53 protein-coding genes and 7 pseudogenes (1 of these 60 running past the window's edge) are annotated in these 56192 nt (G+C 69.1%); 34 read left to right on the top strand and 26 right to left on the bottom strand.

Annotation, left to right across the window (positions count from 1 at the left end):
- The 3 genes and pseudogenes from ABT084_RS11360 to ABT084_RS11350 form a co-directional block, all read left to right on the top strand.
- Nucleotides 1-455, top strand: a pseudogene (locus ABT084_RS11360) (ISL3 family transposase) (its annotated part extends 282 nt beyond the left edge of the window); the annotation flags it as partial.
- A gap of 580 nt (nt 456-1035) precedes the next feature.
- The gene (ltrA, locus tag ABT084_RS11355; RefSeq protein ID WP_351041019.1) at nt 1036-2478 is read left to right on the top strand and encodes a group II intron reverse transcriptase/maturase; all 1443 of its coding nucleotides are present in this window, start codon (nt 1036-1038) and stop codon (nt 2476-2478) included.
- A 317-nt stretch (nt 2479-2795) separates the two neighbouring features.
- The gene (locus ABT084_RS11350) at nt 2796-3377 is read left to right on the top strand and encodes a hypothetical protein (RefSeq protein ID WP_351041017.1); all 582 of its coding nucleotides are present in this window, start codon (nt 2796-2798) and stop codon (nt 3375-3377) included.
- A 126-nt stretch (nt 3378-3503) separates the two neighbouring features.
- Here the strand turns inward: ABT084_RS11350 and ABT084_RS11345 are convergent, their stop codons facing one another.
- The 5 genes from ABT084_RS11345 to ABT084_RS11325 form a co-directional block, all read right to left on the bottom strand.
- Nucleotides 3504-4046 carry a DUF6368 family protein gene (locus tag ABT084_RS11345; protein WP_351041014.1) on the bottom strand — a complete coding sequence of 181 codons (543 nt, stop codon included), beginning with the start codon at nt 4044-4046 and terminating at the stop codon, nt 3504-3506.
- A gap of 427 nt (nt 4047-4473) precedes the next feature.
- Nucleotides 4474-4848, bottom strand: a complete 375-nt coding sequence (locus tag ABT084_RS11340) for a hypothetical protein (RefSeq protein ID WP_351041011.1) — start codon at nt 4846-4848, stop codon at nt 4474-4476.
- 148 nt (nt 4849-4996) lie between these two features.
- Entirely contained in the window at nt 4997-5350 is a 354-nt protein-coding gene (locus ABT084_RS11335) for a helix-turn-helix domain-containing protein (RefSeq protein ID WP_351041010.1), read from the bottom strand.
- 433 nt (nt 5351-5783) lie between these two features.
- Nucleotides 5784-6239: a hypothetical protein gene (locus tag ABT084_RS11330; RefSeq protein ID WP_351041007.1), complete on the bottom strand. Its 456-nt coding sequence runs from the start codon at nt 6237-6239 to the stop codon at nt 5784-5786.
- A 368-nt stretch (nt 6240-6607) separates the two neighbouring features.
- Entirely contained in the window at nt 6608-6892 is a 285-nt protein-coding gene (locus ABT084_RS11325; RefSeq protein WP_351041004.1) for a hypothetical protein, read from the bottom strand.
- A 327-nt stretch (nt 6893-7219) separates the two neighbouring features.
- On the opposite strand from ABT084_RS11325, the gene ABT084_RS11320 reads away from it, so the two are divergent.
- From ABT084_RS11320 to ABT084_RS11305, 4 genes are all read left to right on the top strand, one after another.
- A complete protein-coding gene (locus ABT084_RS11320; RefSeq protein WP_351041002.1) occupies nt 7220-7873 on the top strand; it encodes a hypothetical protein in 654 nt (217 codons plus the stop codon).
- Nucleotides 7874-7987: 114 nt separating this feature from the next.
- Nucleotides 7988-8287 carry a hypothetical protein gene (locus tag ABT084_RS11315; RefSeq protein WP_351040999.1) on the top strand — a complete coding sequence of 100 codons (300 nt, stop codon included), beginning with the start codon at nt 7988-7990 and terminating at the stop codon, nt 8285-8287.
- On the top strand, nt 8284-8553 hold the full coding sequence (locus ABT084_RS11310) for a hypothetical protein (RefSeq protein WP_351040997.1): 270 nt from the start codon (nt 8284-8286) through the stop codon (nt 8551-8553). The genes ABT084_RS11315 and ABT084_RS11310 overlap by 4 nt, the downstream gene beginning before the upstream one ends.
- A 287-nt stretch (nt 8554-8840) precedes the next feature.
- Entirely contained in the window at nt 8841-9233 is a 393-nt protein-coding gene (locus tag ABT084_RS11305; protein ID WP_351040994.1) for a hypothetical protein, read from the top strand.
- Here the strand turns inward: ABT084_RS11305 and ABT084_RS11300 are convergent.
- Nucleotides 9214-9390: a hypothetical protein gene (locus tag ABT084_RS11300; protein ID WP_351040992.1), complete on the bottom strand. Its 177-nt coding sequence runs from the start codon at nt 9388-9390 to the stop codon at nt 9214-9216. The two genes, ABT084_RS11305 and ABT084_RS11300, sit on opposite strands and share 20 nt — an antisense overlap.
- A gap of 51 nt (nt 9391-9441) precedes the next feature.
- On the opposite strand from ABT084_RS11300, the gene ABT084_RS11295 reads away from it, so the two are divergent.
- Complete coding sequence (locus tag ABT084_RS11295; RefSeq protein ID WP_351040989.1) at nt 9442-9726, top strand: hypothetical protein; 285 nt, start codon at nt 9442-9444, stop codon at nt 9724-9726.
- A 415-nt stretch (nt 9727-10141) separates the two neighbouring features.
- On the opposite strand, the gene ABT084_RS11290 is transcribed toward ABT084_RS11295, so the two are convergent.
- From ABT084_RS11290 to ABT084_RS11280, 3 genes are all read right to left on the bottom strand, one after another.
- Entirely contained in the window at nt 10142-10390 is a 249-nt protein-coding gene (locus tag ABT084_RS11290; protein WP_351041250.1) for a 2OG-Fe(II) oxygenase, read from the bottom strand.
- Entirely contained in the window at nt 10387-10854 is a 468-nt protein-coding gene (locus tag ABT084_RS11285) for a hypothetical protein (protein WP_351041278.1), read from the bottom strand. The genes ABT084_RS11290 and ABT084_RS11285 overlap by 4 nt, the downstream gene beginning before the upstream one ends.
- Nucleotides 10855-11073: 219 nt before the next feature.
- Nucleotides 11074-11235 (bottom strand): hypothetical protein, encoded by a 162-nt coding sequence (locus ABT084_RS11280; protein WP_351040987.1) that lies wholly within the window; start codon nt 11233-11235, stop codon nt 11074-11076.
- On the opposite strand from ABT084_RS11280, the gene ABT084_RS11275 reads away from it, so the two are divergent.
- Nucleotides 11234-12028 carry a hypothetical protein gene (locus ABT084_RS11275; protein WP_351040985.1) on the top strand — a complete coding sequence of 265 codons (795 nt, stop codon included), beginning with the start codon at nt 11234-11236 and terminating at the stop codon, nt 12026-12028. The genes ABT084_RS11280 and ABT084_RS11275 overlap by 2 nt on opposite strands.
- A gap of 53 nt (nt 12029-12081) precedes the next feature.
- Here the strand turns inward: ABT084_RS11275 and ABT084_RS11270 are convergent, their stop codons facing one another.
- The 4 genes from ABT084_RS11270 to ABT084_RS11255 form a co-directional block, all read right to left on the bottom strand.
- A complete protein-coding gene (locus ABT084_RS11270) occupies nt 12082-12297 on the bottom strand; it encodes a hypothetical protein (protein WP_351040983.1) in 216 nt (71 codons plus the stop codon).
- A 23-nt stretch (nt 12298-12320) separates the two neighbouring features.
- Nucleotides 12321-12485 (bottom strand): DUF6233 domain-containing protein, encoded by a 165-nt coding sequence (locus ABT084_RS11265; RefSeq protein ID WP_351041248.1) that lies wholly within the window; start codon nt 12483-12485, stop codon nt 12321-12323.
- A 459-nt stretch (nt 12486-12944) separates the two neighbouring features.
- Nucleotides 12945-13436, bottom strand: coding sequence for a hypothetical protein (locus ABT084_RS11260; protein ID WP_351040982.1), 492 nt, complete (start codon nt 13434-13436; stop codon nt 12945-12947).
- A 939-nt stretch (nt 13437-14375) separates the two neighbouring features.
- Nucleotides 14376-15596: an MFS transporter gene (locus ABT084_RS11255; protein ID WP_351040979.1), complete on the bottom strand. Its 1221-nt coding sequence runs from the start codon at nt 15594-15596 to the stop codon at nt 14376-14378.
- 167 nt (nt 15597-15763) lie between these two features.
- On the opposite strand from ABT084_RS11255, the gene ABT084_RS11250 reads away from it, so the two are divergent.
- Nucleotides 15764-16666: a LysR family transcriptional regulator gene (locus ABT084_RS11250; RefSeq protein ID WP_351040976.1), complete on the top strand. Its 903-nt coding sequence runs from the start codon at nt 15764-15766 to the stop codon at nt 16664-16666.
- 314 nt (nt 16667-16980) lie between these two features.
- Nucleotides 16981-17613, top strand: coding sequence for a TetR/AcrR family transcriptional regulator (locus tag ABT084_RS11245; RefSeq protein WP_073775346.1), 633 nt, complete (start codon nt 16981-16983; stop codon nt 17611-17613).
- A gap of 155 nt (nt 17614-17768) precedes the next feature.
- On the opposite strand, the gene ABT084_RS11240 is transcribed toward ABT084_RS11245, so the two are convergent.
- Both ABT084_RS11240 and ABT084_RS11235 read right to left on the bottom strand, forming a co-directional pair.
- The gene (locus ABT084_RS11240) at nt 17769-19268 is read right to left on the bottom strand and encodes an FAD-dependent monooxygenase (protein WP_351040973.1); all 1500 of its coding nucleotides are present in this window, start codon (nt 19266-19268) and stop codon (nt 17769-17771) included.
- 371 nt (nt 19269-19639) lie between these two features.
- Nucleotides 19640-19792: a hypothetical protein gene (locus tag ABT084_RS11235; RefSeq protein ID WP_351040971.1), complete on the bottom strand. Its 153-nt coding sequence runs from the start codon at nt 19790-19792 to the stop codon at nt 19640-19642.
- On the opposite strand from ABT084_RS11235, the gene ABT084_RS11230 reads away from it, so the two are divergent.
- Nucleotides 19787-19954: a hypothetical protein gene (locus tag ABT084_RS11230; protein ID WP_351040968.1), complete on the top strand. Its 168-nt coding sequence runs from the start codon at nt 19787-19789 to the stop codon at nt 19952-19954. The genes ABT084_RS11235 and ABT084_RS11230 overlap by 6 nt on opposite strands.
- A gap of 49 nt (nt 19955-20003) precedes the next feature.
- On the opposite strand, the gene ABT084_RS38005 is transcribed toward ABT084_RS11230, so the two are convergent.
- A complete protein-coding gene (locus ABT084_RS38005; RefSeq protein ID WP_502968897.1) occupies nt 20004-20336 on the bottom strand; it encodes a LexA family protein in 333 nt (110 codons plus the stop codon).
- Nucleotides 20337-20510: 174 nt separating this feature from the next.
- A complete protein-coding gene (locus tag ABT084_RS11220; RefSeq protein ID WP_351040965.1) occupies nt 20511-21527 on the bottom strand; it encodes an alpha/beta hydrolase in 1017 nt (338 codons plus the stop codon).
- Between the two features lie 285 nt (nt 21528-21812).
- On the opposite strand from ABT084_RS11220, the gene ABT084_RS11215 reads away from it, so the two are divergent.
- The 8 genes and pseudogenes from ABT084_RS11215 to istB all read left to right on the top strand — a co-directional run bounded on the left by ABT084_RS11215 (nt 21813) and on the right by istB (nt 31900).
- Complete coding sequence (locus ABT084_RS11215; RefSeq protein WP_351040963.1) at nt 21813-22646, top strand: alpha/beta fold hydrolase; 834 nt, start codon at nt 21813-21815, stop codon at nt 22644-22646.
- 19 nt (nt 22647-22665) lie between these two features.
- The gene (locus ABT084_RS11210; protein ID WP_351040960.1) at nt 22666-23571 is read left to right on the top strand and encodes an alpha/beta fold hydrolase; all 906 of its coding nucleotides are present in this window, start codon (nt 22666-22668) and stop codon (nt 23569-23571) included.
- The gene (locus tag ABT084_RS11205; protein WP_351040957.1) at nt 23568-25169 is read left to right on the top strand and encodes an FAD-dependent oxidoreductase; all 1602 of its coding nucleotides are present in this window, start codon (nt 23568-23570) and stop codon (nt 25167-25169) included. Before ABT084_RS11210 ends, ABT084_RS11205 begins: the two co-directional genes overlap by 4 nt.
- Before the next feature lie 462 nt (nt 25170-25631).
- The gene (locus ABT084_RS11200) at nt 25632-25976 is read left to right on the top strand and encodes a DoxX family protein (protein WP_351040954.1); all 345 of its coding nucleotides are present in this window, start codon (nt 25632-25634) and stop codon (nt 25974-25976) included.
- A gap of 204 nt (nt 25977-26180) precedes the next feature.
- On the top strand, nt 26181-27530 hold the full coding sequence (locus tag ABT084_RS11195) for a ferredoxin reductase family protein (protein WP_351040951.1): 1350 nt from the start codon (nt 26181-26183) through the stop codon (nt 27528-27530).
- Nucleotides 27531-27955: 425 nt separating this feature from the next.
- Nucleotides 27956-28514 (top strand): annotated as a pseudogene (gene tpg / locus ABT084_RS11190) (telomere-protecting terminal protein Tpg).
- A 1016-nt stretch (nt 28515-29530) separates the two neighbouring features.
- Complete coding sequence (istA, locus tag ABT084_RS11185) at nt 29531-31126, top strand: IS21 family transposase (RefSeq protein ID WP_351041245.1); 1596 nt, start codon at nt 29531-29533, stop codon at nt 31124-31126.
- A pseudogene (gene istB, locus ABT084_RS38000) lies at nt 31126-31900 on the top strand (IS21-like element helper ATPase IstB). Before istA ends, istB begins: the two are co-directional and overlap by 1 nt.
- On the opposite strand, the gene ABT084_RS11170 reads toward istB, so the two are convergent.
- Complete coding sequence (locus ABT084_RS11170; protein WP_351040945.1) at nt 31897-32421, bottom strand: hypothetical protein; 525 nt, start codon at nt 32419-32421, stop codon at nt 31897-31899. The pseudogene istB and the gene ABT084_RS11170 sit on opposite strands and share 4 nt — an antisense overlap.
- A 46-nt stretch (nt 32422-32467) precedes the next feature.
- Between ABT084_RS11170 and ABT084_RS11165 the strand changes: the two genes are divergently transcribed.
- Nucleotides 32468-34162, top strand: a complete 1695-nt coding sequence (locus ABT084_RS11165; RefSeq protein ID WP_351040942.1) for a hypothetical protein — start codon at nt 32468-32470, stop codon at nt 34160-34162.
- Nucleotides 34162-34368 carry a hypothetical protein gene (locus tag ABT084_RS11160; protein ID WP_351040939.1) on the top strand — a complete coding sequence of 69 codons (207 nt, stop codon included), beginning with the start codon at nt 34162-34164 and terminating at the stop codon, nt 34366-34368. The genes ABT084_RS11165 and ABT084_RS11160 overlap by 1 nt, the downstream gene beginning before the upstream one ends.
- Before the next feature lie 218 nt (nt 34369-34586).
- Here the strand turns inward: ABT084_RS11160 and ABT084_RS11155 are convergent, their stop codons facing one another.
- Nucleotides 34587-34949, bottom strand: coding sequence for a hypothetical protein (locus tag ABT084_RS11155; RefSeq protein ID WP_351040936.1), 363 nt, complete (start codon nt 34947-34949; stop codon nt 34587-34589).
- 508 nt (nt 34950-35457) lie between these two features.
- Between ABT084_RS11155 and ABT084_RS11150 the strand changes: the two genes are divergently transcribed.
- The 4 genes and pseudogenes from ABT084_RS11150 to ABT084_RS11140 all read left to right on the top strand — a co-directional run bounded on the left by ABT084_RS11150 (nt 35458) and on the right by ABT084_RS11140 (nt 37496).
- Entirely contained in the window at nt 35458-36051 is a 594-nt protein-coding gene (locus ABT084_RS11150; RefSeq protein WP_351040933.1) for a lytic polysaccharide monooxygenase, read from the top strand.
- A 56-nt stretch (nt 36052-36107) separates the two neighbouring features.
- A pseudogene (locus ABT084_RS11145) lies at nt 36108-36800 on the top strand (IS5 family transposase); the annotation flags it as partial.
- Nucleotides 36787-36942: pseudogene (locus ABT084_RS37995) on the top strand (ATP-binding protein); the annotation flags it as partial. The pseudogenes ABT084_RS11145 and ABT084_RS37995, both read left to right, overlap by 14 nt.
- An 80-nt stretch (nt 36943-37022) precedes the next feature.
- Nucleotides 37023-37496 (top strand): hypothetical protein, encoded by a 474-nt coding sequence (locus tag ABT084_RS11140; protein ID WP_351041275.1) that lies wholly within the window; start codon nt 37023-37025, stop codon nt 37494-37496.
- Nucleotides 37497-37841: 345 nt separating this feature from the next.
- On the opposite strand, the gene ABT084_RS11135 is transcribed toward ABT084_RS11140, so the two are convergent.
- A complete protein-coding gene (locus ABT084_RS11135; RefSeq protein ID WP_351040930.1) occupies nt 37842-38291 on the bottom strand; it encodes a YidB family protein in 450 nt (149 codons plus the stop codon).
- 148 nt (nt 38292-38439) lie between these two features.
- Here ABT084_RS11135 and ABT084_RS11130 point away from each other — a divergent pair, with 148 nt between their 5' ends.
- The gene (locus ABT084_RS11130; RefSeq protein ID WP_351040927.1) at nt 38440-39123 is read left to right on the top strand and encodes a hypothetical protein; all 684 of its coding nucleotides are present in this window, start codon (nt 38440-38442) and stop codon (nt 39121-39123) included.
- Nucleotides 39124-39201: 78 nt separating this feature from the next.
- Here ABT084_RS11130 and ABT084_RS11125 read toward each other — a convergent pair whose 3' ends face one another.
- Entirely contained in the window at nt 39202-40245 is a 1044-nt protein-coding gene (locus tag ABT084_RS11125) for a terpene synthase family protein (protein WP_351040924.1), read from the bottom strand.
- A gap of 643 nt (nt 40246-40888) precedes the next feature.
- Between ABT084_RS11125 and ABT084_RS11120 the strand changes: the two genes are divergently transcribed.
- On the top strand, nt 40889-41590 hold the full coding sequence (locus ABT084_RS11120) for a hypothetical protein (RefSeq protein WP_351040922.1): 702 nt from the start codon (nt 40889-40891) through the stop codon (nt 41588-41590).
- A gap of 76 nt (nt 41591-41666) precedes the next feature.
- Here ABT084_RS11120 and ABT084_RS11115 read toward each other — a convergent pair whose 3' ends face one another.
- Nucleotides 41667-42722: a terpene synthase family protein gene (locus tag ABT084_RS11115; RefSeq protein WP_351040920.1), complete on the bottom strand. Its 1056-nt coding sequence runs from the start codon at nt 42720-42722 to the stop codon at nt 41667-41669.
- A gap of 95 nt (nt 42723-42817) precedes the next feature.
- Nucleotides 42818-44194 (bottom strand): cytochrome P450, encoded by a 1377-nt coding sequence (locus ABT084_RS11110; RefSeq protein WP_351040918.1) that lies wholly within the window; start codon nt 44192-44194, stop codon nt 42818-42820.
- A 413-nt stretch (nt 44195-44607) separates the two neighbouring features.
- On the opposite strand from ABT084_RS11110, the gene ABT084_RS11105 reads away from it, so the two are divergent.
- On the top strand, nt 44608-45525 hold the full coding sequence (locus tag ABT084_RS11105; RefSeq protein WP_351041242.1) for an SDR family oxidoreductase: 918 nt from the start codon (nt 44608-44610) through the stop codon (nt 45523-45525).
- Nucleotides 45522-46514 carry a 3-oxoacyl-ACP synthase III family protein gene (locus ABT084_RS11100; protein WP_351040916.1) on the top strand — a complete coding sequence of 331 codons (993 nt, stop codon included), beginning with the start codon at nt 45522-45524 and terminating at the stop codon, nt 46512-46514. The genes ABT084_RS11105 and ABT084_RS11100 overlap by 4 nt, the downstream gene beginning before the upstream one ends.
- A 799-nt stretch (nt 46515-47313) precedes the next feature.
- Here the strand turns inward: ABT084_RS11100 and ABT084_RS11095 are convergent.
- Nucleotides 47314-49569, bottom strand: coding sequence for a helicase associated domain-containing protein (locus tag ABT084_RS11095; protein ID WP_351040915.1), 2256 nt, complete (start codon nt 49567-49569; stop codon nt 47314-47316).
- Here ABT084_RS11095 and ABT084_RS11090 point away from each other — a divergent pair.
- From ABT084_RS11090 to ABT084_RS11080, 3 genes are read left to right on the top strand one after another with little or no spacing between them, the layout of a single operon-like run.
- On the top strand, nt 49552-50694 hold the full coding sequence (locus ABT084_RS11090; protein WP_351041239.1) for a tyrosine-type recombinase/integrase: 1143 nt from the start codon (nt 49552-49554) through the stop codon (nt 50692-50694). The two genes, ABT084_RS11095 and ABT084_RS11090, sit on opposite strands and share 18 nt — an antisense overlap.
- Complete coding sequence (locus tag ABT084_RS11085; RefSeq protein WP_351040913.1) at nt 50691-53285, top strand: tyrosine-type recombinase/integrase; 2595 nt, start codon at nt 50691-50693, stop codon at nt 53283-53285. Before ABT084_RS11090 ends, ABT084_RS11085 begins: the two co-directional genes overlap by 4 nt.
- Entirely contained in the window at nt 53282-53857 is a 576-nt protein-coding gene (locus tag ABT084_RS11080) for a DUF6262 family protein (protein WP_351040910.1), read from the top strand. The genes ABT084_RS11085 and ABT084_RS11080 overlap by 4 nt, the downstream gene beginning before the upstream one ends.
- A 39-nt stretch (nt 53858-53896) precedes the next feature.
- Here ABT084_RS11080 and ABT084_RS11075 read toward each other — a convergent pair.
- Together ABT084_RS11075 and ABT084_RS11070 are read right to left on the bottom strand one after the other, a co-directional pair.
- A pseudogene (locus tag ABT084_RS11075) lies at nt 53897-54697 on the bottom strand (helicase associated domain-containing protein); the annotation flags it as partial.
- Between the two features lie 22 nt (nt 54698-54719).
- The gene (locus tag ABT084_RS11070; RefSeq protein WP_351040908.1) at nt 54720-55541 is read right to left on the bottom strand and encodes a hypothetical protein; all 822 of its coding nucleotides are present in this window, start codon (nt 55539-55541) and stop codon (nt 54720-54722) included.
- Between the two features lie 270 nt (nt 55542-55811).
- Here ABT084_RS11070 and ABT084_RS11065 point away from each other — a divergent pair.
- A pseudogene (locus ABT084_RS11065) lies at nt 55812-56192 on the top strand (ATP-binding protein); the annotation flags it as partial.

Below are 56192 nucleotides of genomic sequence, written 5' to 3'. Positions count from 1 at the left end.
AGCAAATAGCCGGCCTGACCCGAAGACACGGTCAGCGGACCGAGCGGCTCCGCTCGACCCTGGCCGCGATCGGCCTCGCCCCCGCGGGCCGGGCCGGCGCCCGCCTGGCCCACGTCGTCGGCGTGCCGATCAGCCGCAGCACGGTCCTGCGGCTGATCGACGCACTTCCCGAGTCGGAGGTGCCCGCCCCGCGAGTGGTCGGCGTCGACGAGTACGCCACCCGCAAAGGCCGGAACTACGGCACCGTCCTCGTGGACATCGAGACCCGCCGGCCGGTCGACCTGCTGCCCGACCGGGAGTCATCGAGCCTGGCCGCGTGGCTGGCCGAACGGCCCGGAATCGAGGTCGTATGCCGGGACCGCGCCCCGTTCTTCGCCGAGGGCGCCACCGTCGGCGCACCGCAGGCTGTGCAGGTCGCGGACCGGTGGCATCTCTGGCACGTGCGCCGTGAGGCGCCGATTGATCGAGTGGAGGTGGGAGACCTTCGCCGCTGTCCTGTCGCAGCAGGGCGGTGAAGCTGGGGGCAGCCTGAGCCGGGAGATGCCGGGGAGGGTGGCAAGCGGCCCCTACAAAGCCGGGACGTATCAGCACTGCCAGATGGTGCGGGTCCGGCAAGCGAGACGGAGAGGTATACGCGAGGAACCGGTGTGTGAAGCCTCCTAAGGTGCCACCAGCTCGAACCTGGCGGATCTGGGCTGGTAGCGGCGCGCACCCGCACCGTTGTTGGCGGTGCCGGGGAACTTTCGGGTGGTTTGTGCTAGACGACTCGGGAGGCCACAGCGAAGTGCTGCGAGTTAGCTGTGGCGATGCCGCGGGGGTATAGCCGGGTGCCTCCTCCGTCGAGCGATCGATCGGTGAACACGGGAACCTTCCCGGTCTCGCCCCTCGTCCGCGCTGCCAGCGCGGCCGGGACGGGCTGGGCACATCGTCTGCCGAGCAGACTGGGCAAGGGGCGGAGCCGCCGTAGTAGTCCGAGGCCGGGAGAGCCGGCCACATGGCGAAGGGCGGCAGCGAGATTGCAAGGGAGGTACTGCAATGTCCGAAGACACCGGGGTGGATGCCCCGGTCACGTGGCCGGTGGCTGAGTACGCCGAGCTACGGGTACGGAAGATGCAGATCAAGCTGCACCGTTGGGCGGTAGCCGATCACGGCTTCCGGTTCGACGATGTGTTCAACTTCGTCTGTGACCCGGCCACCTTGGTGGTGGCGTTCGAGCGGGTCGCAGGCAACACCGGAGCCCGAACTGCGGGCGTGGACGGCCTTCGTGCCGATCACGTGCAGGCATTCGGGGCGGAAGCATACTTGGAGCAGATCCGTTCGCAGTTGAGGGCAGGGGTCTTTCGGCCAATGCCGGTGCGCGAGCGGATGATCCCCAAGGCGGGCGGGAAACTGCGTCGTCTGGGGATCCCGACCATCGCTGATCGGGTGGTTCAGGCAGCGCTGAAGCTGGTTATGGAGCCCATCTTTGAGGCGGACTTTCGTCCGTGCTCGTACGGATTCCGGCCCAACCGGCGTGCGCACGACGCTATCGCCGAGATCCATCTGTTCGGCACTCAGGGTTACCGATGGGTGCTGGACGCTGACATCGAGGCGTGCTTCGACCGGATCGACCACGCGGCCCTGCTGGGCCGGGTGCGGATGCGGCTGAAGGACAAGCGGGTGCTTGCGCTGGTGAAGGCGTTCCTCAAGGCCGGGATTATGACCGAGCTCGGTGAACGGAACGAAACCACCTCCGGGACGCCCCAGGGAGGGATCCTCTCACCCCTGCTGGCCAACATCGCGCTGTCCGTGCTCGACGACTTTGCCGCCGAGCAGTGGACGAACACGATGGCGACCCGGCGGGATCGCGAGCGTCGACGGAAACATGGCCTGGGCACCTGGCGACTCGTCCGCTACGCGGACGACTTCGTCGTCATGGTTCACGGGACCAGAGAACACGTCGAGGAGCTTCGCGGGCAGGTGAGTGAGGTCTTGGCGACGATGGGGTTGGTCCTGTCGCCGCCGAAGACCCGGATCGTCCACCTGGCCGATGGGTTCGACTTCCTCGGGTTCCACATCGTGTGGAACCGCAAGCGGGGAACGGACAAGTGGCACGTCTACACGTTCATCGCCGACAAGCCGGTCGAGACGCTGAAACGGAAGATCAAGTCACTGACCCTCAGGTTGTCGCATCTCGATTACAGGGTCGCGCTGATCAGGATCAGCCAGATCCAGCGCGGTTGGGCCAACTACTTCAAGCACGCGGTTGCCAAGCACACTCTGTCGCGCCTTGCCACCTTCGTTTGGTGGAGAGTCGTGCACTGGGTGATGCACCGCAACCGCATGACGTGGAAGGCCATCCGGCGATGGCTCCACACTCCGCAAGGATGGGGAGCGATCCGCATGGAAGGGATCGAACTGTTCAACCTCGCCACGGTGCCGGTCACCCGCTACCGCTACCGAGGCAACAGTATTCCGACGCCCTGGCCGGAGCTCTGACCGAGCCGATCCCAACGGCATGATCTCGCGGAGAGCCCGGTGCGGTGAAAGTCGCACGCCGGGTTCGGCGGGCGGGTCCGGGAAACGGTCCTGGAGCAATCCAGGAACCGCGCCCGGACCCGACCCGACAACCTCAGCGAGGCCGCTGAGCGGAGCATCGCCCAGACCGCCAGTGCCTGCGCGTCCTGGTCCCTGAGGCGCCTAAAACGACCGAGGAGGAGCCCGACCCTGCTGAGGAGTCGTCCAATTCGCCATGGCCGACCGGGCACCGGTTCCTTGACCGGACCCGAACCGTTCACGCCACCGTCCATGCCCTGGTGGAGGCAGGACACAGCCGTCGCGCGATCCAGCGGCAACTCGGCATGACGAGCCGAACCGTCAAGCGGTACGCGGACGCCGCCAAGCCGGAAGACCTCTTCACCGGTCAGTGGCAGGCCCGGACCTCCGTCCTCGACGACTACAAGGCCTACCTCGACGACCGGTGGAACGAGGGCTGCACCAACGCCTGGAAACTGTGGGAAGAGATCGTCCCGCTCGGCTACCAGGGCAGCTACCAGCGCGTTCGCGCCTACCTCCGCCAGAAGCGCACCTCGCCACGGCCTGTGACAGCCGGGCCGCCCTCACCCCGGGCAGTCGCCGGGTGGGTTCTGCGCCGCCCGGAAAACCTGTCCGATGCCGAGCAACTCCACCTGAAGAACGTCCGGGCCAACTGCCCCGAGATCGACGCCCTCACCAGGCACGTCCGGTCCTTCGCGACCATGCTCACCGAGCGCCAGGGCGAGCGACTACCGGACTGGCTCGACGCCGTGAAACAGGACGATCTCCCGAGCCTCCACACGCTTGCGGCTGGCATCGACCGCGACCGCGCTGCAGTGATCGCTGGCCTCACCCTGACCTGAAACTCCGGAGTCGTCGAAGGCCATGTCAACCGGATCAAGATGCTCAAGCGTCAGATGTTCGGCCGCGCCGGCTTCACCCTGTTACGCAAACGTGTGCTTCTGGCCTAAAAACTAGTTGGTCTGCGACTACTTCAGGAGCCGGAAGCCGGGCTGCCGAGCCCACGCTCTGAGGAATTCCGCTGAACCGTAGGCGGCAGGCCACGGATCCGTCATCGTCGCGATGATGCCTGGAAGGTCGGTCACGATCGGGACTTGATCCTCACGAAGTTCGGCGTTGGCGACGCCGCCGATCACGTCCATGACAGCAGCGGTCAGCAGGGCCGTGACGATGTGGTCGACCGGCCTGTTGCAGAACGCTATGACGTCGACGGCGTGGGTCGGGGTGAAGCCGATGAGGGGTTTCTGGTCGACTTCGTCGGCGTGCTCGGCCTCGAAGATGTTCTCGTCGCCGATGCCGGGTCCCATGAGAGAGACCATGACGGGCCGGCGTCCGTCCATGCCCCCGGTTTCGGCGATGCCGAGGCTCTCCGCGTGAATGTTCAGGTCGTACTCGCCGACCCGCTTCTCCGCAAAGTGAGATGAGGAACGGACAAGGAGTTCCCGGAGCCGCTGGATGGATACGGGTGGTACGGGCTCCGCCAACTCAATCACCAACACCGGACCGCTCATGACGAGAGCCTAGCCAGCCTGGGCTCCCATCCCCAACCGGTTACTCAGCGTGCCCTCACCACACAAGCTGAGCCAGAACCCGCTCTGGTGCTGCTCTACCAGCTCGGAGAGTTCCACCGGCTCGACCAGCGCATTCCCGGCTGCCAGTGGCACCTCCTCGCCACCGACGGGCTGATGCCGCCACCCGTCCGCGAGCAGCTCCAGGACCTCATCAGCGGGGACGCGCCCCTTGCCGGGTCGGGGGCGATGTCAGACCGGCCTCGTAGCGTCGAAGACGAGGCCCCGGACCGGACGGGGCCCCGGAGGACCGAAGGAGCGGGCCACGGGCGAGATCAGCATCAAGCGACAGCACCTTGACCACCTGCTGGCCGACACCGCGAGCACGTACGGAGCCCCCTACCAACGGGCCTTCGCCCAGCTCGCCGAACTACGCCGCGGCCGGCCCGTCGCCGAGATCCTCCCGCTGCTGCGCCGGGCCGCCGACGAGGCGCTGCTCGGCTTCACGGACGCGGACCTCCGGGAATAGGCGCAGGCGATCAGTACGGGCGAGCCGTACGTCCTGCGCGTCACGGTGGCCTGACCACGACCGTGCCCGTCGGACTTCCCGCCACGCGTACCGCTTGTAGAACAGGCCCTGGTACTCGACCTTGAGGTCGGCGACGTACTTGGCGGGCAAGTACGGGTTGTCGTCGAGGCTGAACGAGAACCTGTGCAGGTCGATTGCGTCGTCAGCCTGCGACTCGGTGATCGTGCCGTCGCGGCGCAGGTGGAAGCGGGCCCGGTTCGGGAACTTCTTCTTCAACCAGTGGTTGGGCCCTTCGGGGTTGGTCGTTCCGATTGGACGACCGGACCGCGCCCTCCCACAGGTTCCCGCGCGGGGTCGCGAGCTGAGTGCTGCGGAGCTGCTTTCCCACGAGGGCCTTGTACATCGCGGGCCCCCTCCCCGTCGGCTACTCCGGGGCGGGGGTGCCGCCCGTCATCCCCCTCAGCCACTGGTCGACGGCGGCCATGCCCTGGGTCTCGGTCTCCGGCGGCACCATGCGCAGCGACTGCGCGGCCGTGGCCATCGCGGCGGTCATCAGCGCGCGCTTGTCGGCCGGCGGCGGCTCTGCGACCTGCTTCTCCTCGTAGACGTGGTCCTTGCCACCGAAGTTGTAGACGACCGTCGGCTCCCACATCTGCGAAGACAGGCGGAGCGCGTCGTCGATGAAGGCGTCGGCGAGGATGGACCGCTTCTCGGCGAGGTCGGCGACCCGGGCGGCGGTCGCGGCTTCGGTGGCGGTGCGATCGAAGGCGAGGCCCATCCAGGCGCAGTTGACCGAGACGGCTCGGGTGCCGCGGCCGATCCGGCGCGGGATCTCGTTCCGGCCGAGGCCCTAAGTACGCGGCGGAGTAGGCGCGGACGGCGGCGTCGAGGTTGGCCCGCTCGGGGTCGACCTTCGGGGAGGGCGCGGCGGTCGGCGTCGACTCTCCGCCGTCGGTGCCCTTGTGCGCTGGGTCGGCGCTGCTGGAGCAGCCGGTCAGAGCGTGGCGGCGCTGGCGAGGGTGATGGCGTGATGTGTGCGCATCGGGTCATCGTGGCCGGGGTGGGTGGTGCTGTGTGGTGCCTGTGACCGGTCTGTGACGCACGAGAGCCCCGCGCGGGGCGGGGCTTCGGCAGGTTCTGTGTCCGGGCACGCCGGATCAGCGGTCCAGGATGACGCACGGGCGCGGTTTTGCAACTAGGTGCAAAAAGGTTCAGCAGCCGTCGTACTTCCAGGCCCCGCCTTCGCGCGCCCACGCCTGGCTGCTCTGGCTGAGCTTCGGCACGGCGTAGGTGTACGAGACGTGGGCCACGTTGCCAGCGATGTCGTCGATCGTGAGCGAGGTGATGCCCTGCTTGCCGTAGGTCTTGGCGGCTGCTTCGACGACGCCGTTGAAGGGCTCGGGGTCGCCGATCTTCGCGGCGCAGCGCTGTGAGAGGGCGGCGTAGGCGGCGGTGCCGTCCGGCTTGAAGTACGCGGCGGAGTAAGCCCGGACGGCCTTCTCCAGTTCGGCGCGGGCCGGGTCCGCCTTCGGTGCGGGGGAGGATGCGGGTGCTGGCCCGTTGGCGGGAGGCTGCTCGGCAGTGGGCTTGGGGTCGCTGGAGCACCCGGTGAGGGCGAGGAGCCCGGCGGCCGCGGCGAGGGCGAGGGCTGTGCGGGATGCGTGCATCGCGCCATGCTGACGAAACCCACGTGGCCCTCGGCTGGACGCGCGGGCCCGTGATTGGACCGTGACGCACGATCCCCCGCACGGTGGCAGGGCTCGATGTTCTGGCGCCCCGGACGTGAGGACAGAATGGGTCGCAGGCGCCGGGGGTGCGGCTGGGTGCAGGGGGCCCCGCCGCGCGGGGGCGCATCGGGGGGGCTCTCGGGGCGCCCGCTACTTGGGAGAGGCGGCGCCGGATGGTGGGGCCATCGGGGCTCACGCTACGCCCGGGGTGGCTGGTATGGCACCCCTCGTGCGTGGCTGAATTTCAGTGCCCGCAGTGGGGCTTGGCCCACCATCCGCACTGGGCGCAGTAGTCCATGACGCGGCGGTCAGGCCTTGCGCCGGTCGCGGCCGGTGTGGGCGAGGGCGTCGGCGCGCTGGTCGTGGTTCATGGACGAGCGGCCCGGGATGCCGGCCGCGGCCGCCTTCTCGTACAGCTCGGCCTTCGTCAGCGCCGCCGGCTCCCGGCCCTTGGCTGCCGGCCCGGAGCGCGCCCGCTTCTTCGCGGCCGGCGCCTTCTTGCCGCCGACCGCCCGGGCGCCGGGGGAGGAGGCCTTCTCGCCGGTGTCCTTCGGACTCCGGGCCCGCTCGACACTGGCGCGCAGGGCTTCCATGAGGTCGACGGCACCGGTCGGCTCCCCGCGCCGGTTCCGCCTCGATGACCCACATCTGGCACTGGCCGAGGACGCAGCCGGGGAGGACGCGTTGTCCGGCTGGGCCGCCGACGCGCTCGCCGCCCTGGCGGCCGGGGAGTTTGGGCGCGTGCCTGCACCGACCTCGCCTCCATGGCTGTCCATGGGGCCACCGCCCGTGGGAGTGGGGCCTGGCAGCCACTCACGAAGTAGCCGGGCGCCGTTGAGTCGGCCGTGTCGCCGATGAAGTGAGTATGCGAAGTGCGAAGCCGACGGTTCCGTCACAGAAGGGAGTGGTGGTGGGCCGACATGGCTGACATTCCGGATCCGGCTGCCCTGGCCGAGGCGGTCGTCGCGGCGCTCGCGGCTGACGACCGGGTGCTCTCCGGCGCCGAACGCCAGCTGCTGCGGGCGATCGCGGCCCAGGCCGTCGAGCGGCACGGTCCCGCTGCGGGAGAGTCCGTGATGGACGCCGCCGCGCAGCTGATCGGTCAGCGGCTGATGGGCCAGCTCGGACGTGCCGTGGCAGAGCGGGCACTCGACCGGCGGCCCGAACCCGAACAGACGTACGCAAAGGCCGATGTGCATATGTTCAAGCCGCCCGAGCCGCCGATCTTCGAGCCGTCGCCTCCGCCGTTCTTCCCGCCAGCCTCACCGCCGTTCGTCCCCCCGCCACCGCCGTTCGTCCCCTCGCCACCGTTCTTCCCGCCGTTTTCTTCGCTCGGGCCACCGCCGTCGGAGTCCGAGCCCGAACCGGGGCCGCCGCCGGACGAGGAGCCGCCGCCCCTGTTCGATCCGCTCGAGGTGCTCACGGCCGAGTCCGCGGTGCTGGACGAGCTGTTCACGGAGGCGGAACTCGCTGAGCTCAGGGAGTGGGCCCTGGCACGCAAGCGGTCCTTCGCCAACGAGACGGTGGTCTCGCCGGCGCCCGACGCTCCGGGCATGGTCGAGCGAAGCTTTTAGGTTCTGCAGGACGAGCTCGGGGATGTCGGTGAGCGGGTGGCCGAACGGGTACGCCGGCGTGTGCTGGAGGCGCTGCCGCAGTCGCGGCTGGGGAACGAGCATGAGCTTCGGCTGGTGGCTCTGGGGCCTGGGCAGGCCTTCGAGCTCCGTCCGCCGCCGTTCGGCCGCGGGGTCGGGGTGGTCCTGTTCCTGCCGTCCGCGGCCGAGCCGCCCGAGCTGCGGATCCACCACGGGCGTCGTACCGGAACCTCGGTCGTGCCGACCGAGCGCTTCGAGTCGGTGCTGCCGTCCGGGAATCAGGCCGTGGTGTTCCCCGCGTACCTGACGGTGGCCAGCACGCCCGTGGAGGGCCGCAGCCGGTCGTTCCAGCAGCGGCAGTTGGCGGTCATCGGCCACCTGGGGGACGCTCCGTGAGCGGTCACCACTGGTACGCGGACGGCTCGGACCAGGCGGCGCGGAGCGTGTTCGGCTGCGTGCTCGACGAACAGCCCGGCTACACCTGTCCGGAGCGGGTCCGGGCGCTGCTTCCCACCGAGGCGGAGGCAGAGGTCCCGGCCGCCGGGCTGGTCGTGTCGAGTGCGCGGGAGCTGGGACTGGGCGCCGAGTTCCGGTCGGGACCGGTGGTCGTCGCCCCCGGGACGCCGTTCCTCCCGTTGCCGTTCTGGCTCGGCCCCGAGTGACTGGCGTCCGTGGAGGCCGCCCAGCAGCCGGACCGGCTCCCGGCGCTCACACCCCGCTGGCGGGGACTGCTGGCGGCCGCGGGCGTCGCCGTTCTGCGGGAGCCGACCTCGACGGTGCCGGGCGCACTCCTGTCCAGTGCCACCGGCGACGTCCTCAGGAAGAACGGATGCACGCCGCTCGGCCAGGTGCTGCACCCCTTCCACCTCGGCAGCCTCCGGCTGCACACCCGACGGCTCGTCAGAACAGGCGCCACGCAGGACGGGACCGGCAGAGCGAGCGCCGGTGGGTGCAGCACAACGAACCCGTCGCCTCGCTAACCCATCACCGGCTCGCCCCGCTCGTCTCGGACCTGGTGGGGGAGAACGTCGTTCCGTCGTACGTGTTCACCGCGGTCTACCATGACGGAGCGGAGCTACCGGTGCACACCGATCGCGAGCAGTGCGCCTACACCGTCTCGCTGTACGTGGACTGTCTGCCGGAGCCTCCGGGGGAGGTACCGTGGCCGCTGGTGCTCGACGTGCCCGAGGGCCGGATCATCGCCTACCGGTCCCTCGGCGAGGGGCTTCTCTACCCGGGCTGCCGGATCCCGCACCGGCGTCCGCCGATGCCGCCCCGCCTGACGGTCACCGCGATGTTCTTCCATTTCGTCAGCACCGGTTTCAGCGGCCCGCTCGACTGAGCTCCGGCCGGATCCGAACCGGTGCGACGATCACGCTCGGCTCCGGCGCCGGCGGGAGGACCGCGCGCCGCGCCGTCCGCACCGCGAGCGCGGACAGCTCCTCTGCGGGGAGCGCGGGGCTGGCGTGCCGCAGCAGCCGCTCGGTCAGGACGTCCACCCCGGCTACCGTGCCGGCCGGGGTGACGGCCAGCCGAAGGCAGAGGAGACCATGGTGCCCAGGCAGCGCGGCGGCCAACCGGTCGGCCAGCCGACCGAGCTCGGCGTGGACGGCCTGGCTCTCGCCCGCGAGGCCGCCGCTGGCCCACGGCTCGCCCTCGCGCAGGTGGCCGTGGACACCAACCGGCAGTCCAGCGGGGCCATCCCGCCCTCGACGGGTTCGACGCCGTGGACCAGCCGGTCGTCGAACACCACCAGCCGGTTGAACTCCGGCGCGACCAGATCGTACAAGCCCTCGCCGGCGACGGGCCGTTCGGTGGCCGCCGTCCCCCAGTAGGGCTCGGGCCGGAACAGGACGATCCCCCGATGAACGGCCGGCTCGGGTCGGTCAGCGACCACACGTACGCGCACCGGCCGTTGGCCGCGTCGTTGTGCAGGTCCTGTCGGCACCCGTTCACGTGGAGGCTCGGACACGGCGGGCTCACCTCTGAACAGCCCAGGGTGTACAGGCTCCAATGCCGGAGTTCGGCCAGGAAGCGGTCGACCAGCCGGGCGTCGAGCAGGCGGCGGGGCTCAGCACACAGATAGGTGTAGAGACCGGGTACGTGCCAGTAGTTCCAGACGCCGTGGGAAACCGGCGACTGGCGGTCAGGTTCGGCGAAGTGCTCGACGAGACGCCGCCGGGGCAGGTGCCGCGAGCGGGGAGAAGCAGTCGACGACGTGGAAATGCGGCGGCGACGTCCGGTCCGCGGTCATGCGCTTCGGAACCAGCCGTTGACGGTGAACCGGCTGTCGGTGAAGCGACGGGACGGACAGGAGACCGTCTCGACCTCGTGGTAATGGAAGCTGGGGAAGAACACCACGCTGTTCTGCCGGGGCTCGATCTCGGCGACCGCCGGGCCGGGGATGGGTTGGCCATCGACCAGCCGGGTCTCCAGGAAGCGCAGCCGACCACCAGTGAACGGCACCGGCTCCCGGTGGAAGAAGTAGACGTAGGTCAGCTCCCGGCAGGTGAGCAGCCGGTGTGTGTGTTGTCGGTGTGCGGCTGGAAGTACTCCCCGTCGTTGCTCGCCGTGATCTGCATCTCGATCTGGCGCACCGGAAAGTCGGCCATGCCGAGCCGCTCGCGGACATGCCCGAGCGCGGACATCAGCCGCTCCTCGGACAGGGCCTTGAACGGACCGTGCGCGGAGAGGACCTTGGAGCGGCGGTGACCTGTGTCCAGGCGTCCGGTGCCCGACGGAGTGATCACCCCGCTGACGGCGAAACTCGCCTCGTGGCCCACCACCCATTCGACCAGATTGTCCAGCTCGGGCCGGGCCAGGAACTCGTCCAGGACGACGACCGGGACGGGCGAGGCCGCCAGTGGGTCGGCGGATTCCTCGCGCACACTGCCCGGCGCTCCCCGGAGGGCCGCGGCGACGGCGTCCAGGAGCGGTACGGTCCGCTGCCTCGATCTAGTCATCTGCCGATCCCCTCCCGAACTATCCTCCGCATACCGAGCAGCCTAGCCATCCAAGGGGACGATCCCGGGGATTGGCCCGGGCCGGGTCGCCGCGCCATAGCCTGGCGACCTCTTCACCGGCGCCTGCCAGGTCAATGACGGGGCTCTGCTCCGCAGTCGGCAGCGGCTCTCCAGCTGCTGGTCGGCGTCGGCGTCCAGCAGCCAGCGACCGCTGCCGCGTCACTCGATGAGCAGCGCGGCGTCCAGGCGGACGTCGTCAGGGTCCAGGCCGGCCCGGCGCAGGAATTCGAGGACATCCCGCAGTGACGTGGTGCGTCCCGCTCGTCCGGACTCCCCTTTGCCACTGCCGCAGGCCTGACCGGGCCGCGACGATGAAGGCATGAAGCGCCAGGCCGAGGGCCGGGACGAGAACGCCGACGGGGAACTGGCACCGCTGGACGTGACGGCGGCCCGGACGATGACGGCCGGGATCCGCGAGGCCCTGGGCGACGTCCACCTCTCAGTCGCGGTCCTGGCCCAGCGGGTGCGCACCGCTCACGAAGCACGGGTCTGGACGGTCCTGGGGCACGCCTCGTGGGCGGCGTACGCGGAGGCGGAATTCGGTGTCAGCCGCGCACAGGCGTACCGGCTGATCGAGGTCTCCCGGGCGGCCGAGGCGATCGCGGCCGCGCTCGAAGCCGTCGGCGGGGTGTCCCACGCGCGAGACACCCCTACGGCGCGGGACGCGCTCGATTTCGGGCTCTCCCAGCGAGCGCTGCCGGCCGTCGCGGGCCGCGAGGACGAGGTAGTCGCCCTGAACACCCGCCGCCTTGCCGTCCTCACCGGGCACGGCGCCCCACCGGACGAGAACGCGCTCGGCGCGGTAGTACACCAGGCCGTCCGCGACGTCCGCGACGTCCGCAGCGCACCGGCCCCAGCACCGGCCGCTCCCGTGGGCGGGGCGGATCCGGCGGTCGCCGTGCTGCGCCTGGTTGCCGACGATCTCGCCGCGACCGCGATGGAGTTGGGAGAGCTGATACTGGAGATCGCCCCGGCCTACCTCTCCGACGCCCGGGCCGCGGAGCGCCTCGCCCCGCTGTGCGAGCAGATCGGGGAGGACCTGGAGAACGGTCTCGCGGCCCGCCGCCACGCCATCACCGGCGACCGCCGAACCCTGTGCGGCACCCTCCTCTGAGCACAGGACTCCCATTCCACAATTCTGGAATGGCGGCCTCGGACTCGCCCGTCCTACGGCTGGCTCCAGTCGGGGCCGCCGCCGTTCCACGTGAAGAGGGTGTCGTCGTGGGGGTCGATGTCGTCGGGGTCGAGGCCGGCCCGGCGCAGGAACTCCAAGATGTCCCGCAGATCGCGGGCGCGCCCGAGGTCCGCCCCGTCGACGCGGACGCGTCGCTGGCCCTGGTCCTCGGGCGGGTTGATGACGACCTGCGGCGTGTCAGCGTTCATGCGCCCGCCCTGCGTGCACGCGCTCACTCCAGCACGCCGAGGGCGGTGTCCGGACGGCAGCGGATGCAGGCGGGCACACCGCGGGTGAGGAGTTCGCGCAGCTGCTCTGCGGAGGCGGGCACGCAGCGTTTTCCGGTGGCCCAGCAGTCCCCGGCGTGGACCGGAGTGGGAGGTCGCCCGACGCCTATCCCGTGCTAGACCAGCCACGCGGGCGGCTCCGGCGGCGTCCTGCGCTGGGCCGCGGCTTCCTGCTGCTCGGCGCTCAGCAGGGCCCGTTCCGCGCGGGTCAGCTCGGCGCGGAGCTAGATGACGACCGTGCGGAGCCGGGCCTCGTCCGGCGGCAGCTCGGCCATCACCGACCCTGTACAGCGAGCTCGTGCTGTTCCAGCAGTCCGACAACCGACGGCATCTGCAACCTCTCCGGGAGCGACGAGACGTCACGCCCACCGAGTCGCCGGCCCTGCGCCTGACCAGTGAAGACGCCGCCCACAGATTCTGAGCGACAGGCTAGAGAGGTCGGCAACAGCCGCCAGCCTAGGGCTCCTGACGTCTGCAGGAGTCCTAGGCTGCTTGGGAGATCAGAACAGGTAATTATCAGCTGACGAATGCGCCATGATATGCGCGATGTCGGCGGTTCGATAATCCCTCTACCCCTGTGCTGTCATCGTGGCTGACAGCTTCACGCTGACTCGCTGACCACTCTCTTCGAACACTCCCAGGTCTACAAGTCCAGTGCTGATGGAATTGAACGGGATTCTGAGGTCTACGCTGCCAAGGTGATCGTCAGGGCCGAAGGTGTCCTGTTCCGACAGGTGGCCGGCAATCTGCAGGAATTCGCCATTGAAAATGTCGAATTCTGCAGAGGTGTCCACAATCAAGGCAGTTCCCTCTTCAATGTCCCGGGCGTGGTCGCTTGACCTGTCGAACAGATTGGACGAAACCAGGGGGATGACTTCACCGATGTCGGGGTTAAAAGCGAGACGCGCGGCATCAAAACGACCAAAGATCTCCAGCTCGCTTCCCGGATCGTCCCCGGTGCTTTCGTTGAAGATGTGATGCAGCTTCACGACAACTTTCTTAAACGCCATTTTTTTCACCTTATCTCGATCGGAGTCAGCGATTTGCTTGACTATCCGCAAGGGTGCATGGGAGGCCGTAGGCGCCTATAGCACCCTCGGCAGTAGGACCCATGTCCCGTGAAGCGCGCCACCCTGCTTTCTGGATGGTGCGGGCGGGCCACTTTGTGTCTGGGTGAACCCGTGCTTCAAGTAGGCCTTAGGCGAGCGGCTCCGTCATGTCGCTGAATCTCGGGACTTGACAGGCCGCCTATATCGGGACGCGCGCGGTGACAGCGGCGGCTCACTCACGGAGGTGGACGCCGTGCTCGCGCCGGAGCTGGAAGCTGGGCTGGATCCTGCGGCTTCGCACCGCTGGCTCACCGGCCCCAGCAGAGCCCACACGGTCGGACAACCTGCGGCAAGGCCGCAAGAGGCTTTGTCTCCTGAGGATGGCTGAGGGCGCCGTCGGCGCCCGCAGTACGTCCGAGAGCGGCCGATGCTTCCACTGCTGGCACCGAGCGCGCTCACCCCCTTGTAGGGGCCGACTGCAAGCCTGAGCGCCTTGGGCACGGCCTCCGCGAGGGTGGCTTGCCCGAGACCTGTGGTTACGGGCCGTCGTGTCCTGGGCGCAGGAGGTCGGCGTAGATCCGGGCCCGGACGCCGGGCTCGCCGGGATGCAGGCGGCGCATTCCGTGGTCTCTTTGACGCAGACCGAGCAGTACCAGTCCTGGCCCTGCCGCTGGAGGCTTCGCAGACCCTTGCCGCAGTCGGCGCAGACCGGCGGAGAGATAGCCAAGGCGCCTACCTTGCGGAGCTCGATGAGGAGATCTCCGACGGCCCGTGGTGCCGGGGACCGGCCGTCGGTCAGGACGGCGGGCCGCGTGGCCAGGACCTGCAACTGCCCGAACTGGTCAAGGCCCTGTTCCCGACGCTCGCGGCGCTGCGCGAGTGGGGGGGCAATACCTCCCTGCCGACGGCCCCGTGGTCGCCGGTACGGAGCTCGCGTAGGCACATCCGCCCTCAGCGGCGTCCTGGACTACGCGCCGCCGCTCCCGGCCTGAGCGAGCCGGTCGCGAGGTGGATGATCATCCGCCGCGAACTCGTCAGGGCGGCCGCGGCGACCAGGATCACGAAGACCAGCATCACCGACCGCGGCGATGCGTACCGGGTGGCGAGCCCCAGGCCGATGACCGGTACGGACAGTCCCACGTAGGTGCCCAGGAAGAAGCCGGCGAGGACCTCGGCGCGCGAGTGGGGCGGCGCGCTCTCACCGGCCGCGATCAAGGCGCCCCTGAAGGAGAGCCCGACGCCCGCGCCGGCGAGCACGCTGCCGGTGATGAACACGGCAAGGTCCGGGATCCACATGCCTGCCGTGAGTGCGGCAAGCCCCGGCAGGAGCAGCAGCCGCCCCAGCCGGATGATCTGCCGCAGGCCTGCGCGGCTTGCGGCGATCTGGGCGAGGGCCCCCGAGGCGAACGCGGTGAAGGCCACCGCGCCGGCCAGGGCGTGGGAATGGGCGTGGAGCGCGCCGGCGAGGAATGACGGGACCAGGGAGTTGAGGACTCCGAAGACGGAGAAGGTGGCGAATCCCGTGGCGGTTGCGGCGAGGAACAGGCTGCGTGCCTGCGGGGGCACGGCGATGCGCTGGGGCCGGTAGCGCGGCCGGGAGGCTGAGGCGTCCACGGTTTCAGGCGCGAGGAGGACCAGGAAGGCCAGGAGCAGCAGGGCGGCGTCGAAGACGAGGTAGGGAAGCCAAAGCGGCCGGGGAGCGTACTGGGCGAGCAGCCCGGCGACGAGAGGGCCGGTGCCTATGCCTCCCAGGTTCGCTCCGGCCGCCACGATCTGCGGGCGCCCGGGGGAACCTTCTGTACCGCGTGCTCCGCGGTACAGCTCGGCCAGGTAGGCCGTGGCCGTCGCGGTGGTGAGCCCGATGGAGACACCGCACACGATCCGCGCCAGAAGAAGGCCGAGCACACCGGGCTCGGTCAGGAACAGCAGCCCGCTGGCCGCGTCGACGAGGAGAGCGGTCACGAGGACTTTCCGGCGTCCGAACCAGTCGGAGAGGTGGCCGGCGAGGAACAGTGCGCCGATGACGCCTACGGCGTAGGCGGCGTAGACGACCGTGATCATGATGGTGGAGAAATGATCACGCTCCTGGTAAAGCACGTACAGCGGGGTGGGAGCCGCGGAGAACCCCATGTTCACCAGGAACGCGAGCGCCACCACCGTGAACCCGAACATGTGGCGCCGCTGGCTCCACGTGCGCGCTGAACGTGGGCCGCTGGACGAACCCAGGCACTTTGAGCGCCCTTGAGAATGCACCGTAGACATGGCCCCCAGGGTGCTCTGGCTGGCATTATGCAGTCCAGCGAAGAAAATCGATCGACATCATTGATGGAGTAAATGACGTGGAGTTGCGGCACCTGCAGCACTTCATCGCCGTCGCCGAGGAGAGCAGTTTCACCCGGGCCGCGGCGCGCGTGCACCTGACGCAGTCGACGCTGTCGGTATCCGTGCGCGGCCTGGAGCGCGAGCTGGGTGGCCCTCTCTTCGAGCGCACCACCCAGCGGGTGGAGCTCACCGACGCCGGGCGCGCGCTGCTACCCGAAGCCCGGGCCGTGCTGGCAGCGGTGGAATCGGCCCGGGACGCGGTCACGGCCACGCACGGCGGCCTGCGGGGCACCGTGCGCCTGGGCATTCTGCAGACCCCCATGCTCATCGACCTGGCGGCCGTCATGGCCCGCTTCCATCACGATCGGCCTCAAGTCCAGATCGTCCCGCGCACCGTTGCCGGCGGTTCGGCCGAGCTGGCGGCCTGCGTCGAGGACGGCAGCCTCGACCTTGCGTTCGCGGCGCTGCCCGGTGACTACCCTCCCGGGGTGGTCGCGCACGCTCTGGCCTCGGAGCCCCTCGTGCTCGCCTGCCCGCCCGGCCACAAACTGGCCCGGTCCCAGTCCGTGACCTTGGCGGAACTGGACGGCGAGCGGTTCGTCGACTTCCCGGCCGGCTGGGGCACCCGGGTCTGCGTGGACAGACTGTTCCTCCACAGTGGGATCCGCCGGGAGATCGCTGTTGAGGTCACGGACATCCCCGCGGCCGTGGACCTGGTCCGGGCCGGCTTCGGGTGCGCGTTCATGAACGCCTCCCTGGTGTCGGGGCCGCATGCGGCGAGCCTGGCCCTGATCGCGGTGGATCCCTCCCCGCGCTTCGAGATCTCGCTCGTCCTTCCGGGAAGGCGCCAGCTCTCGGCGGTGGCCCAGGCTTTCGCGGACCTCGTACGCGCCCAGCCCCCTGTCGGAGTACCGAGCTGAGCGCACCCGCACATCCCGGAGCGGCTTCACCGCGCTCCACCGCACGCGGGGAAGGCTGGGTCATAGCCGCGAGCCGCCACGGTCAGGGGGGCACCCGAGATAAAGGCCGGCGGCTCCAGGCGGGCGAGGAGCTCACAGCCCCGACATTAACGGCTACGATAAAACCATTAATCCTGTTCGCGGTGACTGGTCCCGGCGAACCCTGTGCGAGAGGACAACCCGTCATGGCCAAGGAGGTTGCGCACACGCCGGGAAGCCCCGCATGGTGGGCGAACCGAGCGCCAGCCCCGGTGTACCGGCGAGGCCGTCCCCCGATGGACGCCGGGCGAATCGTCGACACGGCACTGCGCCTTATCGACGAGGTCGGTATCCAGGCGCTGACCCTGCGCATGCTCGCCGAGTCGCTGAACTCGGGAACGGCAACGCTCTACCGGCACTTCGACGGCAAGGACGAACTCCTCGCGCTCGTCGCCGACCGGATCCTCGGCGAGATCCGCGTACCCGCGGAGAACCTCGCAGACCTGCCCTGGCGCAAGGCGGTGACAGCGGCCGCGGAGGCGTTCTACGGCACGCTCCGCGAGCACCCCAACGTCCTGCCTCTTCTGGCGGCACAGGTCCCCGTGGGCCCCAATGGTCTTCGCGCCCGGGAGCGCCTGATCGCCTTGTTCCTGGGCCACGGTTTTCCTCTCGCCCTGGCCGCGCGCGCGTTCACCGCGATCGGTCACTACGTGATCGGCTTCGCGCTCCAGCAGCACGGCCCCGGAACGCCGCGCCCCGAGGACCAGGACCAGCTGCGCGACTACTACAACTCCCTCGACCCCAGCGCCTTCCCGGTCATCATCGCCGCAGCCGAGGAGCTTACGTCGGTGCCGCTGCAGGAGGAGTTCCACTTCGGCCTGGAGCTCCTCCTGAACGGCCTGGAGCAGGCCAAGAACAGCGGCCTCTGAAGCCAGACGCCGACGGGCCGCGCCTGCCGCCCTGGCTCATGCTCGGCCGGCTGGAGCGCGCCGGGCATGAGCTGCGTGCCACATGACAGCGGCGGGGGCAGGCCTGAAGCCTGCCCCCGCCGTTGTATGGCCCACCGCTTCGAGGGCCGGCAATCTCACCTGGGGGTGAACACCTCGGCCACCGCGTTGAACTCGGTCACGAAGTCCCTGGTGACGATGGCGCCGATGTATCCATCGGGACGGATGAGGATCAAGGCGTCGCCCTCGACGCCGTAGATCGCGGCCAGGCGTTCCGTGGTGTCCGCGAGGTGCCCCTGGGCCGACGACCGCTCCGAGCGGACCTCGTAGCGGCGCAGCTCGGCTCCGCTCACCGGCCATGCCAGGTCGGGCAGCACGCGGGCGGCGGACCCGAAGGCCAGCACGGTGAAGTGCGGTCCACTGAAGGCTTCGAACAGCCTGCGCACTCCGGAGCCGGCACACGGGGCGTCGGGCGCCCTGTCTCCCACATGCAGGGTCTTGGTCTGCGCGCACTCGACAGGAGCGAGCGGGCCGCCGCGATAGGTGAGGGCGAGCTGGCGCTCCTCGTCTCCTCGCTTCAGGCCCGAGACCCGGTGCTTGCTGAGGTTGGCGTAGAGCTCGCTGGACTTGCCCAGGACGCCGGCGGCGATCGGGAGGCGTTCCTCCTCGTAGCTGTCCAGGAGCCTGTCCGGGGCGCCGGCTATCACCTGGCCGAGCTTCCAGCCCAGGTTGTAGGCGTCCTGGACGCCGGTGTTGAGGCCCTGCGCACCGGCCGGGGTGTGTACGTGGGCGGCGTCGCCCGCCAGGAGGACGCGACCGACGCGGTAGTGCTCGACGAGCCGGACATTGGGCCGGAATGCCGAGGTCCAGGTGATGTCGCGGAGCTTGTGCCCGGTGAGCTGGTGGAACTGGTCGGCCAGGGCCGTGTGGTCGAGGTTGGGCGTGTCGCCCGGCTTCAGGCGGATCATCACCTGAAACTGGTCGGAGTGCGGGAGCGGGCAGGCGCCTGCGGAGGCCCGGGGCCATATATGCCAGCGGTCGCGGGAGAGCCCGTCGATCGTGCAGTCGATGATCAGGGTATTGTCGGAGTCGTCCGTCGTTCCCGCGAACCCGAGCCCGGTGGTCTCGCGGACGGCACTGGCCCCACCGTCGGCTCCCACCAGGTACTTGCTGCGGACCCGTTCCCCGGTGGATAGCGTCGTGGTCACGCCCTCACTGTCCTGCTCGAAGGTCTCCAGCGCCACGCCGTACTCGATGCTCAGCCCCAGGCGCGTAAGCAGGCGGTGGAGGATGGCGTCGGTCCGGTGCTGCGGCAGCAGCAGGATGTTCGGGTAAGGGACGTCAGCGGTCACCTTGCTGCGCTGCTGCATCTTCCACGGCGCCGTGACCGGTCCCAGGTGGATGCCGGCCAGCGGATACGGACCGCCCTGCTCGTGGGCTTCCTCCAGTACGCCGAGGTCTTCGAGGACTTCCTGGGTACGGGGCTGGACCCCTTTGGCCCGGGAGCCCTCGAAGGCATGGGGTGCCTTGTTGACGACGCGAACGCTCAGGCCGCGCCTGAGCAGATCGGCCGCCAGAGTTGAGCCGGTGGGGCCGGCTCCTGCGACGAGGACATCGATGTCGTGGGCTTGTGTCATGGTGATCGACCTCAACTGAGTCTCTTGATGCAGGCCGCGTAGCGGGCGCGAGGCGCTGCAGGCCGTTCCGGTCCGCCCAAGGCCGCGACAGCCGGGCGGACAAGCAACCGAAGGATGCGAGTGCCCCCTCCGCCAGCACCGCGGCCGGTGGGGTAGCAGCACGCTGATCCACTGTTTCGGATACATTGTAGCCATTAAAGAAGTGGCGGGCAATCCAGCCCCCAGGCCGGCCGGCTCTGGCGTCATGGAGAGACACAGGGGGCCGCAGTCGGCAACGGAGCAGTCAGGTGCGCCGAGGCTCCGCGGGCCCTGACGGCCGGGGCCTCGGAGTGGCGCGCGGCGGGTAGACGGGCTTCACCGGCGACAGCCGCTCACCCTTCGACCAGGACGGGGCGCGGTCCCGGCTGCGGCGCCGCCCAGGCTTCGGAGACCTCGGACAGCGGGTAGGCGCGAGCATCGACGTACACGTTCCCGTCGGCGGTGAGCCGGACGTAGGTCGGTACCTCGGTGATGTACCGGTGCATGTCGAAGGATCCGATGCCGCTTCCGCGCTCCGTACGTGGCTGCGCGGCAGCGCCGCCCTCCTGCGTCCCGACCGCGTCGTGCTGGCCGGCCGCGCCGCCCACGACAGCAACGACCTCACGGCCTCGGCCAGATCCTGGGCCCCGTTCCTGACCCTTCCGTAGAGCCGGGCAGCGTGCAGCGCGGGACCAATCACGCCCTGCCACGGCTCCCTCAGTCCCGTGACCAAGCCGATGCTGCCCGCACAAAAGATGCAGATGCTGGAGCAGCTAGGGGCGCGGCACCAATGCCTTCGCTCCAGGAAACTGGGGCCCCGCCCCACACAATCTGCGATGGGCGTAGGAACTCCAGATGTCCCAGTTCCAGGAACTCGCACGCTTCGACACGCAGGTCCGGGGACCGCTCAACCGGACGCCATTCGCCGTGGTCGGCGCTGTCCTGGCGCCGGACGGTGACGATGTCGCCGTCGCAGATGGCGGCCTCGATCATGCTGTCGCCGACGACCGGAATCCAGCGGGTTCCGGGATTCTCGTAGGAGATGTACACGGAACCCGCGGGAATGTGGATGGGCAAAGGGCCAGAGGCCAACAGGTTGGCACCCGGGACGGCAGTGATCGCTGGCGGGCACGCGCCCTGTCCGGGTCGGCGGAGGCCGGCTCGGTGACGGATTTTCGGCCGCCCCCGGGTGGTAGCCCGGACAGGACGGCGCCGTCCGGGCGGTCAGGGCTTTGCCAGGGCAGTTCGCAGAGCGTCGAGGGCGGCAGTGCGGAAAGCGGTCATTGAAGGTGCTTTGCCGTCGAGCAAGGCATCAGCGCCGTGGTACATGCCTGATTCGAGCCGCAGCTCGCAGGCGACGCCGGCCTCGCTCAGGCGTCGGGCGTAGTCAACATCTTCGTCGTGGAACAGGTCGATGTCGCCCACACCGATCCACGAGGGCGGCAGCCCGGCGAGGTTCCTACGCCTTGCCGCCGCAATATAGGGGCGATCGTCGCGGTCCTGTGGCGGGCGGCCGAGGTAGGAGGTCCATGCGAAGCGGTTGGAGTCCGGGGTCCACGTATAGATGGCGCTGTTGGGAGGGGCGGCGCGTAGAGCCGTGCGGTCGTCGAGCATGGGGTAGAGGAGCAGTTGGAACCGGACCGGCACTCCTGCATCGTGGGCGCGCTGGACCACGGCGGCGGCGAGTCCGCCTCCGGCGCTTTCGCCGCCGACGGCGATGCGGGCGGGATCGACGCCGAGGTCGGCGGCGCTGGCGTGAAGCCAGCGGAGCGCACTGAAGCAGTCGTCCAGAGCTGCGGGGTACGGATTTTCGGGTGCGAGGCGGTAGTCGACGCTGACGACCAGAACGCCGAGTTCGTCGGCAACGCGGCTGCACCAGGTGTTCTCCTGCCGAGCGGCACCCATGACGATTCCTCCGCCGTGGATCCAGAGCAGCGCTGCGCGCGGCGCTCTGCCTGATGCCTGGTAGGTGAGCACCTCGACGGGGCGCTCGTCGGCTGTGGCCGGCAGCGTGCGCCGCTCGACGCGGACGCCGGGCCTCATGGCGGCTCCCGCCAAGGGCACGAGGCGGCGGGCGATGGCCAGAGTGACCGGGTTGCCGAAGTTCAGCGGAAGGAAGAGCACGGGGTGCCGCAGCTCGCGGGGGACTGCCGCCAGAGCGCGGCGACGTGCGCTGATCGCCGCGGCAGCGCCGAGGGTCGCCGCGGCGCCCAGGCCGCTGAGGACGTGTCGGAGTGTCATGTGCTGCGCACCTTTCGTTCGGTGGTCGCGCTTCTCGGCTTCAAGGGGTGGTGCCTTGCCGGTCGGCCGCACCTTCCAGGTCGGGGCAGTGGCTGCCGGCAGATCTCGTGGGCCTCGTCGCCGGGAGGCCGAACATCCGCAGCAGTTCCTCGGTGCCCTGGTCGGTCGCTTCTGCATGGTCGTGTTCGGGGGTTGTCGTGCAGGGGTCGTCTGAGGCGGATTGCCGCGCCCGCAACGAGGGCTTCCGCTTGACAGGACCACCTTATCGGTAACAGTGTATCCATTATGAGTATCTGGTCTGAGCCCCAGCCCGACTCCCGGTTCGTCGAGGTGGACGGCCTGCGGATCCACTACAAGCGCGCCGGGCACGGCCCGGCTCTCGTGCTGCTGCACGGCAGTGCCTCGTCCCTGCAGCACTTCGACCGCGCGGCGGATCTGCTGTCGGATTCGTTCGACGTCATCCGTCCCGACCTGCCGGGGTTCGGGCTGACGGGCCCGCGCAAGGACCGCGACTACCGGCTTCCGCCGTACGCCGCGGCGGTGGCGGGCTTCGTGGAGGCGCTGGGCGTGCCGCGCTACGTGGTGGCCGGCAATTCCCTGGGCGGCAACATCGCCTGGAACGTCGCGCTGGATCATCCGGAGCGGCTGACCGGCCTGGTGCTGGTCAATGCCACCGGCTACCCGGAGAAGACGGTGCCCGCGGGGATGCGCCTGATCCGCAATCCGCTGGTGCGGCCGCTGCTGAGGCGGGTGATGCCGCGCGGGGCCATCGAGCGCAACCTGCGCGGGGCGGTCGGGCCGCGTTCGCAGATCGTGGACGACGCCATGGTGGACCGCGCCTACCAGCTCATGAGCCGCCCCGGTAACCGCTCGGCCTTCGTCGACTTCTGCAACACCGACCAGCCGGACCGAAGCGCGCAGATCCCCCGCATCACGGTGCCGACGCTGGTGCTGCGCAGCGCGAGCATCGACGGCCAGCACTTCGCCCGCGACATCCCCGGCGCCCGGGAGCTGGTCCACCCCCACGGCGGACATCTGCTGCCGGAGGAGGAACCGCAGTGGGTCGCGGACGCGATCGCGATGTTCCTCGGCTCCCGCGCCGACACCCCCGCGAACTGAGGGCAAGGAGACCCGTGCCATGAAGTACTTCGTCGCCCCTGGCGAGAACCTCAAGCTCACCGCCGCCTCGCGCAAGGCGCTGCGCGGCAGTTTCATCGAGCTGTCCGACGGCGTCACCCACTACGAGCTGACGGGGCCCGAGGACGGGGACGTGGTCCTGATGGCGGGCGGTCTGACCATTCCGCTGTCCTACTGGGACGGCCTCGTCAGCGAGCTGCACGCCCGCGGGCTGCGCACGCTGACCTGCAGCGCCTACGGCCGCGGCTACTCCGACCGGGTACAGGCGCGGTACGACGAGACGCTGTTCACGCGGCAGCTGGCCGAGCTGACGGACCGGCTCGGCCTGACGGCGCGGCCCCTGCACCTGGTCGGCACCTCCATGGGCGCGCTCGTCGCCATGACGTACGCGGCCCAGCACCGCTCGTCGGTGTCCACGCTCACCATCGTCGGCCCCGCCGGTCTCGCGAAACCGCGGTCGGCCTCCCCCGACCGGCTGCTGCGCAGCGATCTGCTGGCCAGAGCAATCGCCCGCCGTCGCGGCCTCCGGCTGCTCCAGGGGCACCTCGGGCACAACGTCCGGGACCCCGGGCTCGGCGCGGAGCTGACCGAGATGGTCCTCGGCACCCTCCACTTCGAGGGCTCGCTGTACGCGGTCTTCGACACCCTCCAGCACCTGCCTCTCGCCGGCCGTGACGACCTCTTCCGGCGGACGGGGGCGCTGGGCATTCCGACGCTGCTGCTGTGGGGCGACGAGGACACCGTCACGCCGCCGGTGCACATCGACGCGGCGCGCGCCCTGCTGAAGCCCCAGAAACATCACGTCATTACCAAGTGCGGGCACATGGCCCCGTTCGAACGGCCTCGCGACGTCGCCGATCAGCTCGTCCCGTTCGTGTCCGCACGCACCGAAAGGCTCGACTCATGAACAACCCGCAGACCATCGACGTACTGATCGTCGGCGCCGGCCCCTCGGGCTCCGCCCTGGCGATCGACCTCGTACGCCGCGGACTCGACGTCCGGATCGTCGACAGGTCCCCCCACACCTTCGACGGCTCGCGCGCCAAGGGCATCCAGCCCCGCAGCCTCGAAGTCCTCGAAGACCTCGGCGCTCTCGACGACGTGCTGGCCGGCGGCGACCTCTATCCCAAGCTCGGGCTCCATGCCGGACCCCTCGGCGTGCCGTGGAAGATGTTCCCCCACAAAGAGACAACCCCGGACGTCCCGTACCCGAACACCTGGCTGATCCCGCAGTTCCGCACGGACCGCGCCCTGCACGCCCGGCTCAGCGAGCTCGGCCGCGAGGTCGAGTTCAACAAGGAACTGACCGAGCTGACGCAGGACGAGGACACGGTGCTCGCCAAGGTGGTGGGCGCGGCCGGGGTCGAGGAGATCGTCGCCCGCTATGCCGTGGGGGCCGACGGCGGCTCCAGTGCGGTGCGCAAGCAGCTCGACATCGGTTTCGCCGGGACGACGGACGAGTCCGACCGCGTGCTGATCGTCGACGCCTCCGTCAGCGGCCTGGCCCGCAACCGCTGGCACATGTGGCCCGGCCTCGGCGGCAAGCTCATCGCCGCCTGCCCGCTCCCCGACAGCGACATGTTCCAGTGGATGATCCGGCTCACGCCCGACGAGAAACCGCCCCAGGAGATCGGCGCCATCATCGACCGGATCCACTCCCACACCCGCAACCGGCACATCCAGCTGCACGAGATCCACTGGAAGTCCGTGTTCCGGCCCAACATCCGTCTTGCGGAGCACTACGGCCGCGGACGTGTCTTCCTCGTCGGCGACGCCGCGCACGTCCACACCCCGGCCGGCGCCCAGGGCTTGAACACCGGTATGCAGGACGGCTACAACCTCGGCTGGAAGCTCGGCCAGGTCCTCGCCGGCGCCGACCCGGCCCTGCTGGGCACCTACGAGGCCGAGCGGCAGCCGATCGCCGCCGGGGTCCTGGGCCTGTCCACGGAGAAGTGGGGCGGCATCGCCAAGCTCGACCCCTCCAGCATGAAGCGCGGCAAGGACGAGCAGCAGCTCGCCCTGACCTACTTCGGCGGCCCGCTCGCACCCGCCGACGGCACCGGCACCGGCACGCTGCACGTGGGCGACCGCGCCCCGGACGCTCGACTGCTCGGCGCCGACGGCGCCGAGACCCGCCTGTTCAACCTCTTCCAGGGACCGCACTTCAGCGCCATCGCCTACGGCCCCGGCGCCGCCCGGGACCTCGACCTCCTCGACTGGCCGATGACGGGCGCCCAGCTGAAGCGGCTGACCGTCGGACCGGCCACGGGCGACGGCCGCGCCTTGTCCGACCACGGAAACACGCTGCGCAGTGCCTACGGCCTGACCGGCGACACGTTGCTGCTGATCCGCCCCGACGGCTACATCGGCCACATCGCCATCCGGGACTTCCTCACCACCACACAAGCCGCCGTGCGGGCGATGACGCCGCAGACAAGGACCCGCACCATGTCCCAGCTGTCCCAGCCGAGCCACGCCTACCCCGGTTCGGGGGCCATTGAATGAGCCGCACACTGCTGCGCGGGGCTCAGGTCATCACGATGACGCCGGACCGGGGGGACGCCGAGCACGTCGACATCCCCGTCGACAGCGAGACCATCGCAGCCCTCGTCGAAGCCACCGAGGCGCCCAGGCTCCGGGCCCGATGCGGGGCGCGCAGCGCGAAGAGTGCACAGACGCAGTGGACCAGGTGCAGGCGGACGGCGTTCCTGGGTGGCGACAGCGCAGGCAGCCTTGCCCGGGAGGTAGTCGGCGCCGCGGGAGGACCTGCACTCGCGGAGGAATGGACGGTCGCCGACAAGCCCCGGCCTGATCGACCAACTCGCCCGTCGGGACGCCGAGTGATGCGCCCGGCCGGCAACCCGACCGCCCGACCTATCCAGTAACAGTCTCGTGACGACCTGCGCGCCATCGGTCGTCACCGTTGACGCCCCCGACGCCCCGACCCCGACACCCTGGAATCACCTCATGATCCTCACCATCAGCCTCGCCTGCCTCATCGCCCTGATCTTCGGGGCAATCGGAGTGCTCAACACACTCGCATTGCCGAAGGCGCGCGAGCTGGCCGCCGAGACCGGCTTCTCCGTCGCCGCCTACCGCCGCATCGGCGTGCTGCAAGTGGCAGGAGGCGCCGGCGTGGCGCTCGGCCTCGCCGTGCCGCCGCTCGGCGGCCTTGCGGGGGTTGGGCTTCTCCTGCTGCTCGCCGGAGCTGTGATCGTGCACCTGCGCAAGGGCGACCCGGTTGTAAAATTCGTGCCCGCCGCCGTGTGCGCGGTGCTTGTCGCCTCATACCTCGTGGCCTTGTTCGCCTGAAGCGCTGCGGATCGAGTCCACGCCTCCACTGATGGGTAGCGCCACAGTCGCCTGAAAGCAGCTAAACGGCTACAGTGTAGCCAATATTGGTTTGATAGGAACCGCAGCCACCTGGGCCCGATGGCGCTCAAGCCGCGACCGCACGGTCCACCTGCCTTCACCAGCGCCCCTCCGTCCACAGTGCCGACCCCCGAGGGGTAGACGATGCCCGTCCTGATCGTGATAGCGATCTACGCTATCCGGATCGCGCGCGCCCCCTTGGACGCGCGCCTGAAGAAGCGCCACGTCGGACCCCTGTCGGTCACAACCGGAGCGGTCATCCTCTATCTGGCCTGGGACTGGCTCAGGCCCGAGGGTCTCAGCGCTGTCTATTTCGCTGGCGAGTTCGTCGGCGTCCTGTCCGCCTACCTGATGTCCTGCACCCTGGTGCTGGCCACCCGCCTGATGTGGTTGGAGCAGTGGTTCGGCGGCCTGGATCGCATGTACCGTCAGCACAAGCTGTACGCCGTATGGTCCATACTCCTGCTCACCCCCCACCTGCTCCTCCACTTTTTCTCCGGTTTCGACGGGAGCCAGTACGGCTACGCCCACCGGACCGCGTCGGTAGGGATGGGCCATCTCCTCGGTGCCGTCTCCGCCATCGGCCTGCTGCTGCTCGTCCTCATCTCACTCGGCCAGGTCGGCCGCATCCTCCGACTGCCCTACGAGCGCTGGCTGTTCCTGCATCGCCTCACCGGCCTGCTGCTCCTGTCGGCGCTGTTGCACGGCTGGTTCCTCGATCTCATCATCAACGGGTCCACGCCCCTCCTGGCGATCTACGTCACCATGGCCACCATCGGCATGACCGCCTACGCCTACGACGAACTGGTGCTACGGCGCAGGGAACCCCGGGCGGACTACACCGTCCACCGTGTCGAGCGGCCGACACCCGACATCCTCGACCTGACCCTCACGCCCACCGGCGAGACGACGCTTCCCGTGACAGGGGGCCAGTTCGTCTACCTGCGGGTCGGCGGCTGGCACGAACACCCCTTCAGCGTCGCGGGAACGCAGGCCGACGGCTCGGTACGCCTCACCATCCGTGCCCTGGGCCGCGGTACACGCGGCCTCTACACGGACATAAGTGAAGGACACCCCGCAACCCTCAAGGGTCCTTACGGCATGTTCGACCACACCCTCGGCGGATCCCGGCAGATATGGATCGCGGGGGGCATCGGTATCGCGCCCTTCCTCGGCTGGCTCACCCACCCCAGTGCAGCGCCGCCCCGCACCGACCTCTTCTACTGCGCCCCCACCGCCGAAGACGCACCGTTCCTCCCGGAACTCACCGCAGCGGCAGCGCACCGCCCCGAGCTCCGGCTCCACCCGACGTTCAGCCGCAGCCACGGCCGTCTGACCGCCGAAAGAATCCAGGCCGAGGCCGGACCGATCACCCCCGACACGCACGTCTTCCTCTGCGGCCCCGCCTCAATGATCGAAAACCTCACTCGCGCCCTCCACCGCCAGGGCGTCCCCCGCCAGCATCTCCACGCCGAGCACTTCGCCTTCCGCTGACGAACCGCCGACCATGCGGGTCAAACAACTCCGGAGTTCGTGAAGACCGAGGTCCTGCCCGACCTGCGCAGGCAGCGGCCCGGCGTGTGCAGACGTTTCACCGTACGCAGACCGAGGCCGCGCGTTCGGTCGAGCTGGACAAGAGCACGTGGACGGCTCTGCTGAACCGTCCGGCCCGGGAGCCGTCAGCGGCCGGACCGACCCCGAAGGAGTGCGCGCCGGTGGGGGAACGGATCTGCGCCGGCAAAACCGGCGACAGGCCACTGCCTGTCCTCCCACCTCACCCAGGCCCGCCGCGAGGGCCGGTTTCCCCGACCCGATCGATATTCGTCTCGGCAGAGGCCTCGCGCCTCGCCTTGCAGGCCCGGCTGGGAATGCGCCTGCCGCTATCGTGAGAACTCACCAATACGACGGGAGATGGCACGGTGGGCATCGTCGGGGACAGCCTGGACCGGGCCGCCGCGGCCAAGGGCACCCGCCCCATCCCCAAGTCCGCCGGAGCCCAGATCCGCTACCTCGTCAAGCAGCACAAGGGCTCGACCAAGGCCGTCGCCGTGCTCCTGGCCATCTCCCAGCGGACCGTCGAGCGGTACGTGAAGGACCAGATCAAAACCCCGCGCCCCGAACTCGCCGAGCGCCTGGCCGCTGAGGTGACCCGGCGCTGGCAGCCCCTGGTCAAGAAGCCCGCCCGCCAGCAGGCTGCGCAGCGCACCGGGTTGGTCATCGAGACCCGCGCCCGGTTCGGGTTCACCGCGGCCCCGGGCACGACCGACGACGGACGGATGCGGCGGATCGCCCAGCACGTCCCGCCCGAGTACGCGTCCCGCCTGCTCGCTGCCCAGGAATCCGGGGCATCGGAGGCTGCGCTCCAGCGGATCGCGGCCGAAGCGCTGCAGGAGGCGTACTTCAAGGACAGCGGCCGCCGCCGCGGGCGACCTGGTCGTCGAGTTCACCGACATCGGCTACCTCGACGTCGGCTACTGAGTCCCGCGCCGGTGTGCGAGGTTCTTCGCCCCGGCTGAGCCGAAGCACGAGAGTTGACACAAAGGCTGGCTTGTTGTCACTCGGGGGCGTCGGCCGGTTGCAGTGGTGTGGGCCGGGGCCCGCCTGCGCAGGCCAGGACTGTTGTCGCTGAGGAGTTCAGGAAGATCGTGAACACCGACGACCTGTCCACAGAGTCAAGCAAAGCGATACGGATAAGGTCTTCCCCCGCCCGCCGGAGGATGTCGACACTGGCGGCAAGGCCCTCGACCGTGTGGCCACGTCTGGCGGCCGTACGGATTCGAATCCCGAAAACACCCGCGTGCCGGTTGGCCGGGACCAAACCATCAAGGACCTGGAAGGCACCCCCGGCAATCAAGGTGTCACGGGCAGGCCCGCATGCCGGGGTCTGTTCGCGAAGCATGGCGACGAGGTCCTCGCGAGTCACGCTGTGCGCCGGTGCCCGTACGACCCACCCATCGACCCCGTGTAACAACTGCAGCGCCTCTCCGGTGACAGTCCGACTGCTTCGACCAAGTTCCTTCCGCAGGCTATCCGGCGCCAGCGGTGACAACTACCGAGACTCGGCACACCGGCGGTGCGAGCTGGGGCGGCTGTGCTTCCGACCGCGCGCCCGTGTCCGTTCCCGAAGGTCGCCGTTGTACGCGGCGGCGCGACCCTTCGGCGCGTCGCCGCATGAGGCGGTGCGGACGTGGTGCCGCGTGAACGAAACCGCACAGTCGACGATGACCGAACAGCGCTCCGGCGCCGACGTTCTCAGTGCCGTCTCGGCGGCTCTCGTGGCCGCTTTTGAGAACCTCGTGTGAGCGTTCACGTTTTTCCCCATCTCGGGTGGTTTGAGCGTCATGTAATTCCTCATCCCGACTTCTCCTAATTGGCCATGGGTACGACGGAGTTCGGGATCGAGGGACCTGGTCATCGCGGAGGCGTGTGGGCGGCCCTGGGCCTGTGGTTCGGAAGGCCGATGGTCAGCCCGGATGGCAAGGAGAACGTTCGTCGTGGTCGACATCACCGAGATCTACGTCCACTGGTACGCGGGCCGCTCGAAGAGCGAGCTGGCTGCGTCGTTGGGGGTGGACCGCAAGACGATCAGGAAGTACCTGGAGCCCGCGGAGGCGTCCGGGATCACGCCCGGTGGGCCGCCGATGCGGGAGGCCGACTGGGCCAAGCTGATCAAGAGCTGGTTCCCCAAACTCGCCGACCGGCGACTGCGGCAGATCACCTGGCCCGACATCGACCAGCACCGCGACTACATCAAGAACCTGCTGGGGACGGTGACCGTCTCCACGATCCACCAGCGGCTCCGGGACGAGCACAAGCTGGACGTGTCGATCTCCTCGTTCCGCCGCTGGGTGCACGCCACGCTGCCCGATGAGACGGCAAGGTCGCAGGTCACGGTCTTGCGCGATGACGTCGAGCCGGGCTCGGAGGCTCAGATCGACTACGGCCACCTGGGCCAGTGGACCAATCCGAAGACCGGTAAGCGGCACCGGATCTGGGCCTTCGTGATGGTGCTGCCGTGCTCGCGGCACATGTTCGTCCGCCCGGTCCTCTACCTGCACCAGCACGCCTGGACCGAGGCCCACGTCGCCGCCTTCCGCTACTTCGGGGGCGTCCCGCGCCGGCTGGTGCCGGACAACCTGCGGACCGGGGTCGACAAGCCCGATCTCTACGACCCGAAGATCAACAAGGCGTATGCCGAGCTCGCCACCCACTACGGCGCCTTGGTGGATCCGGCCCGTGCTGCCCGGCCGAAGGACAAGCCGCGGGTCGAGCGGCCGATGCCCTACATCCGGGACTCGTTCTGGCGGGGGCGGGAGTTCACCTCGATCGAGCACATGCAGGCCGAGGCTGTGAGCTGGAGCCAGAAGGTGGCGGGCCGACGGCAGTGCCGGCCCTTGCAGGGAGCCGCCCCGATGGCGGTGTTCGAGGCCGTCGAAGCCGAGACCTTGCTGCCGCTGCCGCCCACCCCGTTCGTGCTGGCCCGCTGGTCAACGGCGTTGGTCGGGCCGGACATCCACATCGAGGTCGGCCGCACTCTCTACTCGGTGCCCTGGAAACTGATCGGCCGACGGGTCGACGTCCGCTCGACCGCCACGATGGTGCAGGTCTTCCTCGACGGCGACCTGGTCAAGACCCACGTGGCCCTTGACCAGGGAAAACGAACCGACAGGACTGACTACCCGCCGGAGAAGATCGCCTTCCAGATGCGCACGCCGATCTGGTGCCGGACCCAGGCATCCGACGTCGGGGACGCCTGCCGGACCGTCGTCGACCAACTGCTGGAGGTCAACGCTCTCTACCGGCTCCGCGCCGCCCAAGGAATCCTCGGCCTGAAGAAGAAGTACGGCGACGCGAGGCTGGAGGCCGCCTGCGCGAGGGCCATCACGGTCGGAGACCCGTCCTACCGGACCATCAAGGGCATCCTGATCGCCGGCACCGAGACCGATCCGGAGCCCGAATCGAGCGGAGACGCGGGCGCCGCGGCCTTCCTCCACGGGCCCCAGCGGCTGTTCGCCTCCGTCGCCCCGTTCGAGACGGCGGATGGGCTCCACGACGACCAGGTCCACGGCGAAGTTGAGGGAAGCATCTGATGAGCGTGATGGATTCTGCCCTGCGTGAGTCGCTGAAGTCGCTGCGGCTCTCGGGGATGCTGGAAACCCTCGATGCCCGCCTGGCCCAGGCCCACGGCGGCGAGCTCGGGCACCTGGACTTCCTGCAGGTCCTTTGCCAGGACGAGATCACCCGCCGCGAGACCGTCGCCTTCCAACGACGCCTGAGTCGGGCGAAATTCGAGCAGCAGGTCACCCTGGAGGAGTTCGACTTCACCGCCTCCTCGAAACGGCCAGCCGCCCAGATCCGCGACCTCGGGGCCCTGCGCTGGCTCCACTCGGGCGAGTCGGTCATCCTCTTCGGCCTGGTCGGGGTCGGAAAAGACACACGTCGCACAGGCCCTCGGTCACCTCGCGGTCCGCCAGGGCGCCCACGTCCGGTTCGCCAAGACCAGCCGGATCCTCGCGTACCTCGCCGGCGGCCATGCGGACCGCACCTGGGACAAGCGGATCCGTGAACTGGTACGGCCCGACGTGCTGATCCTCGACGACTTCGCCATGCGCCAGCTCGGAGCGTCCCAGGCCGATGACCTCTATGAACTGGTCAGTGAGCGGCAGGGCCGGTCCCTGATCATCACCAGCAACCGGGCTCCCAGCGACTGGTATCCGCTCTTCCCGAACCCGGTCGTCGCCGAGTCGCTGCTGGACCGGCTGATCAACACCAGCCATCAGGTCATCATGAACGGCCCCAGCTACCGCCCGAACAAACGGCCCAAGAACCCCACCGACAAGCCCGACAAGCCCCCGGTCCGCTAACGCCCAGCCCAGTCCACGTTCCATTCCCGCGGCAGGTCCTCGTCACAGAAGACGCAGACGAAGTCCTCCTCTCGAACAATGTTCAGCTGGCTACAAGCGGGACAGCGCCGGAACACCACCTCGTGGGTGAAGCCTGGAGGGTGTTCGATCCCGGCCGAGTCCAGAGCTTCTGCGACGGCCGACCACGAACTGATGTCCGGGCAGAATCCGGTCGACTGGTTACTCACCTCACCGACCACCCACTGCCCGGACTCTTCGCGGAAGCTCATTTCCCCGGCACCGAGCACGGGGCCGCCGCCAGCACACACCACGTGCTCGCTCCGGCGCGGCGCGAGCCGCAGCACACCCGCCGAGTCGATGACGAACGTGAAAGGCTCGGCCAACTCCACCGCCGCCAGAGACGAAGCCCAGTCGGCGAAGTCCGATGCCGAGTGGATGCTTCGGCCCTCAGCCTCCGGCCGGACAAGGCCCCGCAGATCAGGCGGTCCCACATACCGATAGCTCCACCCCAGCAAGTTCACGCTGGCCAACGTAACCCCCGGCCGGGGCCAGGGCCTGGGGAATTACGTGAACTTACCCCTGGGGAATAACGAGAACGTTCACAAGAGCCTGCACCGCGCCACTACAGGTGAAGAATCGGTGCTGATCGTAGTGCGCGGAGGCTCCTGCACCGGCAAGACCCGATCCGCCTACGAAGCGCTCAGCGCCGTCGATGGCCTGGCAGACTGGGATCTGGTCCGCCCCCGCACCCCGGACGGCGTCCTGGAGATACTGGCCAACACCCCTTCCGCTCCGCGGACCATGCTGTGGCTCGACGACGCCCATCATTTCCTTTCCGGGCACAAGGGTGAAGAACTGGCTGCTCTCCTGTGCTCGCATCTCTCGCGCCCCGGCCCGGCCATAGTCATCGCCACCATGTGGGACACCTGGTACGCCGAGCTCATCAGGGCCTCGGATGACGCGGCTCCCGGCGGTAGGGACCTGCACCGGTACGCGCGAGCTCTGCTGCGCCACGCCGCCGTCGCCGTACGCGTCCCGCCCGAGTTCGGGCCGGAGGACCTGCGTCGCCTGGAGGCACTGGGCGATGCCCCGGCGCTCGCGGTGGCCAGACAGACCTCCCGCGACGGGAAGATCACCCAGACCCTCGCAGCCGGTGTGCAACTGGCCGACCGCTACGCAGCGGCACACGAACCACCCGCCTGCTACACGGGCGCCTTGGTCACTGCGGCCATGGATGCCTGCCGCCTGGGCTGGACCGCCCCGCTGCCGGACGGCTTCCTGCGCGCCGCCGCCCCCGGCTACCTGTCGGACGACGAGCGCACCGCTGCCGGACCGGACTGGTTCGAAACCGCCCTTGTCACCGCCCGCACCCGCGTGCAGCATGTCGCCGCAGCCCTCGAACCGCTGCCCCGGCCTGACGGAATGGGCGCCCTGCCCGGCCTTTCCCGCCTCGCCGACTACCTGGACGCCCACGGTCGCGCCACCCGCGATGAGGCCATCCCCCCGCCCACCTTCTGGGCCGCCGCTGCCCGATACGCCCTGGACGCCAGATACCTGGCGCGGTTGTGCCGAGAGGCACAGAAGATGGCCCTGCACGAAACCGCGGAGCAGCTCGCCCGCCAGGCGGCCGAGGCAGGCGAGCCGGGCGTGTATGCCGCTTTGGCCGAGACACGCGAACGAGCCGGTGACCACCGGGGTGCTGAACACATGGCCCTGCTCGCCGCCGAGGCCGAGGACCCCTCGGCCTACGCCATGCTGGCGTGGATGCGGGAGCGCGCCGGAGGCCAGGAGAGCGCAGTGCGCCTGGCCCGACTCGCGGCAGCCTCCGGATACCGAGACACACTGCGAGAGATGGCGGAGTCCCAGACACGGGCCGGGAATCTGCAAGGTGCGGAGCGCCTGGCTCGCTTCGCCGCCCGGGCAGGAGACCACCTCCCCCTCTACAGGCTGGCTGTAGTGCTCGAAAGAGCTGGTGACACGGAGGGCGCCGAGCGGCTCCACTTTCTGGCAGCCCGGGCAGGCGCACGACGTGCCTGGTCGGCGCTGACGTCACTGAAGGAGCGGGCCGGCGATCGACAGGGCGCGGAAGAAGTCGCGCGGCTCGCAGCCGAGATGGGGAGGTCGAACGGCTACGCTGCGCTCGCCCGCCTCCGGGCGGCGGCCGGTGACCGCGCGAGCGCCGAGCGGTTCGCCCAGCTCGCAGCTGAAGCCGGAGACTGGCGCATCAGGCACGAGCTGGCTGAACCCCGCCGAGACACATAGTGCAGAGAAGGACCAAGATCAGAAGACGGGACACCACCGAGGCGGTCATCGGGGCCATCACGGGCACCCTGGCGCGCCCGCAGCTCCTTGTCCTGGGCCGATATGACGATGTGGGCCGACTGCGCGCGGTGGGCCGGACCGTCCCGCTGCGCGGCGAGCGTGTTGGCCCGCTCGGGGATGGCCAGGGCCTGCTCGGCGCGTCCTAGCTCGGCGCGCAGGTAGGTGACCAGGGTCCCGAGGCGGGCCGCGTCCGGGGGCAGGACGGTCATGGCTCAGCGCTCGCCGTACTGGGCCGCGCGGTCGGCGCGACAGGTCGGGCACAAGGGGTTCTCTAGGGTTGATCGTGTGGCGCGAGGCTGCAACCCCGGCCCCGCGCGGAAGTTCCATCGGGAGCGACCGCTTGCCTAGTCTGCAAAGCCGCCCCTTATCCGTTGAAGACTTGGTAGTCCAGGTGGTATTTGGCCTCGTCGGATTCGAAGAACGCCCGGTGCCAATCCTCGCCTGCTTCGTCCATTCTAATTGCATGGGCGCCGAGATGGTCGTCTGCGTCCGGCCAGTCCGCCTCAGTCAGCGAGACGATTCCCGGGTCACTGCCGCCGAAGAGCACGAAGTGATTCGTGTCCGTCTCGTCACCCGACCCGAGTTCACCGCGCCAGGTCTCTTGCCCATTCCACCTGATGATAGGCGTGTCGTTACCGAACGTATCTTCTTGCTCGTAGCAGTGAAGTATTGCGAAATGCACCTGCAGTGACATGGCTCCCTCCTCCTCTTCCTCCTCCTTCGTCATCCGCTATTGATTTTCAGACAGATGACGTCGGATGTCGTCGTTAGCCAAAGTCGAGGCTCTGAGTCACGCTGTGCCCTTCACTCGCTTACTGCGGAGTGACTCCAAGAGGCCCCAGGATCACCTACATGATTACGATACGACTGGCGAAGGTTCCGGGCAATTCTGGCGCACGTCAGGGTTGTTGCGCATTCAGGCATTGCAATTTCAACATCTGCGACATCTGCTGCATTGGCGATTGCGAGTCAATCCGCCAGGGGAGAAAACAATACGCGCCCTTTCAAGCACTCGTTGGCAAATTGCGCAGGCGAACAGGCCCGGCCGCTCTTCGGCGGTGGATCGGGGCCGCCACCACCCCGGCCGCTGCTCCGGGCTAGGCCGCGTCTCGTGGATCTTCTGTGCAGGGCATAGATGGATCGCTTCCAGCCAAAACCGCTGATACCGACATGTTGGGCGACCCGTGATGGAAGGCTCCCCTCTGGAAGATCGTCTTGGCCGAGGGGAGCACGACATGGCAGGACTGAAGTACATGTCTCCTGAGTCGCGTCAGGTGAAGTACCTCATGGCGAATCAGGCCGCTGTGAGGGGCGGCAAGTTCATCAGGGCGACGGAAGGAGGCGTTTCGGACCCCGATGTCCGCAGCGACATCGTTAATCGGCTGCCGCCGCGGGACGGGCAGATCGCCAGCGCCGGCAACCCCTATGCGTTCAAGCTGGACGGGGTCAGGGACGAGTTCGGGAACGAGTGGAGCACCCACCCGGTTCGGAGTGGCGATTCGGTCACCGTCTCGCTGGCGTTCGATGAACAGGTCAAGGTACGCCGAGTCGTCGCATACCTGACCAAGGCGAACTGGGACCGCAAGCAGCCGCTGTCACGGGCGAGCTTCGACCTGCTCAACCCGGTCTACCTGCGCAGCTACCCTGCGGCCCCCTACCAGGAAGCGAACAAGCCGATCCCCAACGGCCTGGTCGCCCCCACCCCGTTTGAGTTCAGTTTCAACCTGCCGGCGCGGCCCGTGGGGCACCACGTGGCTCTGTTTGAGTTCGACGACCCTGGCAGCGCCGATGCCTTCTACTTTGTCATCGACTGGGGCTATATCGGCTGACGACGGTTGGCTAGGTAGGCCCTTCCTCCCGGGTAGCACGCCGTCGTTGTCCCGGCATGGAACGGCACTGTGTACTGACAGGCGTGGCGTGGGAGCAGATCGAGGATCTCCTCCCACCCCACCCCGTGCGAGGGGGCCGGTGGCGTGATCACCGGACAGTGATCGAGGCGGTGGGGTGGAAGTACCGCACCGGAGCCCCTTGGCGTGATCTCCCCGAGCGGTTCGGCCCGTGGCAGACCGTCTACAACCGATTTCGCCGCTGGGCACGCGACGCCACGTGGAAGCGACTCCTGGCGCGGCTCCAAGCCCACGCCGATGCAGCGCAGGACATCGGGTGGCTGGTCAGCGTCGACTCCACCATCGTGCGAGCCCACCAGCACGCCTCCGGAGCCACACAGCTGGCGGCCATCTTCGACGAGCCGTCCGATCACGCTCTGGGGCGTTCACGCGGTGGCCTCACCACCAAGCTCCACCTCGCCTCCGACAGTCGATGCCGCCCGCTCGCCTTCTTGCTCTCCGCAGGACACCGGCACGACTCGCTGTTCTTCGAAGCCCTCATGCGGCGCATCAGCGTGCCCCGCATCGGCCCCGGCCGGGCCCGCTGCCGCCCGGACCAGGTGAGCGCGGATCGCGCCTACTCCTCCCGAGCAATCCGTGCTTACCTCCGGCGACGCGGAATCAGGACCGTCATCCCTGAGCCGTCCGACCAGATCGCCAACCGCAAACGAAGAGGAGCGCAAGGCGGTCGACTGGTATCCCCTCTTTCCCAACCCTGTCGTCGCCGAGTCGCTCCTGGACCGGCTCATCAACACCAGCCACCAGGTGATCATGAACGGGCCCAGCTACCGTCCGAACAAGCGGCCCAGGAACACGACCGACAAGGCGCACTAGGGTCCGCCGTCCCGGCTTCCCATGGCGACGTCACCACGGCACGAGTTGGCTTGTCAGAGGCATCGGCTAACTTGCGGACCATGGGAAATTCAGGCGGATCATTGACGACCCGGTCCACGGGGGAACTGCAGCAGCTCATGCGGGCAGCCGGGTTCACGGGCATCGACGACACGGAGGCGTTGGCGGAGGGCTGGCAGGTCACGGACTTCGCCGACGCCGGACGGCGCAGCCTTGCGAACCTCGTCCAGCGAACGGGGACACCAGCCGTCATGGTCTCCTTCCTCGACAGTGACGTGGGGTTCATCGAGGCGGCCACACCGGACGGCAGCTCCTGGGAGGGTCTGCTCAACCGCGACATGGCGGAGAGCTACGAAATACCCCTGGAGCATTTCCCGATCGAACCCGCCATGGCCGGCGCGCTCACCTGGGCGGAGGCTGCTGGGCTGACGCCAGATGAGGAAGCTATCCGGCAGACGCTTACCGGGTCGGCCCTGTTCGCGGAAGAGCTCTCCTCAGCCCTCTTGGTCGCTCTGGGGATCCCCGGCGCAACCTAGCCGGCTCAAGCCAGGACCTGGGGAATTACGTGAACTTACCCCTGGGGAATATCGCGATCGTCCACACCGCGGCCCGCCGCGATGCCGGCGCCCTATCCCGGACGCGGCACTCCAACTCCTGGCTGTGGTGACGATCCCCGGGCACCGTCCACCGAGTGGACCGCCCGATGCCGACACCGGGTGGAGCCCACCCGGTGGACCCCACTGAGTGGACTCCACCCAGTGGACGCCACTCCCGCAGTGGACTTCATCGGGTGGAGTCCACTGCGGTGCGCACCGGCTGGCTGCCCTGCGGGACGGCTCGGCCGGTGCTGTGGTGTTGATTTGCCGAGTTGCCGGAATCGCTTAGAGGTACTTGACGGTGAGGGTCACCGAGCCGTCGATCGCTACCTCGTTGTTTAGAGTCAGGCCGCTGGTCGGCGCAATCTGGGCAGAGAGCGTCAGGTCCGAGGTGAGGTCTTGGATGGGGACCGGGGCCCAGCGGACCAGGAAACCGGGGAACCCGCCTCCGGCGGCGGAAGCGGTCTGGCCGTCAGGCGCGGCGGCGTCGGCGAGTCCGGGGAGTCGGGCGGCGAGGTCAGCGGCCAGGTCGTCGGGCTCCCTTCGCAGACTCTCGGCGGCCTGGGCGAGCTGGTCTGCACCGACAACCGCAACGATCTGGTCGGCGGTAATCGCCTCATTGGGGCCGTCGCCGATCCACGACCGCACCTGCGACTGCAGGCCGGCATCGGCCAGGCTCTCTGCTGAGATCGTCAAGGACGTTGGCTGCACGTTCGCACCGTCTGCGTTGGTCATAACGACATGATCCCCTTCGGAGGCGGCGAGGAGTATCACTTCCGGAAAACCTCTCGCTACTCGTTGTTGCCGTCGTCAACGGGGTGATCCTGGCAGGGGACGAGCAACCCGATGAGCTCTGTGCACGACACCTGTAGCATCCGCTCCAGTGCCCAAGACTGCTCCTGAGCTGCTAATACTCCACCCGCACACTCTGGAAGCCCCAGAGAAACGTCGGCGACTTCGACTGCCTGGCGAGGACATCGAGCGGGACTGGGTAGAGCGCACGGGCTGCTGGAGCTCGGTGACCCGGGTGCTCCTCACCTACGAGCAGATGCGCGCGTACGGGCTCCCGGCGACCGAGGGCAAGCGCGGCGACCCGAGGTGGCCAGCCTTCGCCCGCCGCTACGGCTTCGACATCGAGCGCCCGGTCCAGTGGGAGGTGGAGGCGCTGGAGCCGGACGAACTCCAACGCCTGGTCCTCGCCGCCGTCGACCCGTACATCGACCGCGACGTCCTCGCGCAGCAGATCGCCCGCGAGGAACAGCAGCGCCGGGCCTTGGAGGGGTTCGCCGGTCGGTGGGGTGCGCCGAACCAGGAGCCGTCGAAGGCGGGCGCTGGCGAGGCTCCGGATGGAGGGTCAGCGGCGTCCGACGGTGCCGCGGACGAGGGCGTAGGGAGTCACGCAGAAGGCACCGAGGGTGGGGGCGACGATCAGGGTGAGGACGGTCCAGTAGGCGAAGCCGTGGCCGTTGGAGGAGGCGGGGAGCCACCTAGCTGCGCATCGTCCGCGCCCCACAAGATCGCCAACAGCTTCCGGAAGAGCGGTCAGAACCCGCTACTTGGCCACTGAGCATCATGGTTGGCCACAGCGGTGCTCGCTTCCGGGGCGGTGAGCAGATGGGGCTGAAGACACGGGTGGGGTTCTGGCCTATCGGCGGTCTGGCGCCGGACGGCCGGCGCTGGTGGCGAGGTCCGCGACGTTGAGGTAGCCGGTCATGGCGGGGGATGCCAGCTGCGCGACCTGGGCTGTGTAGCGCCCGGCGAGCCGGTGCCAGTCGTAGATGCCGCGCATGTAGGCGGAGATCGCGTCGATGTACCGGCCGGTGGCCTCTCGTGCGAGGTCAGGGAGTCCGAGGCTTTGGCCCAGGGACGTGATCTGGCGTCGGACGTCTGCCAACCGCACTACCTGCGCATCGGCGCGATCGCGGAGTTCGTTGATTGCCTCCGGTCTCGTGTGGCCCCGCTCGTGCATGAGGCAGCGGACCAGGTTGGGGGCGTCGCGTGCCTCGTCGTTTTCCAGGGAGTAGACCTCGTTGATCAGGATGATCACGTCGGTGACGATCTCCCGGGCGGACTCCAGGGCCGTGCTGTGGACGACGGGGGCGGGAACCTCGAAGTGCCCGACCCGCTCGCACACGTCGATCGAGGGCCTGACGCCTATCACCTTGCGGCGCAGGCGCATCCACTCCTCGCTGTCGGGGACCATGCCGGCCCGACGGTCGACAGCCTCGGTGAGATTCGCGGTCAGGTACTCCATCCAGTGCTGCGCCGTGCGCTCCTGCCAGCGGCGTGACATGCCGTGGGCCATGCGCTGCCACACGTCGGCAAACGCGTCGGCGAGCGGAGAGGAGACAGGGGGCGGGGTCCCTGGAGGGCGGTGCAGCAGATCGATCAGCTCCTCGCAGACGGCCGCGGCCGGCGGCCACTGCCCCAGAGGCACGTCGAACTGGTCGTCGAAGAGGAAGAACCAGCCGTTGACGTCGAAGGCGAGATCGAGGTCCTCGCCTTCCGCGTCCGGGTAGGAATAGGCGGCGACATCAGCCACCTGGGAGAACAGATAGCGACGCTCGGCCTCGTCACTGCTCACCAAACCCATCCGGCGCGCCCAGCGAAGGTTGCGCTTGCGGGCTCCCTCCAGCTCCGATGCCGTCCAGGAGCGGATGGGGATGGCGAATTCCACCTGCTGGGGCATGCTGCACTCCTTCGCCGAGATCTCGAACACTGAGCCTCGACCAGTTCCCGCAGACCACCCGGTCACTGCCGCTGCCGCGACTCATCGTCGAGATCATCCGCGAGGGCCCGGACCGCCCCAACGGCCCCGACCGTGAATGGCGAGTTCCCGTGGCTGGATGGCGGGAAATCGCTTGCACGTCCCAGGCCGCAGGCTGCCAACAGAGCCGAGCGCCGCTGCGGCCAACTCCTACGCAGTCACAACTCTCGGCCACGCTCGTTAGCGAGGCGTGATGGATATGCGCCGCAAGGCGCGGTGTTCCTCGGTTTCAGGAGAGTTGATGACGGTTTCACGACGAACGGCTGTGATTGCTGGGACGGCGCTGACGCTCGCGCTGGCCTGTGTTTCGCCGTTGGCCCACGCTGAGGCTGCGGTGGCGAGCGTGGTGTTCGACAAGCGCGGTGATCACACGTGGACGGCGCCTGTGTCGGAGTGGGTGACCCTCGAGGTGTGGGGCGGTGGAGGCGGAGGCGCAGGCGGTGGTGCGGGGGCCGGCGGTGGTGGAGGCGGCGGTGTCCAATATGGCAGGGGTGGGCACGGCGGTAGCGGGGGCCAGGGGGGTGGGGGCGGCGGCGGTGCCGGCGGCGGATACGTGAAGTGTCAGATGTATGTGTCCAAGGGCCGGCTCGTCACGATTCGGGTGGGTGGCGGTGGCCACAGCGGGGCGGCGGGAAGCACCCCGGGCAAGGGCGGCGACGGTGGCGCGGGCCGCCCCCGGACCGCGCGCAACGGGACCAACGGGACGGGGCCGGGAACCCCGTACGCGGGCAACGGGGGCGGCGGGCAGAACACCCTGGTCTGGACGACCGACAGCCTCGGGAACGCGAACATCCGCGCCAGGGCCTATGGAGCCGACGGCGGCAAGGCCGACCCCGGCCTGGCCACCGCGGGCAAGGGCGGGGCGTACGGCGAGGAGGCGGTGACACCCGCCGGAGCCAACGGCACCACTCCCGCTGGCGGCAAGGGCGGCACGGGTGGGAACATCCAGACCAGCGAGCTCCACTGCGAAGACGTCTGGCCCCTGGTCAAGTCCCCGGGTAGCGCCGGTGCAAGCGCCCAGGACAATCACGGCGGTACCGCAGGCGCCGCCGGGAAGGACACGGACTCGACCGACACCCCCGTCTACGGACAAGGCGGCACCGGAGGGGACGGCGGCACCGGAGGGGAGCGCGGCTACGGAGGGGTCTACGTTGGCTCGGCCGTTCCATCAGACGGAAGGCCTGGCGGCGACGGCGCGGCGGGCGTGAACGGCACGCCCGGACACGATGGAGCCGTGAAGTTCACCTGGACCCCCGACAACACCTGATCGGACTGCGCCCCCGCCTCGTGGTGGCAGCCGTCGCAACGGTGAAGATCATGCCCGGCGTTGCCGACTATGTCTGCTACGGGCTTTGGTCGGCTGGCCGGGGGTGCGCCGGTCGCCTCGTGTCCAGGGCGGGGGTGTGGGCGTGGGGCAGGTACACGGTGCGCTCGGGGGTGAGGATGACGGTGGCGTCCGTCAGGCCGTTCCAGGTGTGGCCGCGGCCGTTGTAGCGGGGGGTGAGGTAGGACCATTCGAGGTTTCCGGCGATCATGGCTTCCAGCGCGTCGAGGTAGGCGCTGAGTGTGCTGTCCTGGCCTGCCAAGCCGGAGCGGAGCGTCGCGGTGAGGTGGTCGAATTCGGCCTCCACGCGGTGGACGGTCGCTGCGATGCGGTCGACGGCCGCTTGGAGGTTGCCGCCGTTGTCGGCGAGTGCGAGCTGGATTTCGTTCATGGTGTCGCCGCTGTAGAGCTCTTTGCGGTAGGAGAAGACGTCGTTGACGCCGATCCAGTGGCGTGCGGCCAGCGTGTTGAGACGCTGCAGTTCGGGCAGTTTCTCCAGGGGTTCGGTCAGGTCGATGCCGAGACCGAATTCGAGGAGGGGGAAGCAGCACTCCCCGATCGAGCTGTGGCGGTGTTTCTCGTAGGTGGGCAGGTCCATTACCGCGCGGCCTTGGACGAGATCGCGCTCGGTGTGGCAGGCGTTCAAGAACTCGTGCAGGGTGCGTGCGTAGCGTTGCCAAACCCGTTCGGGCGTGTGGGGCACGGTCTGCTCGCGCAGCTGCTCGAAGGCGCGGGTGTAGGCGGTGTCAACGGCGGGTGGTCTGCCGTCGATGACGGCAGGTAGTTCGTGGATGCCCGACTGCCGGATCCGGGAGGGTGGCGCGTGGGCGAGCTCGTCGTCGATAACGAACAGGACGTCGATCCAGGCACAGATCAGTTCGATGCGGTCGTCGCGGGCGTGGGCGTAGGTGAGCAGGTTCCACAGGCTGGTGCGGTGCTCCAAGAACGCCTCCAGCTCCTCCCGGCAGGTGAAGGCGCCGCCCAGGAGCCCGGCGAGGCGGGCCGCGCAGCGCTGCTCCAGTGCTTCAAGGCCGGGGCGGCGCCGGGCGGGCATGAACCGGGGGAAAGCTGGCATCCGGAAGTAAGGGTGCTCCTCGGGTGATTCCGCAATGCCGCCCGCAGGGACCGGGTCCGGGACGCGGGTTTCGTCTTCGGCGTGGCCGGGGGCTCTCATCGCCGGTGTCCCACGTCTGTCGCGGGCGTGTCGGTTGGTGTCGTGCGGCGGGTCGCGATGAGAGGGCCGGCCTTGGGGGTGAGAAGGAAACGGGGCAGGGCCCGCAGTGGCGTGGCAGTGGCCTTGCGTAGTTGCCAGCGGCTGCTGATTGCGGCAAGGGCGAGGACGGCCTCGGTCATGCCGTAGTGCTCGCCCAAGCACTTGCGGCGCCCGCCGCCGAAGGCCGTGAACGCCTGCCGCTGCGCCACGGTGACGCGTTCGGGAAGCCACCGGTCCGGATCAAAGACATCCGGGTCGGGGAAGACACGGGGATTGCGTTGCAGGGAGTAGGGGGACACGATCACATCCGCGTCCGCGGGAACGGTGAACCCGGCGAGCACGGTCTGTTCAAGGGTGATGCGGCTGAGCATCCACGTGGGTGGCCACAGTCGCAGCACTTCGATGAGGACCTGCCGGGTGTAGGGCAGACGCTCGATGTCGGCGAAGGCGGGCTCGCGTCCGGCGAGCTCGCGGTCCAGCTCGCCCCACAGCCGGCGCTCCACCGCCGGGTGGTCGGCCAGGGCGTGGAGGGTCCAGGCGAGCAGGGAGGCGGTGGTCTCCACGCCCGCCGCCAGCACCGACAGAATCTGATCACGTACCTCCGCGTCATCCAACGGGCGGCCGTCGTCATCGACGGCGGCCATCACCAGGGACAGCAGGTCGTCCCCCGGTGCCTGACCGGACCGGTACTGCCCGATCACGTCCTCAACCGCCCTCCCCAGACGGGCCTGCGCCCGATCGAAACGGCGGTTGGCCGGCGAGGGGAGACGGTGCAGCAGCGGCCAGGGAACCAGCATCCGACGGAACATGCCCTCCAGCAGCACCGGCAGTGCACCGGCCATGACATCGGCCGCCTCACGTCCGGCCGGGGCCGCGATGAGCGTGCGCGCCACCACCCGGGCCGCCAACGCGTACATGCTCGCCTCCACATCAAGCCGCTCACCCTCACGCCACCCCCCGAGCGCCTGCGTGACGCACTCGCCCATCACCGGGGCATAGCGGGCCACCTGGTCACGGCCGAACGCGGGACGCATCACCGGCTGCTGACGCCGGTGATCAGCATTGCTACAGGTAATCACCCCGTTGCCGACCAGGAACCGCGCCGTGTCCATGAACGGACCGCCCTTGTCGAACACCGACGACACCAAGACCTGACGGGCCGCATCCCCGCCGTTGACCAGATGCACCCGGCGCCCCGCGAGCTGCAGCCTCACCACCGCCGCCCCTCCCCGCTGGAGTGCCAGGAAGGCGAGGGGGTCACGCATCAACTGGATCACGTGGCCCAGCCACGGCAGGCCCCCCGCAGCCCGCTGAACCTCCTGAGCGCCTGCCACGCCAACCCCCTCCGCCATCCGACCGGAAGCACGCCGAACCACACCCTGCCCACCCAACCCCGCCCAAGAAACACAAAACCGTTTCCCCCACACAGGCCTCACCCGCACGCACTCGTCGAACAGGGTGGCCTGGCGATCCGAGCCCCCGGTCAGCGCTGGCGCGCAGTTGGTCAGCTGGTCGTCTCATGGGCGGGCTGACCGGGCCTTCGACGACGAGGGAGGGCAGCCAGGGGAGCTGTCGGAGTTCGAGCGGATCGTAGCTGTTCGGGGTGGCCGAGCTGCCGGACCGGGAGTACCCGCCGCGGCCGCGGGGCCACTACCTTGCCGGGGCCTCGTCGTTGTCCGCGTGAGGGGCGCGGCCGGCCGGCCGCGGCATTGCTTGTTGGACTGGGAAGGGCGTGGGGGCGTTGGTGATGCCGTCGGGCGGGCGGAGTGTGCTGGTGACGGGGGCGACGGGAGGTTTCGGCCGGGTGATTGTGTTCCGTCTCGCTAGCGCGGGCTGGGACGTGATTGCCGGAGCACGCGATACGGGAAAGGCCCGCAGCCTCGTGGCGGATGCCGCCGGGCGGGGCCTTGCCGTGCGCACCGTTCAGCTGGACGTTGCGTGCGAGGCATCCTGCCGCCAGGCGCTGCAGGAGTGCGCCGAGATGACGGGTGGCGGGCCGTGGGCGCTGGTCAACAATGCCGGCATCCCGCAGGCAGGCGCGGTCGCCGACGTGGACGACGAGCACGCCCGTCGCCTGCTGGAGGTGAATCTGCTGGGTCCGGCTCGGCTGTGCCGGCTCGTCCTGCCGGCGATGGCCGCCTGCGGCGGCGGCCGGATCGTCAACATCTCCTCGGGCCTGGGCCGGGTCCCCTGGCCGATGGGCGCCTGGTACAGCGCCGGCAAGCACGCCCTCTCGGCCCTCACCCACTGCCTGCGCGTAGAGGCCGCCCACCTCGGCGTCCGCGTCAGCCTGGTGGAACCCGGCGCGTTCGCCACCCCCATGCTCGGCCGCGCCCTGACCGACCTCGACACCCTCCGCGATCCGGCGAACCCCGGATACGAGAGCACCACGCGCCTGTTCACCGCCGTGGACCGCCGAGTACCCGGCCCCGAACCGGTGGCACGCACCGTCCAGAGGTGCCTGACGGCCCGCTGGCCGCGTCCCCGCTACGTCGTCGGCCGGGAAGCCCGCTTCCTCGTCCCCCTCCACACGATGCTGCCGCTGAGCCTCACCGACCGCATCAAGCACGCGGTCACCGGCCTGCCCCGCACCCCCGCAGCGGCAGCCCGGCCACCAGGCCAGCGACCCGGCGAAAGGTCCGGGCCCGTTAAGGAGACGGCGTGAGCACCCACAGCCGCATCACCCACACCGCAGTCCATCTGCCCACCCGACGCCAGCACGTCACCGAGATCGAACAACTCCTGCACCGCCACAGCCCGGCCCTCAAACTCCCCGCCGGCCTTCTGCAGCGCACCTTCGGCCTGCACCAGCGCACCGTCGCCGATCCCGGCGATCTGCCCTCCGACCTCGCCGCCCGGGCCGCCGCCCGCCTCTTACACACCGCCCGCCTCTCACCGGCCGACATCGACCTGCTGCTGTTCGCCGCCGTGAGCGCCGACGTCCGCGAACCCGCCAACGCCCACATCGTCGCGGCGAAGACGGGCATGACCTGCCCGGCCTTCGACATCGGCAACGCCTGCAACGGCGTCATCAACGCCCTCCAGGTCGCCGACGCCCTCATCCGCACCGGCCAGCACCGCCGCGTCCTGATCACCTGCGGGGAAACCCTCACCCGCCTCTCCCGCTGGAACCTCACTCGCGATCAACTGCGCACCGGACTGACCTCCCTGACCGGCGCCGACCTGGGTGCCGCCCTTCTGGTGGAGCCCTCACCCGTGCCCGGCATCACCGGCTCGGTGTTCCTCGCCAACTCCGTGGGATGGCCCGCCGCCACCCTCTACGACCCCCACCATGCCCCCGACCACCCTCAGGGTCTGCACGTCGACTCCGAGGCCCTGCTGGGCTCCTTCGTCGACCTCGACGTTCAGGGGGCCCAGTGGCTCAAGGATCAGCACGTCGATGTCCGCGATCTCGATCTCGTCTGCGTCCACCAGCCGTCCGTGCCCTTCGTGGACGCCTTCCGCACCCGCATGGGCATCGACACCGCGCAGATCGTTCCCACTTTCCCGCACACCGGGAACGCCGCCGCCGCGACCCTGCCCCTCCAACTCGCCCACGCCGTCGACCACCGCCGACTGGCCCCGGGGGACACGGTCGCGCTCTTCGGACTCGCCAGCGGCGCCAGCGGCGCGGTGATGCTCCTGCGCTGGTAACACCGACAGCGGCCCCTGAAGCAGACACCGAGGTGACTGCCCCACCTGCCCCCGGACGCGCCTGGATCCTGGGCGAAGACGGCGCGCGGGCGCCGGGGGACGCTCGCCCGTGCTCGCCGCAAGGTAGGCAGCTGGGGCGGGAAGGCTTTGCAGTGACGGAACGGATGCCGACCTTGAATTCCAACCTGCTGGATCCGCCGCAGGAACACCACCGAAGCGGTCATCGGCGCGATCACCGGCACCCTGACCCGGCCGCTCCTGAACCTCGGCCGCGACGCACGCGGGCCGGCTGCGCACGGTCAGCCGGACGGTCCCGCTGCGCCCGGACGCCCGGGACGCCGGTACAAGCCGCTGACCAGAACAACGGTGCGGGACGCAAACCTCCCCGGGCTCCTGACGAGGGTGGGGCGGGATACGGGCCCATGCTCGACGTCGGGCAGGGGCCGGGCCCGCTGACGTTGCCTACCGGTCGCCGGGTCACCCACCCGCCACACCCGCACGACCCAGGCACCCCCGCGTGCGACAGTCCGGATGGGAAGACCGGATGACGGGTTGTCCCACGCAAGTAGGGCCCGCCCGGTAGCCACACCGGCCGGGCCCTGCGCCACACGACACAGGCTCGTGAGAGGTGTTGCACCCCTGAACTGCGGTGACAGGGCTGGGGGCCCAGCCGGGACCGCTGCTGCACCACCGTGTTGCACTGCCGTGCGGTGCCAGAAGGCAAGACGAAGGCCCCGGGGGACGTCCCGGGGCCTCCACTTCGCTGACCTCCCAGCTCAACGACGGGCGAGGTGGCGTGTCACGCCCAGTCGACGCCCAGTTTCGCGAGGGCGGCGAGCTGGTCGGAGGTGAGCTTGTCGCGTCGGCTCTTGGTGTTGGAGACCCACACGCCGAGCTTCACGGTCACCGGCTCCGTCTCGCCCTTGACCGTGATCTCCTCGGCGTGGGCGCGGGGGACCGGCCGGTGGGCGCCTTCCCGCTCCACCCACTGGGTGAGGGCCTCCAGGCCCCGCTGGAACGCTTGCTGTGCCTTGCTCGGCCCCTTCGCCCCGCGACTGGCCGCGGGGGCGGGAGGGGGCGCCTGGTCGGGCTGCACGCCCAGCGCGGTCAGCCGCTCCTGCTGTTCGGGCAGGAGCCGCGGCCAGGTGGTCGGCTGTTTCTGCTGCTGGAGCCACTTGCCGATGTCGTCGCCGTCCATGAGCACGCCGGGTGCGATGTCGGGCAGTTGCCCGTCGGCGTCGACCAGGTCGGCCAGGACGCGGTAGTGCCGTTGCCAGTCCAGGGGCCAGGGGCAGTTCCAGTCCTTGTCGATCGCGGCGAGCTGTGCGGCCCGGGTGGTGGCGGTGCCCTCGTTCTTCCCGAGCCCGTTCTTCGCGCCCTTCCTGCGGAGGTTGGCCATGTACTGCCCGACGGGCACCATCTCGTCGTCCTCGCCCCACATGGCGTCCTGCCGGGGCGCGAGGTGTCCGGTGGCCCGCCGGTAGGAGCGGAGCGCGGCGAGCTTGGCCTCCCACGCTTCCTCGCCGGGCTCCCACACCATTCCGGCCTCCGGGGCGTCCAGCAGGGTCTTGCGCCGGTCCTCCAGCTCCCCGGCCCGCAGCGCCTTGCGCTGCTGGTGCACCCACCGCCCGAGCGGGAACGCCTTGGTGACGCCGACCTCGACCTCCACGTCGTAGGGCACGGCGTGAACGCTGGTGATCTCGTTCTCCGCCCGCCACCGGATCAGGGCCTGGTAGCCCTCCAGCCACACCAGGGACTCCGGCCGGTAGACGCGGGTGCGCAGGAACGCGGCGATCGTGGCGGCGTCGCGCGGGCTGGAGAAGTGGAGCAGCGCCGACTCGGCCGCGGCGTCGGTTCCGTCCTCCTGGTTCTCACCTTCCCCGCCGGTGCCGACGATCTGCCCGTCCTCGTCACGCCGGACGTGCAGCTTGCGCTTGCCGCTGGTGAGGGCGCGGGAGGCGAGCTGCTCAACGAGACGGTCGTCATGACTGCGCAGGCCCTGGAGGACAGCTACAAGGGGGCGGAAGCTGGCGCTGGCGACCATGTCGGTCGGGTCCTCGTTCGGCTCCAGGAAGACCGGCACGATGATCCGGGCGATCTTCGTGGACCCGTCCTTGTTCAGCCGGAGCGCGCGGCCGATGTTCTGCACGATCTCGACCTGGGAGCCGCGGGTGTCGGCGAAGCAGATCGCCTCGACACCGCGCTCGCCGGTGATGTCGACACCCTCGCCCAGGACCCGCACGGACGCGAGGAACGCCCGGTGCACGCGCCGGTTGTCCGCGTCGATGCCGTTGGCGAACTGCCGCAGGACCTCGCGCCGCTCGGTGACGAGGTGGTCCCCGCACAGCCACGCCGCCCACACCCGGTCCGGCGGGACGTGGCGGCCGGCCTCCAGCTCGTAGAACTCGGCGTCGATCGAGGACTTCGGCAGCTTCTCCGCGAACGCGGCCGCCTCCTCCACCTTCTGGTGGAACGTCATGACCGTGCGCAGGTTGTACGCCGCGGCGTGCTCCAGGAGCGCGGCCTGCAGCAGCGCCAGGCGCCGGCCCCGCTGCGCCTCCTCGGACTCCCCCAGGACGGGGGAGGGGTCGCGGATCTCCAGGACGTCGATCTCGAACCCGGCGAGGATGCCCCGCTCGATCGCCTCCGAGAGTCCCAGCTCGGCCAGCCAGGCGCCGTAGGTTCCGTCCCGGTCGTCGGCCATGCTCGCGATCTCCGGCTCCTGGCCGCCGGCGCCCTTCTGCGGCCGGGCCGCGGCCAGGATGCGCGGGGTCGCGGTGAGGTAGAGCCGGAAGTCCGCCGGGATCCGGGTGTTGTCGTGGATCGCGGCCCAGGGTCGTCCGAGGTCGCCGGCGGTGCCGTGCGCTTCGTCCGTTTTACCAACTGTGCCCTGAGTGTGTGTGACGTTCGCCTGGAGTGCTCCGCCGGGGTGGGGGAGGGGTGTGGACTCCGGTCTGGGATGCCGCCGACGGGGCGGCCCCGGTTCGGAGAGGGCGGCGCGCGGGTGGGTGGTCGGTTGGTGGTGGGGGAGTTGCGGGTGCAGGAGATCATCCACGGGGACGGGCGGGTCTGCTACACGGTCGTGGATACGGACTGCTCGGTGGTGGCGGAGGCGGACGGATTCCTGCGCACCTGCCGGGCGGGTACGGACCGCACGTACGCGTATGTGCTGGTTGATCATCTGCGGTGGCTGCGGTTCGCGGGCCTGGACACAGTGTTGGTGTCGCTTGAGGACCTGCGGCACTACATGGCAGCCCTCGGAGCGGACTACCCCGGCCCGTTCGGTCTGCCGTGGCGGGAAGGCAAGCGTCCCTACGGACATAGCGCACTGAAGACCGCCGCGGCCTGTCTGAAAGGCTTCTACCTCCACCTGGGCATCCGGGGCGTGAACCCGTCACTGGCGGAGGCGCTGCGCGTCACGCGGCTCCCGACGCGGGCAGACCGCCGTCGGGCGATGCTCGGGCACGTCCTGGACAGCATGCCCGCGAACCCTCTGGCTCCGTCGGAACGGATGCGCCGGCACCCGAAGGTGCTGCCGGAAGGCGCCCGGGATCTGCTGCTGGGAACGGTGTCGTGCGCGCGGGACCGAATGCTGGTCACGTGGCTGGCCGACGGAGGTTTCCGGATCGGCGAGCTGTGCGGGCTGCGTCTGGTCGACCTGCACCTTCGCGAGCAGGCCGCGTGCGGTCAATGCCGGGGACCGCACGTACACATCTGTCACCGTGAGGACAACGCCAACCGGGCCCGGGTGAAGACCAAGTCCCCCTGGAGATCGCAGGACGGCACTGTGTGCGGCGGGACGGTGCGCCGGGTGAGTCCGGCGATGATCCACACCTACTTCGACTACATCACCACCCAGTACCCCGCCCAGACCACTCACGGCATGCTCCTGGTCAGCCTGCACGGCCCCACCCGGGGCCGGCCGTGGACCACGGCCGCGGCCCGCGGCATGCTGCGCCGGGCCGCATCCCGACTGGAGATCGGCCGGGTGATCCCGCACGCTTTCCGGCACAGCTTCGCCACTGCGGTGCTGGACGCCGCACGGGGTAACGCTGTGATCGCCCGTGATGCTGGAGGCTGGGCCTCGGCGGCGACCGTCGAGCAGGTCTACGGTCACGTGGACGTCCACGACCCGGCCTTCGCCGCAGCGCTTGAGCAGGTGTGGGGGACACGGCCGTGATCCCGCTGACGCTACTGCCCGGCCGCACGGGTACCACCCGCATCGGCCGTGACCGGCTCGAACTGCTCACGGCCCTCATCGAGGCTCCCGCATTCGACCCGCTCTTCCGCGATCCGCTGATCTTCATTCCGCCTCAGCATCCGGTCTACGCCTGGCAGTGCGGCGTCGACGGCTGCCTGCGCATCCGCCGGGTCGGCCACAACCTGTGCAACACGCACAACCTGGAGTGGGAGCAGGCCGAGCAGACGGGGCAGACCAAGCGCGCCTTCATGGACGCGGCTACCGCCCTGCCTGCCGCGCGGGGAGTGGATTACGGCCGGTGCCTGATCTGTCCCGACCGTCCGGCGATCAGTCCCACCACCCGGCTTTGCCTGCAGCACCAGACCAGGTGGCAGTACGGCGAGGCAGCGGCCATGAACCCAGACCGGTTGCAGCACTGGGCCCGTACACAGCACCCGCTTCCCGGCTATGGCCTGTGCACGGCACGGTGCCCGTTCCTGGCCTGCACCTCACTGGGGCTGTGCCTCCAGCACCTGAACCGTTACAAGATAGACAACCGCCCTGGAGCGGCTCGGTCGCAAAACTCGCGGGGACCCCTCAAGGACGGCCAGCCGCTCCCGGTGACCTACGGCAACGAGGCGGCGTTCCGCGCCTGGTGCGCGACTACGGAGCCGGTCACGCAGCCAGGGCTGGTCAACCTCCACTGCCTGCCTCCGCTGCTGCGGGCCGAGATCCAGTGGGGCCTGCACACCCATGCCCAGTCCGCACAGCGCTCAGAATGGACCACCAACGACATCAGGAATCTCGTCAGAAATTGCTGGCGGGGCAGCATCACGTCCCTGATGGACCTGCACGAAGAAGGCTACGCAGGCCTGACACGTAAGCAGATGAACTCCGAGGTGCGCAAGATGATCTGGGAGGTCGTCAACGGCTTGCGCTGCGTCTACTACAGCCCCTCGGACACCAAAGACGCCGGCTTCCTGGAGACCGATCACTTCGGACGGCGCTTCAAGAGTGCGCAGAGCCACTTCGACATCACCGCCGTTCCTCAGCGGTGGCTGCGCGACCTGCTCTGGGACCATCTCGCCGAGTTGCTCCGTTCCCCGCAGTGCCCCCGCACCAGAGGCCCTTTCGACCAGATGCGCCGCGCAGCCGTCGAACTGGGCGTCTTCCTCCAGACTGACGCCCCCGAGGCAGGCCACGACCCCACTGTGCTACGCCGTGAACACGCCGAGCGGTTCGTCGCAGACCAGCGCCACCGTGCCCGTCATGGTCTGCCGTCCTTGGGCATGGTCCTGGTCGACGGACGATCCTCCACCGTCACTGACCTGACCTGCCAATTCATCTTCAATCAAGCCCGCAAGCTGCTCTACAGCGCCATCCCCGCTGGCCACGCCGAACGCCTCGGCATCGACAGCGGCTTCCTGACCGCCATCCCCTTCGGCGGCACTGGCCTCAAGCAGCGCTCCCGCAACCCCTTCAGCGACGACGTCGCCCGTGCACTGATGGACGAGACCAACCTGCGCCGCCTGGAGGAACTCGACCTCAATGACCGGGGCCTGCGGGATATCTGGGAGACCATTGTCGCCACCGGGCGCCGCTGCAGCGAGGTCGTCGGACTCCGGCTGGACTGCATCGGCCGCTACCGCGGCCTGGCCATGCTGTGGCACGACCAGACCAAGGTCGGCAACTACAACGAGGGCATCCGTATCCCTGAGCCCATCTACCAACGCCTCGATGCCCGCCGCACCAAGACACTCCAGTTCTTCGAAAAACGCTACGGCCGCACCCCAGCGACTACGGAACGCCCCGGCCTGGCCCTGTTCCCTTCCTCCATCCGCAACCCCAACGGCCGGCAGCCGATCTCCTACGGACACTTCAACCAGCGCTTCAAGACCTGGATAGACGGTCTCGACCTCGGCGGCGCGTACGTCGCCCACCAGGCCCGCCATACCCTGGCCACCAATCTGCTGCGCGCTGGCGCCACACTCACCCACATCCGCCGCTACCTCGGCCAGCTGTCCGAGCGCATGGCCGAGCACTACGTGAAGATCACCAACAGCGACCTCGAAGACGTCCTGAACACCGTCTGGGTAGCTGGGCCCGGCGCCCCCAACCCAGGCGAACTCCTCTCCGGCGACACCACCCCCATAGACCGCGAGACAGCCCTCGCCATGGCCCTGGACCTTTCCCGCCGCAGCATTCCCGCCGATGGGGGATTCTGCACCTACCAACCCGTCGTCGACGGCGGATCCTGCCCCTGGAAACTCGACTGCGAGAACTGCGACAACTTCGTCCTCTCCGGCGCAGACCTCCTCTACTGGCGACGCAAAGCCGAACAGTGGCGCTCCATCGCCGAGAACGCCCCGGACGACGCAACCGCCGACTACCTCCACACCGTCTTCGAACCCACGGCCAAGGCCATCAAAGGACTCGAGCAGGCGCTGGCTGCCCTCGGCATCCTCGACGAAGCCCTCACCCTGGACCTGAGGCGCCCCCAGGACTACTTCCACCGCACCTGGAGCACCGCCTTCCGCGCCCGAGATCTTGCCGCACTCCAGGCCCCCGACAACGCCACAGGACATCCATGAGTTCGCGCACCGACGCGGCCGTCCACGCCCGCCGCCAAGCCACCCAGGAGATGCTCGAACGCCTCCAGACCACCCTGGCGGGCGCAGCACGTGACCAAACGCCTCTCACCGTTGCAGCCCTTGCCCGTACCGCCCGCGTCTCTCGCACCTTCCTCTACCAAAACCAGCAGGCCAGAGCTCTGATCGAGCAGGCCAACCGAGCAAGCAGACCCCATCCCGGAGTCTCCAACAGCGGCAGCCGCGCACAGCCGGCCTGGAAGGAACGTGCACTCAACGCCGAAGACGCGCTTGCCCAAGCCCAGCGTGAAATCCGCATCCAGCACACCGGCATCGCAGAACTCCTCGGCAAGATCCGCGACCTCCAACACGATTTACCCGAAGGCTCACTTCAGCGCCTCGTCACGGAGAGCACCACGCTGAAGCAGCACGTACGACAGCTCACCCAGGACAACCAGCAGCTTCAAGAGCGCCTGACCAGCGCACGCCAGAACAACCGATTCATGGACAAACGCATCGCCGACCTTGAAGCCCAACTCGCGCTGTACCTCACCACCCCGCCCCCGCACTCCTGATCCAGCCTCGGATCCTTGCCTAACGGTAAGGATGACCGTTCAGATCCAGTCGATGCCCAGCCCCTTCAGCGCGGCCAGCTGTTCCACACTGAGCTTGTTGCGCCTGGCATTGGTGTTGGAGATCCACACGCCCAGCTTCACGATCACTGGCTCCGTCTCGCCCTCGACCGCGATAACCTCGCCGTGGGCGCGGGGCACCGGCCGGTGGGCGCCTTCCCGTTCCACCCACTGCGCAAAGGCTGCCAGGCTGCGTTGGAACGCCTGCTGTGCCTTGCTCGGGGCCCCCTTCGCCGTATTGCTGGCCGCCGGGGCAGGAGGCGGCGCCTGGGCGGGTTCCACGGCCAGTGCGGTCAGTCGCTTCTGCTGCTCGGGCAGCAGCCGCGCCCAGGTGGCCAGCTGTTTTTGCTGGGCCAGCCAGCGGCCGAGGTCGTCGCCGTCGAAGAGCACCCCGGGTTCGATGGCCGGAAGGATGCTCCCGGCTTCGGTGTCGATGAGGTGGGAGAGGACGCGGTAGTGGCGTTGTCAGTCGAGGGGCCAGGGGCAGTTCCAGTCCTTGTCGACCGCGGCGAGCTGCACGCCCCGGGTCGCCGCGGTGTCCTCGTCCTTCCCGAGCCCGTTCTTGGCGCCCTTGCGGCGGAGGTTGGCCATGTGCTGCCCGATAGGCACCATCTCGTTGTCCTCGCCCCACATGGGGCCCTACCGAGGTGCCAGATGGCCCATGGCCCGCCGGTAGGAGCGGAGCGCGGCGAGCTTGGCCTCCCACGCCTCTGTGGCCTCGCACGCCTCTGCGCCGGGTTCCCACACCATGCCGGCTTCCGGTGCGTCCAGTGTGAATGTGCGGGGTGGTGGCAGCGGTTGGGTGTCAGCCGGCGGTTGTGTTGGGGAGGGGCTGGGTGAGGTCTCCGATGCCGTCGATCTGGTCGGGTGTGGGTGTCGGTGTGAGTGGCCAGTTGAAGTCTTTCGGGTCTGGCCAGAGCTTGGTGGCGGTACCTGTGGGGTCGAGCGTTGTGACGAGGTCGGTGTGAAGGGCTTCTGAATCGGCTTCGGCGATGACGAGTGTGATGTGGTTGATCACGATGGTGGTCACGTGCCCCAGGCTTTGCTTGGCTTCGACGCCGACGACCCAGGTGTCGCCGTCTTCGTCGGTCTCGGTGATGGGCGTTCCGGGTAGCTCGATCCCGACCTTGTAGTGCCTGGTTCTGGCGTTGGGGTGAGGTTCACATGCTGCGGCCCAGACGGTGAGGTTCGCCGGCGGGGTGTTGGTGGTCATGATGTGTGTGCGGTGGTCTTCTGGGACGGTGTAGGGGGCGCCGTCCACGCGTGCTCTGACCATGGCTGTCTTCGCCGCCCACGTCGCGAGGACCTCTGCGTCGGCTTTGGCGACGTGAGTGTGCTCACCGCGTAGGAGGGGAACCAGAGTCTTCTCCGCACGGTTCTCCAGGTCGTTCATCCAGCCGCTGTTGCAGTCGCCGCAGACATCCTTGAGCGTCTGATTGAGGATGGACTCGGGTACCTGGCGGGACATGGCTATCTGTGTTCCGTCGGAGTAGCCGCGGTGGACTGTCTCTGTGCGGTCTTTTGGGGCTCCCCAGAGGACCTGGTTGATGAGTTCGCGCCGGAGGACGTGTTCACCGGTCATCTTGACTTCGGGCGCTGATCGACCGCAAAACAGGCATTTCTTCATTCGAGCATGGTGCCTTGCCGACCACTGGACTGTCTGGGGTTCCGCCTTGCGCTGTCTCTCTACCGACAGTGGATCTTGGCTGTCATGGGGTGACCAGGCTGCTGCCATGGGCTGCATAGCAGCAGGACGTGTGGCTGTCATGGGGTTGCCCATTCCTGTGTGCGGCTGGCCAGGGTCGGGGTGTGCGGCTGGCCATGGACGTGGGTGGCCGGTTGGCGCGGGGTGTGGTGGTGCGTCGGTTGTTGGTGGTGGACCCAGGGGCCGGGGTCGGTGTCGTCGCTGCATGTGCGGGTGATGGCGGAGGCTGCGGGGGTGACGGTCCGGACGGTGTGGAAGTGGCTGGCGGAGGCGCGTGAGGGTCGGCTGGAGCCGGTGGGGCGGCAGGACGGGTTCACCCTGGATGACGAGCAGTGGGCGGTCCTGGCGGACCTGGGCGGGAATGTCGCGGCTTTGTACAGGCGGTTGACGGCCGACGGATTGTCCTCGCCGGGGAGTGTGCCGTCCCTGGGAACGCTCCATCGGGTGGTGCGCCGGGATCTGCTGGCGGGGCGCGTGTTGGAGGTGGCTCGGCCGTCGCGGAACCGGGTCGAGGCGGGCCGCTATGACCGGGTCCTGGCCGAGCTGAAGCTTGAACGGGCGGGTGAAGGCCTG

It is taken from the genome of Streptomyces sp. NPDC002138 (genome assembly GCF_040296485.1).
Lineage (GTDB): Bacteria > Actinomycetota > Actinomycetes > Streptomycetales > Streptomycetaceae > Streptomyces.
The sequence above is the reverse complement of the archived record's forward strand: the minus strand, read 5'-3'. Positions and strand labels throughout refer to the sequence as shown.

What these genes read in the sequence shown, in the direction of transcription:
- ltrA (WP_351041019.1), top strand. Translation starts at nt 1,036, where the DNA reads ATGTCCGAAGACACCGGGGTGGATGCCCCGGTCACGTGGCCGGTGGCT.
- ABT084_RS11345 (WP_351041014.1), bottom strand. Translation starts at nt 4,046, where the DNA reads ATGAGCGGTCCGGTGTTGGTGATTGAGTTGGCGGAGCCCGTACCACCC.
- ABT084_RS11335 (WP_351041010.1), bottom strand. Translation starts at nt 5,350, where the DNA reads ATGGGCCTCGCCTTCGATCGCACCGCCACCGAAGCCGCGACCGCCGCC.
- ABT084_RS11330 (WP_351041007.1), bottom strand. Translation starts at nt 6,239, where the DNA reads ATGCACGCATCCCGCACAGCCCTCGCCCTCGCCGCGGCCGCCGGGCTC.
- ABT084_RS11325 (WP_351041004.1), bottom strand. Translation starts at nt 6,892, where the DNA reads ATGGAAGCCCTGCGCGCCAGTGTCGAGCGGGCCCGGAGTCCGAAGGAC.
- ABT084_RS11320 (WP_351041002.1), top strand. Translation starts at nt 7,220, where the DNA reads ATGGCTGACATTCCGGATCCGGCTGCCCTGGCCGAGGCGGTCGTCGCG.
- ABT084_RS11295 (WP_351040989.1), top strand. Translation starts at nt 9,442, where the DNA reads ATGGTGCCCAGGCAGCGCGGCGGCCAACCGGTCGGCCAGCCGACCGAG.
- ABT084_RS11285 (WP_351041278.1), bottom strand. Translation starts at nt 10,854, where the DNA reads ATGACTAGATCGAGGCAGCGGACCGTACCGCTCCTGGACGCCGTCGCC.
- ABT084_RS11275 (WP_351040985.1), top strand. Translation starts at nt 11,234, where the DNA reads ATGAAGCGCCAGGCCGAGGGCCGGGACGAGAACGCCGACGGGGAACTG.
- ABT084_RS11280 (WP_351040987.1), bottom strand. Translation starts at nt 11,235, where the DNA reads ATGCCTTCATCGTCGCGGCCCGGTCAGGCCTGCGGCAGTGGCAAAGGG.
- ABT084_RS11270 (WP_351040983.1), bottom strand. Translation starts at nt 12,297, where the DNA reads ATGAACGCTGACACGCCGCAGGTCGTCATCAACCCGCCCGAGGACCAG.
- ABT084_RS11255 (WP_351040979.1), bottom strand. Translation starts at nt 15,596, where the DNA reads ATGTTCGGGTTCACGGTGGTGGCGCTCGCGTTCCTGGTGAACATGGGG.
- ABT084_RS11245 (WP_073775346.1), top strand. Translation starts at nt 16,981, where the DNA reads ATGGACGCCGGGCGAATCGTCGACACGGCACTGCGCCTTATCGACGAG.
- ABT084_RS11240 (WP_351040973.1), bottom strand. Translation starts at nt 19,268, where the DNA reads ATGACACAAGCCCACGACATCGATGTCCTCGTCGCAGGAGCCGGCCCC.
- ABT084_RS11235 (WP_351040971.1), bottom strand. Translation starts at nt 19,792, where the DNA reads ATGCACCGGTACATCACCGAGGTACCGACCTACGTCCGGCTCACCGCC.
- ABT084_RS11220 (WP_351040965.1), bottom strand. Translation starts at nt 21,527, where the DNA reads ATGACACTCCGACACGTCCTCAGCGGCCTGGGCGCCGCGGCGACCCTC.
- ABT084_RS11215 (WP_351040963.1), top strand. Translation starts at nt 21,813, where the DNA reads ATGAGTATCTGGTCTGAGCCCCAGCCCGACTCCCGGTTCGTCGAGGTG.
- ABT084_RS11210 (WP_351040960.1), top strand. Translation starts at nt 22,666, where the DNA reads ATGAAGTACTTCGTCGCCCCTGGCGAGAACCTCAAGCTCACCGCCGCC.
- ABT084_RS11205 (WP_351040957.1), top strand. Translation starts at nt 23,568, where the DNA reads ATGAACAACCCGCAGACCATCGACGTACTGATCGTCGGCGCCGGCCCC.
- ABT084_RS11200 (WP_351040954.1), top strand. Translation starts at nt 25,632, where the DNA reads ATGATCCTCACCATCAGCCTCGCCTGCCTCATCGCCCTGATCTTCGGG.
- ABT084_RS11195 (WP_351040951.1), top strand. Translation starts at nt 26,181, where the DNA reads ATGCCCGTCCTGATCGTGATAGCGATCTACGCTATCCGGATCGCGCGC.
- ABT084_RS11155 (WP_351040936.1), bottom strand. Translation starts at nt 34,949, where the DNA reads ATGACGAAGGAGGAGGAAGAGGAGGAGGGAGCCATGTCACTGCAGGTG.
- ABT084_RS11150 (WP_351040933.1), top strand. Translation starts at nt 35,458, where the DNA reads ATGGCAGGACTGAAGTACATGTCTCCTGAGTCGCGTCAGGTGAAGTAC.
- ABT084_RS11140 (WP_351041275.1), top strand. Translation starts at nt 37,023, where the DNA reads ATGGGAAATTCAGGCGGATCATTGACGACCCGGTCCACGGGGGAACTG.
- ABT084_RS11135 (WP_351040930.1), bottom strand. Translation starts at nt 38,291, where the DNA reads ATGACCAACGCAGACGGTGCGAACGTGCAGCCAACGTCCTTGACGATC.
- ABT084_RS11125 (WP_351040924.1), bottom strand. Translation starts at nt 40,245, where the DNA reads ATGCCCCAGCAGGTGGAATTCGCCATCCCCATCCGCTCCTGGACGGCA.
- ABT084_RS11120 (WP_351040922.1), top strand. Translation starts at nt 40,889, where the DNA reads ATGTATGTGTCCAAGGGCCGGCTCGTCACGATTCGGGTGGGTGGCGGT.
- ABT084_RS11115 (WP_351040920.1), bottom strand. Translation starts at nt 42,722, where the DNA reads ATGCCAGCTTTCCCCCGGTTCATGCCCGCCCGGCGCCGCCCCGGCCTT.
- ABT084_RS11105 (WP_351041242.1), top strand. Translation starts at nt 44,608, where the DNA reads ATGCCGTCGGGCGGGCGGAGTGTGCTGGTGACGGGGGCGACGGGAGGT.
- ABT084_RS11080 (WP_351040910.1), top strand. Translation starts at nt 53,282, where the DNA reads ATGAGTTCGCGCACCGACGCGGCCGTCCACGCCCGCCGCCAAGCCACC.
- ABT084_RS11070 (WP_351040908.1), bottom strand. Translation starts at nt 55,541, where the DNA reads ATGAAGAAATGCCTGTTTTGCGGTCGATCAGCGCCCGAAGTCAAGATG.